The sequence below is a fragment of the Faecalibacterium sp. AF10-46 genome (assembly GCF_003604105.1).
In the GTDB taxonomy this organism is placed as follows: Bacteria; Bacillota; Clostridia; order Oscillospirales; family Ruminococcaceae; genus Faecalibacterium; species Faecalibacterium taiwanense.
In genome coordinates this window covers 75,955-133,625 of the sequence record NZ_QVGY01000003.1, presented here as the reverse complement: position 1 = coordinate 133,625, position 57,671 = coordinate 75,955, and the positions used below count along the sequence as shown (strand labels likewise).

The following is a 57,671-nucleotide window of genomic DNA, read 5'->3' as shown; positions in this document are numbered from 1 at the left end:
ATGGCTTTCTGCGCCTGCGGAATGCAGCAAAATGGAGAAAAGACGTTCTTTTCCGTATTTCTTTTGTTCTGTCAGCGCTTTAAAAAACAAGGTTCTGTGCAGTTTTTTTCTTTTATTTTTCGTTTTGTGAAGCGGTCTCAACTTTTCATCTGTTTTTTTGAAGCATTTTCTACTTTCTCTCTATTGTCAAACCCACAGAAATGCTTTATAATAATAAAGCGGTCTGTAGCCATAAGCAGGCCGGTGTGTAAGAATGGAAATCCGGGATCGTCCCATAGCGTTTTAGCAGCGTGTCCGCTGTGCGGTGTGCCGGGCGGTTTCGTCTTTTTCAAATTTTATAGAGTAATTGGGAAAAGGAGTATTCTACTATGCTGACGAATGAATACCTGAAGCGCGTTTACGAAGGTCTGGAAAAGCGCAATGCCAACGAGCCTGAGTTCCTGCAGGCTGTGCGCGAGGTTCTGGAGAGCATCCAGCCCGTTGTTGAGAAGCACCCCGAGTACGAGAAGGCCGGCCTGATCGAGCGCATGGTCGAGCCGGAGCGCATCATCACCTTCCGTGTGCCTTGGGTAGACGATCAGGGCAAGGTTCAGGTGAACCGCGGCTACCGCGTACAGTTCAACAGCGCCATCGGCCCCTACAAGGGCGGCCTGCGCTTCCATCCCTCTGTCAATCAGGGCATCCTGAAGTTCCTCGGCTTTGAGCAGATCTTCAAGAACAGCCTGACCACCCTGCCCATGGGCGGCGGCAAGGGCGGCTCCGACTTTGATCCCCACGGCAAGAGCGACATGGAAGTGATGCGCTTCTGCCAGAGCTTCATGACCGAGCTGTACCGCCACATCGGCCAGTTTGTGGACTGCCCCGCCGGTGATATCGGTGTCGGCGGCCGTGAGGTCGGCTATATGTTCGGCCAGTACAAGCGCCTGACCAACAGCTTCCAGGGCGGCATGCTCACCGGCAAGGGCCTGACCTTCGGCGGTTCTCTGGCCCGTACCGAGGCTACCGGCTACGGCCTGTGCTACTTCACCGCTGAAGCTCTGAAGTGCATGCGCAACGACAGCTTTGAGGGCAAGACCGTGGTCATCTCCGGTTCCGGCAATGTTGCGATCTACGCCTGCGAGAAGGCTACCCAGCTGGGTGCCAAGGTCGTGACCATGTCCGACTCCAACGGCTATGTCTACGATCCCAACGGCATCGATCTGGCCTACGTCAAGGATCTGAAGGAAGTGCGCCGCGGCCGTATCAAGGAGTACGCCGAGACCCACGAGGGTGTAACCTATGTTGCAGATTGCAGCAAGGTCTGGACTGTCCCCTGCGACATTGCCCTGCCCTGCGCAACCCAGAACGAGATCAACAAGGAGTCCGCTGAGGCTCTGGTGAAGGGCGGCTGCACCGTCGTGTGCGAGGGCGCCAACATGCCCAGCACCCCGGAGGCCATTGAGGTCTACCTGTCCAACGGCATCCTGTACGGACCTGCAAAGGCTTCCAACGCAGGCGGCGTAGCCACCTCCGGTCTGGAGATGAGCCAGAACTCCGAGCGTCTGAGCTGGAGCTTTGAGGAAGTGGATGCCAAGCTGAAGGGCATCATGGAGGGCATCTTCCATGCTTCCTACGATGCATCTGTGGCTGCCGGTTCCGAGGGCAACCTGATGGTCGGTGCAAACTGCGCCGGCTTCCTGAAGGTTGCTACCGCCATGATGGCACAGGGCATCACCTACTAAGTCATACCGCATCGTCTAAGAGCCGCGCCCGCAGGGGTGCGGCTCTTTTTTTGGTATAACCCCGCCCCGCTCTGCCCACACTGGCAGTATCTTATGGCAGAAAGGGAGTTTTGTATGGACGAGCAGATGTTTTGTTTTCAGTGTGAGCAGGCGGCGGGCTGCACCGCCTGCACCGGCGCAGCGGGGGTGTGCGGCAAGTCGGCCGAGACAGCCGCCGCACAGGACCGGCTCACCGGGGCGCTCATCGCGTTTGCCGGGCAGCTCATCGCGGCGGGGCGCGGCCCGACCCCGGAACAGGCCCGGCTGCTGATGCAGGGGCTGTTCACCACCATTACCAACGTGAACTTTGACACCGCCGCCGTGGACGCACTGACCCGCCGGGTGCACGACGCCAGCCCCGGCACCGGCCCGGACTACGACATGCAGGCCCTCTGGCGGGAACCGGACGCCGACCGGCGCAGCCTGAAATGCTTTGTGCTGTTCAGCCTGCGGGGCATGGCTGCCTACAACTACCACGCCCGGGTGCTGGGCCGCATCGACCCGGAGCTGGACCGGTTCTTCTGTACCGCCCTGCAGGCCGTGGGCGACCCCGGCCAGACCACCGACGCCCTGTGGCAGCTGGTGCAGGCCACAGGAGAAGCCAGCTACCGCTGCATGGAGCTGCTGGACGCGGCCAACACCGGCGCGTTTGGCGATCCGGAACCGGTGCAGGTGCCCCTGACCATTGAAAAGGGGCCGTTCATCGTGATTTCCGGCCACGACCTCTACGACGCACAGCAGCTGCTGGAACAGACCGCAGGCCGGGGCGTCAACGTCTACACCCACTCGGAGATGCTGCCCGCCCACGGCTACCCGGAGCTGAAGCGCCGCTACCCCCACCTCAAGGGCAACTTTGGCACCGCATGGCAGAACCAGCAGCGGGAGTTCGAGGACATCCCCGCGCCCATCCTGTTCACTACCAACTGCATCATGCCCCTGCGCGCCAGCTACGCCGACCGGGTGTTCACCACCTCGGTGGTGGCTTACCCCGGCGTGCCCCACATCGACGAAGGGCGCGACTTTTCCCCGGTGATCGAAAAGGCGCTGGAGCTGGGCGGCTACGCGCAGGACACCCTGCTGCCCGGCCTGAACGGCGGCTCCACGGTGACCACCGGTTTTGCCCGCACCGCCGTGCTGCAGCACGCGGACGAGATCGTGCAGGCGGTGCGGGACGGTAAGCTGCGGCACTTCTTTCTGGTGGGCGGCTGCGACGGCACCCGGCCCAGCCGCCGCTACTACACCGAGTTTGCCCGCCTTACCCCGCCCGACACCATCCTGCTGACCCTGGCCTGCGGCAAGTTCCGCCTGAACGACCTGCCCCTTGGCACCGTGCCGGGCACCAGTCTGCCCCGCATCCTGGACGTGGGCCAGTGCAACGACGCCTACAGCGCCATCCGCATCGCATTGGCGCTGGCCGATGCCTTTGGCTGCGGCGTCAACGACCTGCCCCTCTCGCTGGTGCTGTGCTGGTTTGAGCAGAAGGCCGTGTGCATCCTCATCGCGCTGCTGGCGCTGGGCATCCGGAACATCCGGCTGGGGCCTACCCTGCCCCCGTTCCTCTCGCCGGGCGTTGTGGCTGCCCTGCAGCAAAAGTACGATTTAAAAGCCGTAACAACGCCGGAAAATGACCTACAGGCCATTCTGGGCAGACATTGAGCCTGCACTGTTCTCACTATAGCTACAACTGACCGCCATACGCGGCGTTTCGCACAAGAAGTGGTGTAAAGCAGTTGTCATATTTGGTGCAGCTGACACTTGAAGATTTTTCAGCGTTCAGTATAATAATAGTTACCGGAACAAAGGCGTTCCGCAAGGGTAAAGTATGCCCTTGCGGGGCGCTTTTTCTTTTTTGTCAAAATGCGGAGGGTGCCGCACCGGTGAGGATTTTAGATAAGGATGGGAAAGTCTATGGAAAACTTTACAGAGCAGAAAAACACCCTTGGTCTGTACGATCCACAGTTTGAGCACGATGCCTGCGGCATTGGCGCTGTGGTGGATATCAAGGGCCGCAAAAGCCACCAGACCGTGGACGATGCACTGGCCATTGTGGAACGGCTGGAGCACCGTGCCGGCAAGGATGCCGAGGGCAAGACCGGCGACGGTGTGGGCATTTTGCTGCAGATCAGCCACAAGTTCTTCTCCAAGGTTGCTGAAGAGCTGAACATCAACCTTGGCAACGAGCGCGAGTACGGTGTGGGCATGTTCTTCTTCCCCCAGAGCGAACACCTGCGTGCGCAAGCCATGAAGCTGTTCGAGGTGGTCACCCGCAAGGAAGGTCTCGAATTTCTGGCATGGCGCAAGGTTCCCGTGAACCCGGATGCCGTGGGCCAGAAAGCCCGCGACTGTATGCCTGCTATCTGGCAGTGCTTCATCAAAAAGCCCGCCAAGGTGAGCAAGGGCATCGATTTTGACCGCAAGCTGTACATTGTGCGCCGCGTGTTCGAGCAGGCCAGCAACGGCACTTATGTGCCCAGCCTGTCCAGCCGCACCATCGTGTACAAGGGCATGTTCCTTGTGCACGACCTGCGCCTGTTCTATACCGACCTGCAGGACGAGGATTATGAATCCGCTATCGGCATGGTGCACAGCCGCTTCTCCACCAACACCAACCCCAGCTGGATGCGCGCACACCCCAACCGCTTCATCCTGCATAACGGCGAGATCAACACCATCAAGGGCAACACGGATGCCATGCTGGCCCGTGAAGAGAGCATCTCCAGCTCCATCATGCAGGACGACATGAACAAGATCCTGCCCATCATCAACACTTCCGGCTCCGACTCCGCCATGCTGGATAACGCGCTGGAATTCATGGTGATGAACGGCATGGATCTGCCTCTGGCCGTGATGATCACCATTCCCGAGCCGTGGGAGAACAACAAAAACATCAGCCAGAAAAAGCGCGATTTCTACCAGTATTATGCCACCATGCTGGAGCCTTGGGATGGCCCCGCTGCCATCCTCTTCTCGGACGGCGACGTGATGGGCGCTGTGCTGGACCGCAACGGTCTGCGCCCCAGCCGCTATTACATCACCAAGGACGGCCGCATGATCCTGTCCTCCGAGGTAGGTGTGCTGGAATGCGAGCCGGATAATATTCTGGTCAAGGATCGTCTGCGCCCCGGCAAAATGCTGCTGGTGGACACCGTGAAGGGCGAAGTGGTGGACGACGAAAAGCTCAAGGAGTTCTACGCCAGCCGTGAGCCTTACGGCGAGTGGATCGACCGCAACCTTGTGGAGCTGGCCAGACTGAAAATTCCCAACGTGAAGGTGGAAAGCTACACCGGCGATCAGCTCACCCGCCTGCAAAAGGTGTTCGGCTACAAGTATGAGGATGTGAACACCATGATCCTCTCCATGGCACGGGCAGGCGCAGAGCCTTCCGGCGCTATGGGCACCGACACCCCGCTTGCTGTGCTGAGCAACCAGCATCCGCCGCTGTTCAATTACTTCAAGCAGCGTTTTGCGCAGGTCACCAACCCGCCCATCGATGCCATCCGCGAAAAGGTGGTCACTTCCACCAGCGTGTATATTGGCGCACACGGCAACCTTCTGGAGGACAAGCCCGAGAACTGCAAGGTGCTCAAGGTGCACAACCCCATCCTGACCAGCACCGACCTGCTCAAGATCAAATATATGAACGTGCCCGGCTTCAAGGTAGCCACGGTGTCCATCAACTACTATAAGAATACCAGTCTGGAAAAGGCCATCGACCGTGTATTTCTGGAGGTCGACCGCGCCTACAAGGATGGTGCAAACATCATCATCCTTTCTGACCGCGATGTGGATGAATACCACGTGACCATTCCCAGCCTGCTGGCTGTTTCCGCGGTTTCGCAGTACCTGATCCGCACCAAGAAGAGCACCGCACTGGCCCTGATCCTGGAAAGTGCAGAGCCGCGCGAGGTGCACCACTTTGCCACCCTGCTGGGCTACGGTGCCTGCGCCATCAACCCCTATCTGGCACATGAGACCATCGGCCAGCTCATCGACGAAGGCCTGCTGGACAAAGATTACTATGCAGCCGTGGAGGACTACGACAACGCCATCCTCAGCGGCATTGTGAAGATCGCCTCCAAGATGGGCATTTCCACCATCCAGAGCTACCAGAGCAGCCAGATCTTTGAGGCTGTGGGCATCTCCAAGGATGTCATCGACAAATACTTCACCGGCACGGTGAGCCGTGTGGGCGGCATTACCCTTTCGGACATTCAGGCCGATGTGGAAGCCCAGCACAACGCAGCCTTCGACCCGCTGGGTCTGGACATCAACATGGAGCTGGCCGACAGCGGCGCACACAAGTTCCGCAGCGGCAAGGAAGAACACCTGTTCAACCCCCAGACCATCCACCTGTTCCAGAAAGCCTGCTGGACGAACGACTACTCGGCTTTCAAGCAGTTCACCAGCACCGTGGACAATATGGGTGCTGACGGCGTGCATCTGCGCAGCCTGCTGGACTTCAACTATGCTCCTGACGGCGGCATCCCGCTGGAAGAGGTGGAGCCGGTAAGCTCCATCGTCAAGCGGTTCAAGGGCGCAGCCATGAGCTACGGTGCCCTGAGCAGCGAAGCCCATGAGACCATTGCCATCGCCCTGAACCGTCTGGGCGGCCGCAGCAACACCGGCGAGGGCGGCGAACCCGAAGAGCGCTACCACAGCGAGAGCAATTCCAAGATCAAGCAGGTGGCTTCCGCACGCTTTGGTGTAACGAGCAAATACCTCGTTTCTGCGGAAGAGATCCAGATCAAGCTGGCACAGGGCGCAAAGCCCGGTGAGGGCGGCAACCTGCCCGGTGCCAAGGTATATCCGTGGATCGCAAAGACCCGCCACAGCACCACCGGTGTGGGCCTGATCTCTCCCCCGCCGCACCACGATATCTACTCCATCGAGGACCTTGCAGAGCTGATCTACGACCTGAAGAACGCCAACCGCAGCGCCAACATCAATGTCAAGCTGGTCAGTGAGGCCGGCGTTGGCACCATTGCGGCCGGTGTTGCCAAGGGCGGCGCACAGGTCATTCTGGTGTCCGGCTACGACGGCGGCACCGGTGCAGCACCGCGTACTTCCATCAAGCACGCTGGCCTGCCGTGGGAGCTGGGCATCGCCGAGACCCATCAGACCCTGATCCTGAACGGCCTGCGCACCCGCGTGCGCATCGAGAGCGACTCCAAGCTGCTCTCCGGCCGCGATGTTGCCATCAGCTGTATGCTGGGCGCAGAGGAGTTCGGCTTCGGAACTACCCTGCTGATGGCCGAGGGCTGCGTGATGATGCGTGTGTGCAATCTGGATACCTGCCCCATGGGCATCTGCACCCAGAACCCGGAGCTGCGCAAGAACTTCAAGGGCAAGCCGGAATACATCATCAACTACCTCACCTTTGTGGCCGAGGAGCTGCGCGAGTACATGGCAAAGCTGGGCGTGCGCACCATCGATGAACTGGTGGGCCGCACCGACCTGCTCAAGGTCAAGCCTGCCGCACCCGGCAGCCGCGCTTCCAAGATGGATCTCGACTGCATCCTGCACAACCCTGCCATCGAGAACAGCAATGTTCACTTCGTGAAGGAGGACACCTACGACTTCCATCTGGAAAATACCCTCGATATGAAGGTGCTGATGAAGAAGTTCAAGCTCAGCAGCAAGAATGCCCAGAGCGTGACGCTGGATGTCTCCAACACCGACCGCGCCTTTGGTGCCATCTTTGGCAGCGAGATCACCCGCAAATACGGCAACAGCCTGCCGGATGATGTTTACACCGCCCACTGTGTGGGTGCAGGCGGCCAGAGCTTTGGTGCCTTCATCCCGGGCGGCCTGACGCTGGACCTTGTGGGCGACTGCAACGACTACATGGGCAAAGGCCTTTCCGGCGGCAAGATCGTCGTGCGCCCGCCCAAGGGCATCACGTTCAAGCCCGAGGAGAACATTATCACCGGCAACGTGGCCCTGTACGGTGCTACCAGCGGCAAGGCGTTCATTTCCGGCGTGGCCGGTGAGCGCTTCGCCGTGCGCAACAGCGGTGCCACCGCCGTTGTGGAGGGCGTTGGCGACCACGGCTGCGAGTACATGACCGGCGGCACGGTGGTGGTTCTGGGCCAGACCGGCAAGAACTTTGCAGCCGGTATGACCGGCGGTATCGCCTACGTGCTGGACGAGAACTGGGACTTCTACCAGCGCGTGAACAAGGAGACCGTCAGTCTGGAGCCTGTGGAGCACAAGTACGATGTTGCCACCCTGAAAGAGCTGATCCGCGAACATGTGGAGGCCACCGGCTCTCCCCGCGGCAAAGAGATCCTTGACAACTTCAGCGAATTCCTGCCCAAGTTCAAGAAAGTTCTGCCCTACGATTATGACCGTATGCTGCGTGTGATCGCATCCGTTGAGGAGCGCGGTCTGGACGGCGAGCAGGCGCAGATCGAAGCATTCTACACGGTGCAGAAGAAGAAGTAAGGAGGGCAGCGTCATGGGTAAGACAACTGGATTTATCGACTATACGCGCAAAACCAGCACGGATGTTCCGCCGCTGGAACGCATTGAAAACTTTAACGAATTTCATGTCTGGCTCTCCCGCGAGGAGCAGCAGACGCAGGCAGCACGCTGCATGGACTGCGGTGTTCCCTTCTGTCAGGCCGGCATGATGATCGGCGGCATGGCCTCCGGCTGCCCGCTGAATAACCTCATCCCGGAGTGGAACGACCTTGTTTATCATGGCAAGTGGGAGCTGGCCATGCATCGGCTGATGGCCACCAACCGTTTTCCGGAGTTCACCAGCCGGGTGTGCCCTGCCCTGTGTGAAGCGGCCTGCACCTGCGGCGATGTGACCGGCAGCAGCGTGACCGTGCGCGAGAACGAGCACGCCATTATCGAAACGGCTTACGCCAAGGGCTGGCTGCACGCCGCACCGCCGCCCTCCCGCACCGGCAAGAGCGTAGCTGTGGTGGGCAGCGGCCCCTCCGGCCTTTCGGTGGCTGAATACCTGAACAAGCGCGGCCACGCCGTGACTGTGTTCGAGCGTGCCGACCGCGTGGGCGGCCTGCTGATGTACGGCATTCCCAACATGAAGCTGGACAAATCCGTCATCGAGCGCCGCATCAAGATCATGCAGGCCGAGGGCGTGGAGTTCCGCACCAACATGGATGTGGGCGGGGCGGTTGCCGCCGAAGAGCTGCTGAACGGCTACGATGCCGTGGTGCTGTGCTGCGGTGCCAAGAAGGCCCGCGACCTGAATGTGCCCGGCCGCGATGCAAACGGCGTGCACTTTGCCGTGGACTACCTGACCAGCGTGACCAGAAGTCTGCTGGACAGCCAGTTCGCGGACGGCAAGGCCATCGATACCAAGGGCAAGAATGTTCTGGTGATCGGCGGCGGTGATACCGGCAACGACTGTCAGGGCACGGCCCTGCGGCAGGGCTGCACCGATCTGGTGGCACTGGAAATGATGCCGCAGCCGCCCAAGGAGCGTGCAGCCTCCAACCCGTGGCCGGAGTGGCCCCGTGTGCTGAAGGTGGACTACGGCCAGACCGAGTGCCTTGCAAAGTTTGGAAAGGACCCGCGCGTGTACCAGACCACCGTGAAGGAATTTTTGAAGGATGATGCAGGCAATCTGACCGGTGCTATCATCTCCTACCTGAAGCCGGAACGGAACCCCGAGACCGGCCGTACCAGCATGGTGCCCACCGGTGAAGAATTTACCTACAACTGCCAGCTGGCGTTCATCGCCGCAGGCTTTACCGGCTGCGAAAGCTACGTGGCCGATGCATTTGGTGTGGAGCTGACCGCCCGCGGCAACGTGGCAGACCACAGCTTCAAGACCAACGTGGAAAAGGTGTTCGTTTGCGGCGATATGCGCCGCGGTCAGAGCCTTGTGGTGTGGGGCCTGCGCGAAGGCCGCGACTGCGCCGCCGAGGTAGACCGCTACCTGATGGGCTACACCAACCTTTAACTAAGCCATTCTCTTTCCTATCCTAAACAAGCAGAAGCGGGGGCCTTTGCAAGGCTCCCGCTTCTGCTTTTGTTTTTTAGTCTGTATTGTGTTCCGGTTCCGTGGGGGTAGGATCTGTTGTTTCCGGAGGGGCCGGCTCTGTCGTGGTGGGTTCGGTAGCGGCGGGTTCCTCCGGTGTTACCGTGATCTGCACACTGGGGTCTGCCGCAATATACACGGTGATCACCGTGCCCACTTCCACCTTGGTGCCCGGCTCCTCGCTGGTACGCACCACGCAGCCGGATGCATAGGAGCCATCGTTCACCACCATAAAGCAGCTGGCCACAAGGCCCCGGGCTTCCAGTTCCTTTACCGCGCCATCCTGCGTAAAGCCGATGATATTGGGCATCTCGGCCATCTGCGGGCCTTTGCTCACCACCAGCCGTATGGTCTCCCCTGCCTTGAGCACAGTGTCCGCGCTCGGCTCCTGCTGGATGATCTGGCCCGCCGGGGCGGTATCGCTGTATTCCTCGGTGACGTAGAACAGATACATGCTGGTATATTCCCGGTTGTTCTGCACCTGCGTGTAGTCCATGCCAATAAAGTTCGGCACAAGGTTCTGCGGCACCATCACCTCGCTGCTGGCCGGTTCCGACTCCGCAGCCGACGCGGCAGGCTGGTGGATGTGCTGGCTCAGCACGCTCCACAGCGTGAGCAGAATGAGGATGGACAGCAGGATCACGATGCCCGCCAGCAGCGCTTTTAAGCTGAGCAGATGCTCCTTGCGTTCCGGCTCCGGCTGGGCTGTGCGCACCGGAGTCTCCGGCTTCATGGTGCGGGTCAGCTCGGCGGTGTATTCCTTGGAAGAAAGGGCCTGATACAGCTGCGGCACGGTCTGGATGCGCTCCATGGGCCGCAGGCGCAGGCCCAGCTGCAGCACCTGCGAGACGTACAGCGGCAGGCTGCCGTTCACCGATTTTGCGCGTGGGTTGGAGTCTGCCACCATGCGCTGCGCTGCAGGCACCGGGGCCTGCCCGCACACCATGCGGTAGAACACGGCCGCAAGGCTGTATTCATCGGTATAGCGGCCCTCGAACTCTGCGGTGGAATACTGCTCCGGGGCGGAATAGCCTTCGTACAGCTGTTCGCGCAGGCCGCTGCCCGCCGTGCGCAGGCCCACCGTGGCATAGCCTGCCAGACGGCAGCGGTCGTTTTCCATCACGCGGATGTTCTCCGGGCAGATACCGCGGTGCACCAGACCGATCTTGTGCATGGCGGCTACGCCTTCAAACACCGGCTGCAGCATGGTGCAGGCATCGTCCGGGCGGATGGTGCCGGGGTGGTTTTCCAGCCACTGATCCAGCGGGGTACCGCCCAGATTTTCCAGAATGGCGTAAACGCTGTTATTGGCTTCCACCACATCCAGCACGGCTTCCAGACCATTGGCCGGAGTGATGCGCTGGATGGAGCGGTACAGGTCCGCAAAATCCATGCGGGTGGTCTTGAACAGCACCTCACTGCCGGTCTTGGGCCGCAGGGTGCTTTCTGCCGTGCGCTCCGCCGTGAGGGTAATGGGCAGATATTCCTTGATGGTCACCCGGAAACGGCCCAGATTCTCTGCGCCGCGGTAGAGGATGCCCTCGCCGTCGATGCTCAGCATTTCCCCTACGGTGTAGCGCCCGGCCAGCACGGTGCCCACCGGCAGGGTGCCGCCGGGGTTGCGCCCGGCAAAGCTTTTGCCGCAGTGCGGGCAGCTTTGTGCTGCTCCGGGCAGCGGCTGCAGGCAGTATGGACACAGGCGTGTTGCTTCCATTGTGGTCTCCTTATACCGTTTTGCGCCGCAGCAGGCTCATGGGCGGCAGCTCCGGCGTGGGAATGGTGTATTTTTCCATGGCATGCGGGGTGCTCTCCACCCGCTTACCGGCTTCGTTCTCGATCCACTCAGGATTCAGCGGAATGCTGCGGCCATCCGGGCAGAGGGCTTCCAGAGTGTCGCCCAGGCTCCACTTGCCGCGCTGCTGGCAGGAGGCAACGCCGTTCTCCCAGCCGTCTACCGTGCCCACAAACTCCCACTCGCGGATGTAAGTAGCGCTGTCGGTGGCCTGTCTGGCCTGCTCGCGGCCAAAGTAGAAGCCCGGCGAGTAATGGCGGTGGCTGGTACGGGTAAGCTCCTCGTACACTTCAGCAGGCAGCTCAAAGTTGTCGTTGAGCGGGTCGGCCAGATAAGCGTCCAGCGCCCTGCGGTAGGCGGCGGTAACGCTTGCCACATAGTAGAAGGTCTTGGCACGGCCCTCGATTTTCAGGCTGTCCACACCTGCCTTGCAGATCAGGTCAAGGAACGGCGCGGTGCACATATCATTGGCGTTGAGGATGTAGCTGCCGTTCTCGTTCTCGCCGATCTCGTACAGTTGTCCCGGACGGGTCTCCTCGCTGAGATAGTATTTCCAGCGGCAGGGCTGGGCACACTGGCCGCGGTTCGCGTCGCGGCCCGCCATGTAGTTGGAAAGCAGGCATCGGCCCGAAACGCTCATGCACATAGCACCGTGCACAAAGGCTTCGATCTCCAGCTCCGGTGGTGTTTTATCGCGCAGGATCGCAATATCCTGCAGGGTCATCTCACGGGCCAGCACCACGCGCTTTGCGCCCATATTGTAGGCGGCACGGGCCGCAGCCCAGTTGGTGATGCCTGTCTGGGTGGACATGTGCACATCGATGTCCGGTGCAAAGGTCTTGCAGGCATCCAGCACACCAAGGTCTGCCACGATAAAGGCATCCACACCGGCCTTGGCTGCTTCCTTGATGGCCTCGGGCAGGCGGTCGGCTTCCTCGTTGGTGGGCAGGGTGTTCATGGTCAGGTAGACCTTGCGGCCGCGGGCGTGAGCGTAGATGACACCCTCGGCCAGCTGTTCCGGCGTAAAGTTGGCCGGAGCAGACCGCATTCCAAATTCAGGCAGGCCGCAGTAAACGGCATCGGCACCGTAGTTGATGGCATAGCGCAGGCGTTCCAGATCGCCTGCCGGGGCCAGCAGTTCCGGGATTTGCAGCATAGTTCAAATTCCTCTCATTTTTCCGTATTCACAGTTTTGTTCACTTGTGCTGCCTTCTGGCAGTTTGCGTTGTGTTCGCTCAGGGTGCGGGCATAATAATAGCTGCCCTTGAGGTCGGTCACAAAAAAATAGGCATCCTTGGCTTCCTCATTGGGCTGGGGGGCCAGCGCTGCCTTGATGGCCGCAATGCCGGGGTTCGAGATCGGCCCAGCAGGCAGACCCTTGCAGCTGTAGGTATCATACGCAGCCACGATATTTCCCGGGATATTATCCCAGCCGCCATAGTAGGGTGCCACCCAGTTCCAGAGGTAATTGTTGTCACTGTCGCTCTGGATATAGCTGGAGGTGTTGCTCTGCAGGCGCGGGTAGGGTGAATCCGCAGCCAGACGGTTGCGGAACACCTGTGCCACGTTTGAGTCCTGACTGTTGCCTGCTTCCTCCTGCACAAAGGATGCCAGTGTGATCAGCTGGGGCAGGGTCATATCCTGCTTTTTAAGTTCTGCATACATCGCATCGGTGATCTGTGCATCGAACTGGGCATAGAAGGTGGCTACATAGTTGTGCACGGTGTCATCCTTTAAAAATTCGTAGGTCTCCGGGAAGAGATAGCCCTCGCACTTCATAAAGCGGTCCGGCGCGTCGGCATCGTCCGGCACGTACTGCCAGAAGGTGTATTCGCTGAAATCGCCCTCGTTGGCTTCCTTCAGGAAATCCTCGGCGCTGCACAGCCCGGCGGCTTCCATCTTCTGGGCAATGGCAATGGCCGTGGTTCCCTCTGGGATGGTCACGCGCACCGTTTCGGCCTTAGCGTAAGTGGACAGGACCGCAATAATGGCATCGTAAGAGCAGGCGCTCTTCTGCAGGGTAAACTCGCCATACTGCAGCTTTGATGCCGCGCCCTTTTGCCCCACATACCAGCGGAACAGATAGGCCGAGCGGATCACACCCGCATCCTTGAGCTTTTGCGCAATGACGGAAACGCCGCTGCCCTGCGGGATGCTCACCGTTATCTCCGTGCCGGGTCTGCCATTGCCGCTGATCTCGTTGTGCGCAAACAGCAGCGCCCCGCCAACGGCCAGCGCCAGCAGTACCACCAGCACCAGCAGGATCTTCCCTACACCGCCTTTTTTGCGGGTGTTTTTTTCGTGTGCCATAAGCACCTTCCTTTTATCTTAGTTTTCCAGCATCAGGCGCATGTAGCTTTCGGCTACATCAAAGGGTTCGGCATCAAAGCGGATCATGCCGTAGTCCTGCCGGGTGCCCTCGCCGAGGAACAGCGGCTGGGATGCGCCCACGGTAATGACCGCCTTTTCCACGATGACTTCCTTTTCGCGGGCGGCTTCCATCAGTACTTCGGCGGCGCGGTCATTGTCGGCCTGCAGCTCCACAAAGTAAAGCGTATCCTCCTTGCGGAAATAAATACCATAGCCGTGGGCGCTGGAAACGATGGTGGCACCGGAGGAGTACAGATCTCCCAGCACCACGGCCATGCGCTCCGGGGTCAGCTGCACGGTATCGGGCCAGAAGCGCTCCCGCAGCTCACACAGCTTTTTGGCGGTGACGGAATCAAACTCCGCCTGACTCCACAGGTTGCGCTCCACCTCGCGCGGCAGGCAGCGCAGGGCGAAGGCCCATGCAAAGCCCTTATCCTGCAGCAGTGCGGCCTGCTCCGGGCTGGTGGGCACCGCCACCGTAAAGCCTGCGCCGCGCAGCTTCTGCTGGGCACACAGATAGTCCACAAGGCCCGCCAGGATCAGGCTGCCCTCGCCGCACAGACCGTACAGGTAGGTGCCGCTGCGGCCCTGCAGCGTGACCGGCACAGCCAGCGCCACCGCAGCGATCTCGTCATTTTCCTCGGCCACATAGACGTTCTGCTCGCCTGCAAACTGCTCAATGGCCTTTTTGGCAAATTCTTCTGATTCATTGCGCTGGCTCTGCCATAAAGCCAGCACTGCCGGTTTATCTTCCGGCTGCATCAAACGATACATCTGTCAGGATGCCCCCTCTTATCGAAAATTATGTCAGCTGCTTCAACACGATCTCCTGCACTTCGGCCTGAATGTCTTCGATGCTGCGCATGTTGTCCCCGCTGGTGCAATGCACGACGGCCCAGCCAAGGTGCACGGCACAATACTCGGCGGCGCAGCGGCTGCGGGCAAGATACTCGGTATCCTTCTCGTGCACATCCTTCCTGCTCTCGTCGCCGTGGTAACGCTGGGTCATAAGTTTCTGGCTCACGGCGGGGTCTACCTGTAAGTAGATCACCTCATCCGGCGCAGGCAGGCCCAGCAGATGGAATTCAAAATCAAACAGCCAGCCGAGAAAACTCTCCCACTGCTCCGGCGGAAGCTTGGAGCACTGGTGCACCGCGTTGGAGGTGGTGTAGCGGTCGGCAATGATGATGCCGCCATTCTCGTAAAAACTGCCCCAGTCCTTTTTGTAGCTGGCGTAGCGGTCCACCGCATAAAAGCTGGAGGCTGCATAGGCGTTTACATCGTCCGGGTGCTGGCCGAACTGCCCGGCCAGATACATTTTTACAAGGGCGCTGGAGTCGCTCTCATAATTCGGGAAGGTGATCTCCCGCACAGAAAAGCCCTGCCCCTTTAAATGTGCTGCCAGCAGCTTTGCCTGCGTGGCCTTGCCGCTGCCGTCCAGCCCTTCCAGTACGATCAGTTTTCCCTTGCTCATACGCCTGCAGCCTCCTTGATGGATGCATATTTTGCACGCACCTCGGCGGTTTTGCCGCAGCACATCCTGCCTTCCGGGCAGGGGCCGGATACACAGGCCGGGCCGGACTTTGCAAAGATATGCGGTGCCACCGGGTACACCAGCTCAAACATTTTTTCGGCCAGCTCCCGGATCTCCCACTGGGCGCGGCTGCAGCAGCGCAGGTGGAAAAAGTTCTGCAGGCTGCGGGCATTCATGGTGACCACCATCTTGGTCTCGCAGGCGTTGGGCAGTACAAAGCGGGCATCCTCGTTGGCCTGCTTGCTGGCCTTGGCGCGGGCCTGCTTTTCCGGCATTCCTTCAGCCATCAGGCGGGCGGTGTGGCCTTCTTCCAGCTTGTGGGCAAGGTCGAGGTAGCGCTTTGCGTCCTCTTCCATGCTGGCAAGGAAAGCTTCCTTTGCTTCCGGGATGGCTTCGATCTCGGGCGGTACCACATAGCGGAAATCGTCCAGCCGCACATAGCGCTGGCTCTGCACACTGAAGGATGCAATACGGTGGCGGGTGATCTGCGCCAGCAAAGTGCGGCTGACCCCCTCGATGCCAAAGGTGAAGCTGGCATGTTCAATGGGGCTGGCATGGCCCAGATCGCTGAGCATGGTCAGGAACTTCGCGGTCTTTTCCTCGGTCAGGCCGTCCAGCAGGTCGGTGATGTGCGCATCGGAATAGCAGAGCTTTGCCGCTGCAGCCACCACCTTTTCCGGTTCCGGGGTATGTGCGATCAAACGAACAGTCATCATAAGTGTGTTATTCCTCCGCAGTGATTTTGGTCAGGGGCGCAAAATTGGCCATGGTCTTTTTGATGCCCACCTTTTCAAAGTTGATCTCCACGATCTGATCTCCGGCGGCAGGCTTCACAGCCACTACCTGACCGCGTCCGAACACCTTGTGCTCCACAAGATCGCCCGGCTCATAGTGTTTTGCGCCTTTTGCAGCGGTTTTTGCTGCCGGTGTACCTGTAAAGGAGATTTGCTTTGCAGATTTTTTCTGCGTTGTTCCGTCAGAATATGCAGAACTGTAACCAGAACCATATCCCGCACCTGCGCCGCTGCGGCCATAGCCGGAACCATATCCGCTCTGGCTCTGGCCCCGGTTTGCATAGGCCGAGCCAAAGCCGCGGCCCTCGCCCGCGTTGTATTCGCGGTTCAGGTAGCCGCTGCGATTGCTATAGCCGCTTCCGTAACCGCCCGAACCGTACCCACTGGCGCTGCGGCCCCATCCAGATGGCCCGGAGTAACCGGATGCACCACCGGGCACCGTATCACGATAGCTGTCGCCCCAGCCGCCAAAGCGGGAGCGCTGTTCCAGTACCGGGCTGCGGGTCTCCTCGATATACTCCGGCTCGATCTCCCGCAAAAAGCGGCTCGGCTCGTTGCGCTGGGTGCGGCCATACAGCATCCGGGAAACGCTGTTGGAGATGTACAGCTCCTTCTTGGCGCGGGTGATGCCCACGTAGGCAAGGCGGCGCTCCTCTTCCAGATCGGCCTCGGAATACTTGCTCATCTCGCTGGGGAATACGCCCTCCTCCATGCCAATCAGGAACACATACGGAAATTCCAGACCCTTGGCGGAGTGGATGGTCATGAGTACCACCTGATCGGCGCTCTCGTTATAGCTGTCGATATCGCTGATGAGGGCGATATCTTCCAGATAGCCTTCCAGCGTGGCTTCCTCACCGTGCTGGTCGCAGTAGTTCTTGACGTTGTTGACCAGCTGACCAAGGTTCTGCAGGCGGTCAGCCGCATCCTCGTGGCCCTTGGCTGCATCGGCTTCCAGCATGGCCTTATAGCCGGTCAGCTCGATCACATCGGCTGCAAATTCGTCCAGCGTGCGGGTCTCCAAAGAATCCTGCAGGCGCTGATAGATCTGCCAGAACTTGAGCAGCGGCATTACGGCGCGGCTGAGCTTTGCATATTGGTCGGCATGGCCGATGATGTCCAGCATGCTCACGCCCTCCTGCGCGGCCAGATCGGCAATCACCTCCACGGTGGTGGCACCGATCTTGCGGGCAGGCTCGTTGATGATGCGGCGCAGGCGCACATCATCGCGGGGGTTCGCCACGATGGACATGTAGGAATGAATATCCTTGACCTCTTTGCGGTCGTTGAAGCGCTGGCCGCCCACGATCTTGTGGGGGATGCCTGCACGGGTAAAGTAGCTTTCGATGGGGGCCGATTGGGCGTTCATACGGTAGAGGATAGCGTGGTCGGCCAGATGTCCGCCCTCTTTCAGGTGCTGGCCGATCACATCCGCGATGTGGCTGGCCTCGTCCTGCTCGTTCTCGGCGGTGTACACCTGCACCTTATCGCCCTCGCCATTGCTGGTCCACAGGGTCTTGCCCTTGCGCTCGGTGTTGTGCTGAATGACACAGTTCGCAGCGTTCAGGATATTGGACGTAGAGCGGTAGTTTTGTTCCAGACGGATGGTTTTGGTGCCCGGGTAAATGCGCTCGAAATTAAGGATGTTCTCAATGGTAGCGCCGCGGAAGCGGTAGATGCTCTGGTCATCGTCGCCCACCACGCAGATGTTCTTTTCCGGGCCGGTGAGGAGGCTCACCAGACGGAACTGCGCCACACTGGTGTCCTGATACTCGTCCACCAGCAGATAGCGGTATTTGTTCTGGTAGAAATCCCGCACATCCTTGTGCTCGGCCAGCAGCTGCACAGTCTGGTAAATCAGGTCGTCAAAGTCGAATGCTCCGGCTTCCTTCAGGCGCTTTTCGTAGGCCGCGTAGATGCGGGCCGTCAGCGCGCCTTTGGTATCTTTTGCGGGGCTGGCAAGGGCCTGTTCCGGGCTGACAAGCTGATCCTTCCATCGGCTCATCTGGTTGATCGCAGCCTTGATGGGCAGGAACTTATCGTCCACATTCAGGTCTTTGTAGACAGCCTTCATCACGCGCTGGGAATCATCGGTATCGTAGATGGTAAAGCTGCGCGGGTAGCCGATCTCCTCCGCCCAGCGGCGCAGGATGCGTACACAGGCCGAGTGGAAGGTGGAAGCGAACACTTCGTCGCCCTCCTCGCCGCCCAGCATCCGGCGCAGACGTTCCTTCAGCTCCCCTGCTGCCTTGTTGGTAAAGGTGATGGCCATCACGTTCCAGCTGCGCACAGCGTTCTGGCGCAGCATCCCGTCCAGCCAGCTGGGGGCGGCAGTGCCGGTCATGATGGCGTTGCGCAGAGCCTTGATATCGTCCTCCGTGGCTGGGCGCGGTGTCTGTTTGGAGCCGTGGGCCGAGCCGAACCGGATGAGGTTTGCAATGCGGTTTACCAGCACGGTGGTCTTGCCGCTGCCTGCACCAGCAAGGATGAGCAGCGGACCATCGGTGGTGAACACTGCCTGCCGCTGCATATCGTTCAGGCGGCCAAACTGTTTTTCAATATAGGTATCGCGCAGAGCGCAGAATTCCTGTGTGAGATCTGTTGCCATGGTTTCCCCTGTTCCTTTTATGTTTATACTATCAAAATACAGTATACCACATTTCAAAACGATTGAGAATAGCCGCCGCGTTCGCTCTGGCTATTTTCAGCGGAAAAAATATTTTTATAATTTCCTTATTTTATGCCCAAAGCAAACGCGGCGGGCATTTCAAATCGTAAAACAAAAACCGCCCGGCAGCTCTTGCGAACCGACGGGCGGAAAAATGCTTTTCAGAAAGCGCTTAGCTGAAAATGTTGATCAGGATACCAGCAGCAACGGCAGAGCCGATAACACCGGCCACGTTGGGGCCCATTGCGTGCATCAGCAGGAAGTTGGAGGGATTCTCACTCTGGCCAACCTTCTGGGAAACGCGAGCGGCCATAGGCACAGCGGAAACGCCTGCGGAACCGATTAGCGGGTTCACCTGACCACCGGTCAGCTTGTACATCACCTTGCCGCACAGCACACCGGCAGCGGTGCCGAAGGAGAATGCGATCAGGCCCAGCACGATGATGAACAGGGTGCGGGTGTTCAGGAAGGTGTTTGCAGAGGTGGTGCAGCCGACAGACAGTGCCAGGAAGATGGTGATAATGTTCATCAGCTCATTGCCGGCGGTCTTCTGGATACGATCCACAACGCCGCACTCCTTCATCAGGTTGCCCAGCATCAGCATACCGACCAGAACAGCGGCATCGGGCACGATCAGGGAAACGATGATGGTGACCATGATCGGGAAGATGATCTTCTCAGTCTTGGAGACGGTGCGCAGCTGCTTCATCACGACGGTACGTTCCTTCTTGGTGGTCAGTGCCTTCATGATGGGCGGCTGGATCACGGGCACCAGAGCCATGTAGCTGTATGCTGCAACGGCGATGGAGCCCAGCAGCTCAGGAGCCAGACGGGAGGTAACGAAGATAGCGGTAGGACCGTCTGCACCGCCGATGATGGCGATAGCAGCGGACTGCTTCTGGGTGAAGTCCACCAGACCGGTAGCGGTCAGCAGACGAGCGCCCATGTAAGTACCGAAGATGCCGAACTGAGCAGCAGCGCCCAGCAGCAGGCTCTTGGGGTTGGAGATCAGGGGTGCAAAGTCGGTCATGGTGCCGATGCCCAGGAAGATCAGCGGCGGGTAGATGCCCAGCTTAACGCCCATGTAGAGCATATCGGCCAGACCACCGTTGTTCAGGATCTCCACCCACATGGGGTGTTCCAGACCGTCACCGACGAAATATTGCATGTGGATAATGCCGCTTCCGGGCAGGTTTGCCAGGATCATGCCGAATGCCATGGGCAGCAGGATCAGCGGCTCAAACTCTTTGACGATGGCCAGGTACAGCAAAAAGCAGCCCACGCAGATCATGATCGCGTACAGGTAGCCGCCCGGCTCACCAAACTGCGCAAAGCCGGAGCTTTGGAAAATACCGACCAGAGTATCAATAAACTGTGTCATGCTCTTCCTCCTCTGTTAAAACGGTGCGGTGGTGTCGTTTACACCCGCATTGCCCCAGCCGTTCTTGCTGCGGCGCACAGCCTTGAGGGTGTACTTGCCGTTGCCCATTGCATGGATTGCTGCCATAATGGCGGCGATCACATCACCGGGAATGCCCTCTTCCACCTGAGGAGCGGGAGCAGCTGCGGCCTGCTGCACGGGTGCAGCGGGCTGTGCAGCGGGAGCCTTGGTGGCTTCCTTGGCAGCCTTCTTCTTTGCGTTCATCGAATCGAAGATCTTGCCTTCCAGCGTGATAATCGCCATCAGCAGGATAAGGATCAAGAACACCAGTACGATGCCGGTAATGGTAACGACCACGTCAAAACCTAAATCCATGGTTTTCCTCCTGTTTCTTGTATACTGCGTCCGATACAAGATCGTCAGCAGAAAATCAATTTGGGTACATTATACCTTATTTTCCAATTTATTTCAACAAAAATAGATATTTTTTCTTTTTGGCGCTTTTGTTCAGATTCATGGATAAATGGTGCAGCTTTGATTATCTGCGGCCAATGCGGGGCGTTGCATCCAAAAAGCCGGTTTCCAGCTTGTCGTTCAGGCCAAGGCTCATGGCAGTGCCCAGTGCCACACAGTTGACGGGATCGGGCGAAACCGTCACCTCCACCTTCAGCTCTTCGCTCAGGTATTCGGTAAGGCCATGCAGCTGTGCACCGCCGCCGGTCAGCATGACACCATTGCGGAAGATATCGCCTGCCAGTTCCGGAGGGGTCTTTTCCAGCACCTGATGGGCTGCGGTGCCGATCTGCTCGCTGAGCATCATGACCGGTTCGTACAGGTCGTCAGTGGAAACATTCACACGCACCGGCAGGCCGGTGAGCAGGCTGCGGCCCTTGATCTCCATGGTCTCGTGGAAATCAGTCTTCTGGGGGCAGCAGGCCACGTTCTTTTTCAGCTCTTCGGCGGTGCGCTGGCCAATGGCAACGCTGTACTTGTTGCGCACGAACTTGAGGATCTCCTCGTCGTAGTGGTTGCCGGCCACGCGTACGCTGGTGGCCTTGACCTTGCCGCCCAGAGAAAGCACTGCAATATCGGTGGTGCCGCCGCCGATATCAATGATCATGCGGCCCTCCGGCTGGGTGATGTCGATGCCGGAGCCAAGGGCAGCGGCAATGGGTTCGTCGATCAGGTACACCTGACGGGCACCAGCGGCTACCACAGCCTCCACCACGGCATCGCTTTCAATGCCGGTAATGGCGGCGGGCACACAGACGGCCACGCGGGGCTTGACCATGTGGGAGCTGTACACCTGCTTGACAAAACGGCAGATCAGCTCACGGGTCATGGTATGGTCACTGATCACACCGTCCTTCAGCGGGAAGATGGCAGAAATATAGTTCGGGGTGCGGCCCACCATAGCAAGGGCCTTATCGCCTGCTTCCAGCACGGTCTTCTTGCGGGTATCCATTGCCACAACGCTGGGCTGGTTGAGCACAACGCCCTTGCCCTCCTGCGCAATGATAATGGTAGTGGTACCAAGATCGATACCGATATCGTTCTGTGCCATAAGTTCTTTTTTCCTTTCTCTGGTTCCTCTATCGAAACAACGGCCTGTTGATGCAGGCCGGAAATCATACCAGTCTACAGTATAGCATAGTTGCCGTAAAAAGTATACCGGTTTTGAACTCCTTCCGTCTGCTCACTTTGTTCGCATCCACCTGTTCCCCTTTTTGTCACTTACGTGACATCTGTTCCTCTCTTTGTCACCTGTGGTGACATTTCTCCCCGGTGCGGGGAGAATCTGTCCCGGCCGGGGGAAGTCTGTCTCCCGGAGGGAGGCTTTGGCAGTGCAGAAAGCTTTTCCTCTTCGCCAGAGGCTCTCTCTCCGAGGGAGCCGTCACCGAAGGTGACGGAAGGAGTTATTCTGCTTCCGTCTGTTCCGGCGGCAGCTCTGCCTGCAAAAGATAGGCAAGGCCGCTGTAGCGCAGGTTCTGGCGGATGTTGCCCATCATGCGGTTCACAACGTCCCTGCGGCCCGCCACGATGCACAGCTTCCGTGCACGGGTAACGCCGGTGTAGAACAGGTTGCGGTAGCACAGCCGCGGCGGCACCTGCGCCACCGGCAGGATCACCGCCGGGAACTCGCTGCCCTGACTTTTGTGTACCGTGATGGCATAGGCGATCTCCAGCTCGTTGAGGTTTTCTGCCGGGTAGACCAGCCGCTTGTCATCCATGCGCACCACCATGGAGCGATCCCGCGTGTTGATGCTCTCCACAATGCCGATGTCGCCATTGTAGGCACCCACGCCCTGCTCCCCGCCAATGCGGTTCCAGATGATCTCGTAATTATTGCGCACCTGCATCACCTTATCGCCCACGCGGAACACCCGGGCGGCGCTTTGCAGCTGGGGCTTGCCCGTCTGTTCCGGGTTCAGCAGGTTCTGCAGTTCCACATTCAGTGCCTGTGTGCCGGTAGGGCCAAGCTTGGTGGGGCACAGCACCTGAATGTCCCGGATCGGATCGAAGCCGTAGCTGCGCGGCAGGCGGGTGGTGACCAGATCACACACCAACCGCTGGGCCGCATCGCCATCCGATTCCAAAAAGAAGAAGTCGTCGGTCTTACCGCCCTTCTGCAGCGGTTCACCTGAGATGATGTGGTGGGCGTTCTCCACGATCAGGCTGCGCTTTGCCTGCCGGAAGATCTCGTTCAGGCACACGGTGGGCACCAGCCCGGAGCGGATGATCTCGCCCAGAATATTGCCGGGGCCGACGCTGGGCAGCTGGTCGGCATCCCCTACCATGATAATGCGGCAGCTGTAGCGCAGCGCTGCGATCAGGGCCTGAAACAGCTTCACATCCACCATGCTCATTTCGTCCAGAATGACCACATCGCACTTGAGCAGGTTCTTGTCGTTGTGGATAAAGCTGACCACGCCGCCGGTGTAGTCCACCTCCAAAAGACGGTGGATGGTGCTGGCCTTGCGGCCGGTCAGCTCACTCAGCCGTTTAGCCGCGCGGCCGGTGGGCGCACACAGGGCCACCCGTTCCGCCTGATCTTCCAGCAGCTGCAGAATGGCGTTGACGGTGGTGGTCTTGCCGGTGCCGGGGCCGCCGGTGAGCACAAGGCAGTTCTCGGTCATGGCTTTGCGGATGGCTTCCTTCTGCAGGGGCGCATAGGCAAAGCCCTGCGTCAGTTCCAGAATTTGAATGTTTTTATCCAGCCCGTGGGCGGTATTCTTGCCCCGTTTTGTCAGCATGGCAAGCCGGGCGGCAATGTCCTCCTCGGCTTCCAGCAGGTCGGGCAGATAAATATACGGTGTTCCGTCAAACAGCTTCACCCGCAGTTCTTCGGTGCGGATGCACTCGTCCAGCGCAGCAGCCAGCTTTTCCGGCGGCTGATGGATAAAATTGGATGCCGTTTCCAGCAGCTGGGTGCGCGGCAGGCAGGTGTGGCCGTTGCCCGCGTTGTGGCGCAGGGTGCGCAGCAGGGCCGCTTCCAGCCGCTGGGCGCAGTCGCCTTCCATGTGGTAATACTGGGCAATGCTGTCCGCGTGGCGGAAATCCAGCTGCAGCGGTTCGCCGCAGAGCAGATAGGGATTTGCCGCAATGGCCTGCATGGCCCCGGGGCCGAAGGTGCGAAACACCTCCATCGCGCGGCGCGGGCTGATCTCGAACTGCGCCAGATAGGCGATCAGCTCCCGCATCCCAAACATCCGCTTGAACTCCTGCTGGATGCGGTCGGCCTTGTCCGCCGAGATGCCGGGCACCTGCGTGAGCCGGGCCGGGTCGTTGGCGATCACCTCAAGCGCCTCGGCACCGAACAGGTCGATGATCTTATCCGCCGTCTTGGCCCCGATGTACGGCAGCGACCGGCTGGCAAGGAAGGCGTACACCGCTTCCAGATCCTTGGGCATGTCGGTCTCGCACTCCTGTGCGTGGAACTGGCGGCCATAGGTGGCGTGGTTCTCGTAGCGGCCGCGGCAGACCACGCTTTCGCCCGCGTGCAGTTCACCCACAATGCCGCACACCACTGTGACCACACCGCCGCCGGACACCTCGAACACCATATAGCCGTTGTCGGTGTTCTCGTAGATGATGTCCTCCACGGTGCCCTCGATCTGTTCCAGCTGCTGCTCTGCCATGCGCTCACCTCCTGCCAAATTACACAATTATAAGTAGTATAACGCTTTTGGCGGGATTTGTAAATCATCCGGGCAGACTGCAGTGCAGCCCTACCGTGGAGAAACACATGATACAGTGAGAAATATATAACTTACTTATGTTTCTTTTTGCCAGTGTATCAGGTTGATACACTGGCCTGCCCTGATACACTGACTCACTGTATCAATCAAGGGGCACTGTATCAGCTTGATACACTGTATTTTTCATCGCATCAGCGTTAATAATCCGTCACTGTATCAGATAACACTCCCACAGTAGCACCTGATAAAGTTCTCTGAAACCGTAGGCTGCCCTACAGCCCGAACATCAAAAAAGCTCCCCTTTGCAGGAGAGCTTGCGAACATTCTTTAAGCGTTTGCGGTGCGGGCATCGTGTTCCTTCTCGACGTCCTTTTCCTTCTGCAGGCGTTTGCGCACCACAAAGTAGGCCGGAATGAGGAAGAAGCAGGCAAAGAACCATGCCACCGGGCTTGCGATGCAGGCCGCAAAGTAGCCCCACAGCGGCACGAACCAAAAGCCCACCATGGCGCGGGCCACCATCTCGGCCACACCGGCAAACATGGCAAGGCCAGAGAAGCCCAGGCCCTGAATGGTGTAGCGGTAGATAATGAGCACCGCCAGCGGGATGTAGAATACGCTGTTCCAGAAGATAAAGCTCTGAGCATTGGCCATGATGGCAGTCTCGCTGGCATCCAGGAACAGGCCGATGAGCAGCTTATCCGTCACGCGCAGGATGAGGAAGGACGCAATGCTGTACACGCAGCCGATGCCCAGTGCGGTGTTCACGCCGCGGTCCACACGGCCAAGGTCTTTTGCGCCCATGTTCTGGCTGGCGTAGGTGGTCATGGCGGTGCCGATGCTTTCCAGCGGCACACTCAGGAACTGTGCGGCCTTGCTGCCTGCGGTCTGTGCAGCCACGATGTCGCTGCCAAGGCCGTTCACGGCACCCTGCAGCACCACGCTGCCAATGGCCGTAATGCTGCACTGCAGGCCCATGGGAATGCCCATGCTGCACAGCTTTGCGCAGTGGGCCAGGCTGAAGCGGCCCTCTTCCCTGCTCCAGCGCAGCTCCGGGTAGTGGCGCAGGATGTACAAAAGACTGCCCAGACCCGCCACAGCCTGACTGAACACGGTAGCAAAGGCTGCACCGAACGCGCCCATATGGAACACGATGATGCACACCAGATCCAGTCCGATGTTCAAAAAGCTTGCCACCAGCAGGAAATACAGCGGGCGCTTGCTGTCGCCCAGCGCACGCATCAGCGCGCTGGTCACATTATAAAGCAGGGTGAACGGGATGCCCCAGAAGATGGTGCGGATGTAGATATCCGCAAGGTCGATGATGTTTTCCGGGGTGTTCGTCCACACCAGCACCGAGCGGGTCAGCGCCACAGTAACAATGGTCAGCACCACGGCAAAGAAGATGGAAAGCCACACGGTGTTGGCAGTGTAGCGGCGCATCTCCTTGTAGTCCTTTGCGCCGAAAGTCCACGAGATGGGGATGGAAAAACCGCAGGCGATGCCGTTCACAAAGCCCAGCACCAGATAGTTCAGGCCGCCCACGCTGCCTACCGCCGCCAGCGCTTCCACGCCCACAAAGCGGCCCACGATGATGGTATCGGCCAGATTGTAGAACTGCTGGAACAGGCTGCCCAGCATCAGCGGCACCGCAAACGCAAGGATCAGCTTGAGCGGACTGCCTTGGGTCATATCCTTTGTCATCGTATAAAAACCTCCTGCCACACTGGGAACCGGCTTGATGTCGTGATTTTTGCCGTGAAAAACGCCCTGCCGGAAAGGGCAGGACGTTGGTTTCATTCATGAATGGTATTATAGCGGACAGCTGCAGGTTTTACAAGATTTGCATTGCATCAACATTTCCAAATTTTTGCCGCAAGAATTGGTGATTTTGCTTATTCTCCGTAATGCGAAAGGAACTGTTTGGTGCGCTCCTCCTGCGGGTGCTCAATGAGCTGCTTGGCAGGGCCTTCCTCCACCACCACGCCGCCATCCATGAACATGATGCGGTCGGCCACGTCACGGGCAAAGTGCATCTCGTGGGTGACGATGATCATGGTGGTCTTGCGGTCGGCAAGGTCGCGCAGGACGCGCAGCACCTCGCCGGTCAGCTCCGGGTCGAGGGCCGAGGTCGGCTCGTCGAAGCAGAGAATGTCCGGGTGCAGAGCCAGTGCGCGGGCAATGGCCACGCGCTGCTGCTGACCGCCGGAAAGCTGGTGCGGGTAGTGGCCTGCCCGGGCAGAAAGGCCCATCTGGGCCAGAAGTTCCTGTGCCTGCTGTTCCAGCTCGGCATGGATGGCCTTTTTGTCAGCCTTGTAGTCCGGGCGCTCCTTCGCCAGCAGTTCACCCGCCAGCATTACGTTCTGCAGGGCGGTGTACTGCGGGAAGAGGTTGAAGTTCTGGAATACCAGACCAAAGTGCAGCCGCTTTTTGCGGATCTCGCTCTCGCGCTGGGTGGCGGGGTCGGCAGCGTCCCACATGGTCTCGCCGTTCACCTTGATGATGCCGGTGTCCGGCCGTTCCAGAAAGTTCAGGCAGCGCAGCAGGGTGGTTTTACCGGAGCCGGACGAGCCGATGATCGCCAGCGCTTCGCCCTGTTCCAGCGTGAGTGAGATATCCTTGAGTACTTTGGTATCGCCAAAGTTTTTGCCGATGCCGGAGGCTTCAAGCAGTGCCATGATCCAATTTCCTCCCTTTCATCAGCGGAAATAATCCAGTTTCTTTTCGGCCCAGCCAAACAGCAGGGTAAGTGCGCCCACGAACACCAGGAAGAAGATGGCAGTAGAGAACAGCGGCCAGATCAAGCCCTTTGCGCTGTACTCCTTGGCCATCATGATGATCTCCTTGTTGGCAATGGTGTTGGCCAGCGAGGTATCCTTGACGAGGGTGATCACCTCATTGCCCATGGGGGCCAGAATGCGCTTGACCACCTGCAGCAGCGTCACCTTGAAGAAGATCTGGGTCTTGGTCATGCCCAGCACCTGACCGGCCTCGGTCTGGCCCTTGGGAACGGCTTCGATGCCGCCGCGGTAGATCTCGGAGAAGTAGCAGGCGTAATTGATGGCAAAAGCCACCACCGCCGCCACCATGCGTCCGCCGGAGCCGGAGGGCCACGGGTTATTCATGCCCAGCAGGCCGGGGCCAAGGTAGATCACGATGATCTGCAGCATCAGCGGCGTGCCACGGATGACCCACACAAAGGTCTTTACCGCGCCGGAAAGCGGCTTGCACCGGCTCATGGAGCCGAAAGCCACCACCAGACCCAGCGGCAGCGCAAACAGCAGGGTCAGAGCGAACAGCTCACAGTTGAGCAGAAACGCGCCGGAAAGGCGACTCAGAATCACAGACACAAGAACACACCCATCAATCCGTTTTTTGAACGCCTTCCGTCACCTTCGGTGACAGCCTCCTCAATGAGGGAGCCTCACGCATATCGGCAACAAAAAGCCTCCCTCACCGAGGGAGGTGGCATCGCGCAGCGATGACGGAAGGAGTAATTACATTCTTATAGAACTCAGTCGGCCAGAGCCAGATCGTACTTGTCGGCCAGAGCTTGCATGGTGCCGTCGGCCTTCAGCTCGTCAAAGGCGGCATCCACAGCAGCGGCGGCATCGCTGCCCTTGCGGAAGGCCACGCCGTACTCTTCAGCGTTCAGCTCGTCCACGATCTTCAGGCTTGCATAGTCGGTGCCCTCACCGATCATGGCGTTGGCCAGAGTCAGATCCAGCACAGCGGCATCAGCAGTGCCTGCGGCAACTTCCATCAGGCAGTCGGTCTGCACGCTCTTGGAGACGTAATCGGCCTGTGCAAGGTTCTCGTCGCCCTCAATGGCGGCTTCACCAGCAGAGCCAGCCTCGGCAACCACGGTCTTGCCCACCAGATCCGCAGTGGAGCTGTAGTCGGTGCCGTCCCTCACGACCACGACCTGTGCGTTCTTGGCGTAGGCCTTGGTGGTGGCGGTGTTGGCCATGATGTCATCGGTCAGGGTCATACCGTTCCAGATGCAGTCGATGCTCTTGGCATCCAGCTCCACCACCTTGGTATCCCAGTTGATCTCCACGAACTCCGGCTCGACTCCCAACTTTTCGCACACGGCAGTTGCCAGCTCGGTATCAAAACCGGTAAAGTTGCCGTCGGCATCGGTGTAGTTCATCGGCTCATAGACGGTGTAGCCAATGACCATCTTGCCCTTTTCCTTGATGTAGTCCAGATCGCTGGCTGCGGTCTCGGAGGCGGCTGCGCTCCCGGATGCAGAGGCAGAAGATGCCACGGTGGAAGTGGATGCGGCACCGCCGCAGGCGGCAAGGCTCAGTGCCATGGCACCAGCCAGAAAAGCAGAGACAAGACGTTTCATAAAAGGTTCCTCCCTTTTTTTGCTTCCCAAATGTGTTCCCTCTCGGTTTAGCATTTTATCATGCTAAAGTGTTAAACTGTGACTATAGAATAGCGCGTTTGCAGCCATTTGGCAAGAGGAAATGCAAAAGTTAGTGCAGTTCGTCTTTTTCAAGGCTTTTCCACGTCAATTCTTTGGTCTGATTGCACAAAGAAAAGAGGAAAAGCTTTGCGCCTTTCCTCTTTTCTCCGCTTTACTCTTCCGCAAACGCCGCCAGCGCAGCCTTCTGCAGCTCCGTCACCGAGATGGTGCACAGTGCCGCAAGGTCGGCATCCGAACCATCGTCCGGGATGCCTGCGATCTCAGTACGGGTCTTGCCCTTCAGGTAATCGCACCAGCCCTCGCTGTGCTCGTACCATTCCTTGTCCAGACTGGATGCCCCGCGCATCCCGTAGCTGTCGCCCAGTTCCACCTTGGTTTTGACCATCTCCGGTGCCGACACCGTACCATCCGCGCCCACGGTAAGGGCAGGCTCTGCCACATCCGCCACTGCACCGGTCACACGGCTGTCAGCATCCAGCGTCAGGGCTGCCACTGTGATGTCCACCTGCGCGGTCACATCGTGGTCATCGTCGGCGGTCAGTTCCTTGGTGTCATTGCGCACTGACACGCCCAGCACAGCGCGGTCGCCGCGGGCCGAGCCGACTGCCTTTGCATTCTCGCAGGCGCGCACCACAGCATCCCGATAGCCGTCCACCGCAATGGTGCAGGTGGAGAGCAGGTCAGCATCCTTCGGCTTGCCGTCATCGTCGGTGGCAAGCTTCTTCACCTCATCCGGGGTTTTGCCGGTAAGATAATTGCCAAAGGCATCCGCCTGCTCTGCCCAGCCCTTTTTCAGCGAGGACACCGCCGCCAGCGGGTAATCGTCGCCCTTCTGGCGCTTGGTGCGATCGTCGGTGGACATCGTCACCTTGCCGGTGCTGTCCCCCGTGACCGAGACCTCCACCTCGTCCAGCATCACATCTGCCACCCTGCCCTCGGCATCCAGCAGAACGGCAGCTGCGATGGTATCGATCTTGCCCGTGCGTTCCTGATCAGACGCTTCGGTCAGGATGCCAAGGCCGGTGCGGTATGCAGCGTTCTGGCCCGCCTGCCCCGTCTGCGATGAACTGCCGCCCATGTTCGTGCTCATGCTGCCGGAGGAACCGGGATCGCTTCGGCTGCAGGCGGTCAGGGCCAGAGCTGCCGCCAGCGTGCAGCCCAGAATCATGCGAGGTATCTTTTTCATTATAATAAAACGCTCCCTTTCCTGCCCCCCATCGTAAAGGGGCTTTTGGGCTAGTTTACCCGGAAAGGGAGTTTTTATCACATCAAGGGGCTCAGCAGCCGCAGCACACTGTCCAGCACCGTGCCGGGCAGGCTGGTGCGGCATTCCGTCACCTGTATCTCGCGGCACTGCGGCAGCGTGGCCCGTACATCGTCCCGCAGAACTGCCACCTGACTGTTCTTTTGCAGCAGTACACCGCACTCAAAGTGCAGGAACAGGCTGCGGTAGTCCATGTTGATGCTGCCCACTACGGCAGTTACATCGTCGCTTACCCAGCACTTGGCATGCAGAAAGCCAGGCGTATATTCGTAAATGCGTACACCTGCCCTCAAAAGCGGCAGATAGTACGACCGGCTCAGCCGGAACACCAGCTTTTTGTCCGGGATGCCCGGCAGCACCAGCCGGATGTCCACCCCGCGCTTGGCCGCGTTTTTCAGTGCGTCCAGCATTTCCTCGCCCACGGCAAGGTAGGGCGTGTAGATATAAACATACCGCTGTGCCTGCGCAAGGATGTTCAGGTACACCGTCTCGGCCATCGGTTCCTCGTCCAGTGGGCTGTCCGCGTAGGGCTGCACGATGCCGTCCGATACCGGCGGCACCAGCGGCATGGGACGAAATGCATCATAATCCGTCTCGCTGGAGCGGAAGGCGTTCCAGAAGTTGAGGAACATCACCGTAAAATTCCACGCGGCATCGCCTTCCACACGCAGGGCTGCATCCTTCCAGTAGCCAAAGCGCTGCTCCGCATTGATATACTCATCTGCCAGATTCACGCCGCCGGTGTAGGCCACCGTACCGTCAATGACTACGATCTTGCGGTGGTCGCGGTGGTTCATCACCAGCGAGAGCAACGGCACCACCGGGTTGAACGGGATGCAGCGGATGTGCGCCCGCTCCATGCGCACGATGAAATCGGCGGGCAGACCCAGCAGACTGCCAAAATCATCGTAGATCAGGCGCACATCCACGCCCTGCGCAGCCTTGCGGCGCAGGATCTTTTCAATGCCGTTCCACATGCAGCCGTGGCTCACGATGAAAAATTCCAGAAAGATGCTCTTTTCAGCCTTTTCCAGATCGGCCAGCAGCTGCGGATACATGGCTTCGCCGCAGGCAAAATACTGCGTGCGAGTGTTCTGCCACGCCGGATAGGGGCCGTACTTTGCCACATATCGGCTCTGCCCCTGCTCGCGGGCATCCAGACCTTCCAGCACACCCGGCTCCTGTACAAGGTCTTTTTTGTGGACATCCTCCACCGCCTGCATTTTCAGGCGCAGGCGCTTGGCCGGGCGTTTGTTGCCAAAGGCCAGATACAGCGCACCGCCCAGCAGCGGAAGAATGCCGATCAGCGCGATCCAGCCCACCTTGTAGGCGCTGTTCTCATCCTTGCGCACAAGGTACAGGACGATGAGCAGGCTCAGTGCGTTGAGCAGGCCGTTCACCCACACGCGGCCCGTGCCGGTGGTGATGGCAAACGCCACCCAGCACAGCCACAGCAGCTGCAATGCCACCAACACAACCGTGATGGTGACGCGGTTCAGAATGCGGCTGAAAAAGCGCACGATCGGTGAACGAAAAAGCATGGGCCTGCCCTCCTTTCACATTTATAATTATGTGTAAGTATAGCGCGGTTTTACAACTTTTTCAAGTTTTGCGTTGTTCAAAAAAGCAAGCCAGACCCGCAGGCCCGGCTTGCTTGCAATATCAAAAACTCTTTTACTCTGTTTTTCCGTCCTCATAGCCCACCATCAGGCCGCCCAGCTCAGCGTAGTAGCTGCACAGGCCGCCGCACTCGGTCACATCCACCTGCGCCCCTGCAAACACCGCGTGGATCATCAGCTTCAGGCGCTTGGCCGCTTCCGGGTTATCACAGTGGGCAATGTGCACTTTGCCATCGGTAAAGCCGTGATCCTTCAATTCCAGCACGATGCGCTCCAGTGCGCCGTGCTCGCCGCGGGTCTTGCACAGCACCTCCAGCTCGCCGCTCTCACTGGCCTGACCAATGACCCGGATGCCCAGCATCCGTGCCACAGCGGCAACAGCAGGCTTCACACGGCCATTGCGGGCCAGATTGGCCAGCGATTCCAACGAAAACAGCAGATGCGTGTGCTTGTGGTAAGCCACGATCGCCTCGCAGATCTCGTCAAACTCCATCCCGATCCGGACGAGATCCCGCAGACGCTCTGCCAGCAGACGCAGCTCCGGCCCGGCGGACAGGCTGTCCAGAACAAAAATACGGGCCTCCGGGTGCGTTTCCTTGTATTCTTCCGCTGCCAGCAGTGCAGCATTGTAGCTGCCGGACAGTGTGCCCGTGATGGTGGCAACAAAGATCTGCTCCGCACCCTCATAAGCAGCCAGCCAGTCTGCCACATTGGGGCAGGAGGTGCTGGTCTTGCCCTTGTAAGTACGCAGAGACCGGGCCATGCCCACGGCATCCAGAGTGCCGTCATCCAGATATTCCTGTTCATCCGTGACGATCTTCAGCGGCACACAGGCAAAGTCTACGCCCGGCAGGGCATACAGGCTGGACGAAGAATCCACAACGATCTTGGTTTTCATAAAATGCACGCTCCAAATCTATTTTGTGATAGCAGGTCATTTTTTATTTTCCGTGCCTTACACGCACTTCCGCCTGCATGGTTTTCGGTTCACTGCAGACATCATAGCAGTTTTTCAAAAACCTGTCAAGGGATTTTATGCATTCTTTAAAAAGTTTTAAAAATCCGTTGACCAGAGAACCGATTTGCGCTATAATACCGCCAGAAAACCATTTTCTGTATCCCGCGCAGCCCAGCTGCGCCAACCTTAGAAAACTGCTTACGATATGAAAACTGAAACCAAATGCCGCGTTGCGGCCTGCGCCGCCGGGTTTGCCCTGCCCCGGTACGCCGATCTCCCGCAGATGGGGCTTTATCTCGACCAGACCGTGCAGTACGTCAACAGCTATTTCCGCACCTTCTGCGGCGTGGAGCTCACCTCTTCCATGGTAAGCAACTACGTTAAAAAGGGCATTTTGTCCCACCCGGTGCGCAAGAAGTACGCCCGCGATCAGATCGCATCCCTGATGTACATTGCAGTCTCCAAAACGGTGCTCTCAATGGAAAACATCGATGCCCTGTTTAAAATGCAGCGGGCGCACTGTTCCGCCGGGGCAGCTTACGACTACTTCTGCGACGAGATGGAGAACTGCCTGCCATTTGTATTCGGCTGCACCAGGGAGATCCGCGACCTTGCCGTGGATGCCGCAGATGAAAAGCTGCTTCTCCGCAGCACGATCCTTGCAGCGGCAAACAAAATGTACTTGGACTGCTGCTTCAACGCCCTGCGGCAGGAGGAAAATCTCTGGGATACCATTCTGCCCGATCTGGCGTAAGAACACAAAAAAGGCCGTGCCTCCATAAAAGGAAGCACGGCCTTTGCATTTTATACGTTCAAGATCAGGTATCCTGCAGCTCCCCGCGGCTTGCAGCCTTGAGGTATGCGAAGATGAAACCGTCCAGATCGCCGTCCATCACGGCATCCACATTGCCGGTCTCGTAGTTGGTGCGGTGATCCTTGACCATGGTGTAGGGCATGAACACATAGCTGCGGATCTGGTGACCCCATGCGATCTCGTTCTGCACGCCCTTGATGTCGTCGATCTTATCCATATGCTGCTGCTTTGCGATCTGATACAGCTTTGCCTTCAGCATTTCCATGGCGTAGTCACGGTTCTGGAACTGGCTGCGCTGGGTCTGGCAGCTGACCACGACGCCGGTGGGCTTGTGGATCAGACGCACAGCGGAAGAGGTCTTGTTGATGTGCTGGCCGCCTGCACCGGAGGAACGGTACACCTGCATCTCAATGTCCTCGGGGCGGATATCCACCTGAATGGTGTTATCCAGCTCGGGCATCACTTCCAGCGAAGCAAAGCTGGTCTGACGGCGGGCGTTGGCATCAAAGGGCGACACGCGCACCAGACGGTGCACACCGTTCTCGCTCTTGAGCAGGCCGTAGGCGTTGGCGCCCTTCACCATCATGGAGGCGCTCTTCATGCCGGCTTCATCACCGTCCTGATAATCCAGAACCTCCACGGTCATGCCGTGGTTGGAAGCCCACTTGTTGTACATGCGGTACAGCATTTCGGCCCAGTCCTGTGCCTCAGTGCCGCCGGTACCGGCATGGAAGGTCAGGATGGCGTTGCTGTGGTCGTACTCACCGTTCAGCATGGTCATCAGCTGCAGCTCGTCCACAGCCTTGCCCACAGCGTTCACAGACTCCTCTGCTTCGGGGATCATGGCGGGGTCGTATTCTTCATCCAGCATTTCCAACATGGTCTCGGCATCATCGTACAGGCCCTGCAGCTTTTCAAAGCGGCTCAGCTTGCCCTTCAGGTCGCCCACTTCGTCAAAGACCTTCTTGCTCAGGTCTGCATCATCATAAAAGCCGGGGCGGCTCATGGTGTGCTCCAGCTCCTGCACGCGCTTGCGGGAGGCATCAATGGCAAGAGCTTCTTCCAGGTCCTTGACCGCCTTGCCGTAATCGGCAAGCTGCACCTTCAGTTCGTCAATCGTGATCATTCTCTAAATCCCTCTCGAAATGATAAATAAGGTAAAGTCCTTTGTACTTGCCAAAAGACACAGTTTATACACAGATACTTCATTAGTATACCGAGAATCTATGCTAAAGTAAAGGGGTAAATGGATTATCCTGCTGGAATTTTGAAGATTTTCACCTTTTCTTTTCTCTTTCAGGGGAGTATAATACCAGTATGAACCATACAACAGGAGGAAATCATGCCGAAATATTATGGCTGTCCCTGCGAAGGCTGCGGCAGACCGCTGGCGCTGACCGATGATATCGTGGTCTGCCCGGACTGCGGCGCACCCTATCACCGCGAGTGCTACGAAAAGCTTGGCCGCTGCATCCACACCCCCGCCCATGGCGCGGGCTATGAATGGACGTTCCCGTACAAAGACGATGCTCTGCGCACCTGCCCCAGCTGCGGCGAGCGCACCCTGCGCACCGAAGAGCGCTGCCGCTGCTGCGGTGCCGTTCTTCCGCCGGAGAGCCAGTGCCCGGAGCCGCCCACCCAGAGCCAGCCCGGCACCGACGCAGACGGACGCTTTGACTACAACGACCTTTACCGCCAGTATCAGCAGACGGTGGAGGAACCCACCCGCCGCAACGTGCAGGCGGCCTTTGGCAAGGAAGAGCTGATCGACGGCATCCCTTACAGCGACTGGAACGATTATATTGGCAAGGCCGCGCCCGTCTACCTGAACGATTACAGCCGGATGCAGCTGCAGCACACCAAAATTTCCATGTGCTTCTCGGCGCTGGTGTTCGGCCCGTTCTATTTCTTCTACCGCAAGGCGTGGAAGCCGGCCTTTGGTTTTCTGGCCGCAGAGCTGGTGGTGGCCCTGCCCACCCTGCTGAGCATGATGCAGGCCACCGGCAGTCCGCTCACCGCGGGCATCAGCAGCACTGCCATCGTCGTGCTTTCCCGCATTATGACGGTGTTCAGCTTTGCACTGGTGATGCTGCGCACCCTGTACGCCAAGTGGCTGTACCGCAAAAGCGCAGCCGAGCGCATCCGCCGCATCCGCGCCGAGTTCCCGGACGCTGCCCAGCGCCGTGCGGTCCTGTCTGCGCAGGGCGGCGTGAGCATCGCCGGTGTGATCGGTGCCTTTGTACTGCTGATGGTGCTGGGTGCCTGTGCTACCGTGCTGATGGGTCCCAACCTGGATGCACTGGCCGGCATGATCTGAAAACGCATTGGGGTCCTGCGGCGGTCGGCCTGCACGGCCGGTGTCGCAGGCATTGAAATAGTAAGGAGAAACGAATCATGATGAAGAAAGTCACCAAAGCCGTCATCCCTGCTGCTGGTCTTGGCACCCGCGTGCTGCCCGCCACCAAAGCTATGCCCAAGGGCATGCTGCCCATCGTGGACAAGCCCGCCATCCAGTATCTGGTGGAAGAGGCCGTCCGCTCTGGCATCACCGATATCCTCATCATTCTGGGCCGCAACCAGAGCATCATTGAGGATCACTTTGATCGCAGCCCTGAGCTGGAAGAAAAGCTGGCAAAGCCCGGCAAGGAAAAGGCTCTGGAAGAGTGCCTTGGCATCGCCAACATGGCAAACATCCTCTTTGTGCGCCAGAAGCAAACGCTGGGTCTGGGCCATGCTGTGAACACCGCCAAGGCCTTCACCGGTGATGATCCCTTCGTGGTGATCTATGGCGATGACGTGATCTGGGGCGAGGACCCGGTCTGTGCCCAGCTGATCCGCGCCTATGAGGAGTTCGGCCGCCCGGCGGCAGGCGTTTCCGCAGTGCCATGGGAAGATGTGAGCCGGTACTGCAGCCTGAAGACCACCCCCATCCACGACAACTATTTCTTTGTGGACGACATGATCGAGAAGCCCAAGAAGGGACAGGAGTTCAGCAACTACTCCATTCTGGGACGCGTGCTGCTGACCCCGGAGATCTACGAGATCCTTGCCCACACCAAGCCCGGCGCAGGCGGCGAGATCCAGCTGACCGATGCCATGGCCGAGTATGCCCGCACCCGCGGCGGCATGACGGCCGTAGAGTTCACCGGCAAGCACTACGACATGGGCAACAAGCTCAAGGTGGTAGAGGCACAGGTGGAGCTGGCACTGCAGCATCCGGAGATCGGCGAAGAATTCCGCGCTTACCTGAAGGAGTTCTGCAAGACACTGTAACTTATCCTGAAAATAAAAGATCCTCCGGCAGACCTGTCGGAGGATCTTTTTTTATTGTTTACCCATTTACCTGACTGGGGTGCTTCTGCGGCGGCATCTTGGTAAAGAGCGCCTTCAGCACCAGCGGAGTTGCCACGCTGGACACCACGATCAGCAGGATCACAGCGGTAAAGTAGACCGAGTCCACCACGCCGACATCCAGGCCCTTCTGGGCCACGATCAGTGCCACCTCGCCGCGGGTCATCATGCCAACGCCGACCTTGAGGGAGTCGCCCCAGTTGAAGCGGCAGATCTTGGCTGCAAGGCCGCAGCCGATGATCTTGGTGATAAGTGCTACAATGACGAAGCAGACACAGAACAGGAAGATTTCCGGTGTCAGGCCGCTGATGTCGGTCTTCAAGCCGATGGATGCAAAGAAGATGGGCGCAAAAATGATATAATTGCTGATATCCACGCGGCGCTCCACGTAGGAGGCATCGTCCATGGTGCACAGCACGATGCCTGCAATGTATGCGCCCGTGATATCGGCAATGCCAAAGTATTCCTCGGCGATGTAGGCCATGGCAAAGCAGAACGCCATGCTCACGATGGTGATGCGCTGGGTGTGGGGATTGCGCTTGTCCAGCCATGTCATAGCAAAGTGAGCCACAACACCCACGCCCACAGCAGTGGCAAAGAACAGTGCCGTATTGATGAGCACCTTGCCCAGACCCGTGCCGGTGCCGGAGCTTGCGCCCAGCACGCAGGTCAGCACCACAATGCCGATGACATCATCGATGACGGCGGCACTGACGATGGTGGTGCCGAGAAAGCTCTTCAGGTGGCCCATCTCCTGCAGGGTTGCCACCGTAATGGACACGCTGGTGGCGGTCATGATGGTGCCGATGAACAGGGCACGGTAGAACTCAGGGCTGCCCACGGCAGAGAAGCCGTAGAACACACTGTACAGCAGGGTGCCGCCCACCAGCGGAACGGCTACGCCCACGCAGGCAATCAGGGTGGCGATGGGGCCGGCTTTGATCAGTTCCTTCAGATTGGTGCCAAGGCCCGTGGTGAACATCAGCATGACCACGCCGATCTCCGCAAAGGTGGAGATGGCGTCACTGGTCTGCACGAGGTTCAGGATGCACGGACCGATGATCAAACCGGCAAGGATCTCACCCACCACCTGCGGGGCCTTGCACTTGCGGGCCACCAGGCCAAAGAACTTTGCGCTGAGGATGATGATTGCCAGGTTACGGAAAACCGAATACACAAAGAATCCTTCCTTTTCTATAAAATTCCCAGAACCATATATACATTCCTTTCGAAGACGGATAACAGAGAGCAGAGAGACGGCCGATCCCCGACTGCTTTGCCGTTCATCCTCTGAAAGCTACTATATTATATTCCTCTTTCACAAAAAAATCAAAATATTTTTTATTATATCTTTTTTCGGAAAAAGCTTGACAGAATCCACACAGCTTGCTATAATAAATTGCTGTCTGAACAGACACGCCGCACACAAGGCGCGATGCCGCGTTTTGTGTGTACCCTTGGTCCTGTGATTGCAGGATCCTTAAGTCCAAAAGGAGGTGCTACAAAATGGCAAAGTACGAAACCATGCTGATTACCAGCGCCGCTCTCGACGAGGAGGCTACCGCCGCTCTGGTTGGTAAGTTCAAGTCCCTGATCGAGGCTAACGGTACGATCGATTCCATCGACGAGTGGGGCAAGCGCCGTCTGGCCTACCCCATCAACGACGAGGAGGAAGGCGTTTACACCGTGATCGACTTCACCAGCGAGCCCAGCTTCCCCGCTGAGCTGGACCGTGTGTACAAGATCACTGAAGGCGTTATGCGCAGCCTGATCATTGCTCACGAGGAGTAATCCTTCTGTGACAGAAAGGGAGACCGTAAAATGTTGAATGTTGTTGCCATCATGGGCCGTCTTGTGGCGGATCCCGAACTGCGCACCACCCCGCAGGGTACCAATGTGTGCAGCTTCCGCATTGCCTGTGACCGCAATTTTGCGCGTCAGGGCGAGCAGCGTCAGGCCGATTTTATCGATATCGTTGCATGGCGTCAGCAGGCCGAGTTTGTTTGCAAGTATTTCCAGAAGGGCAGTCTGATTGCCATTGAAGGCAGTCTTCAGACCCGCCAGTATCAGGATAAGAACGGCAACAACCGCACCGCTGTGGAAGTGGTAGCCAACAATATCAACTTTGCAGGCTCCAAAAACAGCAATGCAGGCGGCGGAGCAAATTATCAGAATAATTCTGCTCCCGCCTACCAGAACGCAGCGCCTGCCCGCCCGGCCGCTGTGGAGGCAGCTCCCAGCTACTCTGCCGGCAGTGCAGACGACTTCGCCGTCATCGACGACAGCGACGATCTGCCGTTCTGACACGAAACGGTCAATCCGTTAAAAATCCAATAGGAGGTAATAAGCAATGGCTTTTGAAAGAACCGAAGGCTCTCGCCCCGCACGCCCCATGCGTCGCGGCCGCAAGAAGGTTTGCAGCTTCTGTGTCGATCGTATCGACACCATCGATTACAAGGACGTGCCCCGTCTGCGTAAGTACGTCTCTGAGCGTGCAAAGATCATTCCCCGCCGTGTGACCGGCACCTGCGCTTATCATCAGCGCGCACTGACCATCGCCATCAAGCGTGCTCGTCACGTTGCTCTGATGCCCTACGTCAGCGACTAATCCTTAAAGAATCAACTCAATCAAAATAATCAGCAATCAGCAAAGCGCTCTCACCGATGACAAGGTGGAAGCGCTTTTTTTGTCTTTTCCTTCCGGCCCGGATGTGCTATACTGAGTTCAGGAGGCGTTTTATTATTTTTTGAGGAGGTTTTCTGTCATGAAAAAACGGTATCTTAGACTTGCGGCGCTGACGGCCGGTGTGCTGCTGGCCGCACAGACCGGTCTTTCCGCTGCTGCACTCTCCACCTTTGATGCAGCATACTACGCTGCACAGTATCCGGATGTTGCAGCCGTATGCGGCAATGACGAAGATGCGCTGCTGCGTCATTATCTGGACCACGGCATTGACGAAGGCCGCAAACCTTCTGCGGACGGCATTGCCGGTGATGACGAGCTGTCTTTGACCGAAGCGCAGTTTTTTTCTCTCTGGTCGCCGGTGGCCATCAACAAGCTGGCTCACTACAAGTCTCTCAAGCGCAAATGCACCGACGAGGAGTTTGCGCAGGCATATCAGGAAGCGTTGAAGGTGGTCACACCGCTGGCGCTCATGAGCCGGGAAGACCAGCTTTACGGCATTGCCTCTGCCCTGCGTGCGGTGGTGGATGATGGCTCCATGGCTTACTCTATGGAAGCCAACCATTACAACGACCCCTACGGTTATTTTGTACTGCGCACAGCATCCTGTGCCGGGTGTGCCCGGGCCACCGCTCTGTGTCTGGACATTCTGGGCATCCCCTATGAGCATGTGAACGAGAACCAGTACAGCCACCAGTGGTGCCGCGTGCCCATGGAGGACGGCAGCTACTGGATCTGCGATGCGTTTGGCCTGTACTGCGGCCCGGAACCCGCACCCTATCAGCACCCGTATTTTTGAAAAAGCGGATAAACCATTTCAAAACCATGCAATGCCCGGCAGGCTGTGTTATCTGCCGGGCATTGCTTTTTTCTTTCTCCTTTTATAAAACCACTGCTCTATGTTGAAAAGTTACAAATTGGTACGGTTTTACCGGTTGTTTCTGATTTGTACCGGGAATTTGCGGAACTGTCGGCATATTTTGATTTGTACGCAATTCAATCTGCACAAAAACAGCTCAAGATGCTGTGCAATTTTCACGAAAACACTTTTAGGTTATTGATTTTTTATACAAATTATGCCATACTATAGCCACTGAAAACGTTCCCGACAACGTTCCCGAATCTATTACCGAAAGTGAGGTACTCCGACAAAATGCCGAATCTGACCATTAAGGACATTGCCCGGATCAGCGGCTGCTCGGTGAGCACCATTTCTCGTGTCATCAACGACCGGCCCGATGTCCGGCCCGAGACCAAGGAACATGTACTTAAGGTAATGCGGGAGGCCGGGTTCGTGCCCAACACCAATGCACGGCAGCTGAAGATCCAGCAGTCCCGCAGTCTGGTGTTTGTGGTCAAAGGCACCCGCAATCTCTTCTTCTCGGACTTCTTAGTCCAGCTGCAGCGGGCCGCTACCCTGTATGGCTACAATGGCATCGTTTCCTATCTGGATGAAAACGCCAACGAGATCGATGCCGCTGAAAAGATCCTGCGGGAGATCAAGCCCAAAGGTATAATTTTTCTGGGCGGCAGCGTAGCCAACTTCAAAAAGGGCTTTGCCAATATCACAGTCCCCTCGGTGCTGACCACACTGGTCTCCGACGAGCTGGACTTTCCTAATCTTTCCATGGTGGGCGTGGATGACCGCGCCGCAGCCTACGCTGCTGTGGACTACCTTATCCAGCAGGGGCACCGCAAGATCGCAGTGCTGGGCGGTCCTGTCACCAGCTATCCCAGCGTGATGCGCCGCGAGGGTGCACAGCAGGCGATGCGGGACGCAGGCATCCTGTTCAGCGACAAGCTGTACGGCCTTTCCAACTACGATTTTGAGTCTGCCTATCACGCTGTGAACAGCCTGCTGGCCCGCCGGGCCGACTTCACCGCCCTGTTCGCCATGAGCGATGTGATCGCCTTAGGTGCCATCCGCGCGTTGGTGAGCGCCGGGCTGCGGGTGCCGGAGGATGTTTCGGTGATCGGCTTTGACGGCATCACGATGTCCCGTTACTGTGTGCCTGTTCTGACTACCGTTGTGCAGCCCAGCGAGCAGATCTCACTGCAGAGCATTGAGCTGCTGGTGCGGCAGATCGAGCACGGTGCCCCGGCCCAGACCATCACCTTGCAGCCGGAGCTGCAGCAGGGTGAGAGCGTGAGGAGCATCTAAACTTTGTATTCCCTCCGTCAGGGGACGGAGATTTTAAAATTGTTTATTTTTAATAAGAAGGAGAACTTATTATGAAGAAAATGATCACTCGTCGTAACTTCCTGAAGGCCGCTGGCGTTTCCGCCGCTGCTCTGGGTCTGGCTGCCTGCGGCGGCTCTTCCAACAGCACCGCTTCCTCTGCTGCCGGTTCTGCTGCTGCTTCCAGCACTGCTGCAAAGGCTGACGGCAAGGTCTACTACCTGAACTTCAAGCCCGAGCAGGATCAGGCTTGGCAGGATCTGGCCGCCGAGTACACCAAGGAGACCGGCGTGCCTGTGACTGTCGTTACCGCTGCTTCCGGCCAGTACGAGACCACCCTGATGAGCGAGATGGAAAAGAGCGAAGCTCCCACCCTGTTCCAGGTGAACGGCCCTGTGGGTCTGGCAAACTGGAAGGATTACTGCTACGATCTGTCCGGCAGTCAGGTCTATGGTGAGCTGACCAGCGACTCCTTCGCACTGAAGGATGGCGACGCTGTTACCAGCATTGCATATGTCATCGAGACCTACGGCATCATCTATAACAAGGAACTGCTGAGCGCCGCCGGCTACACGCAGGACGATATCAAGGGCTTTGCTGATCTGAAGAAGGTCGCTGACGATATTCAGGCACGCAAGGCTGAGCTGGGCGTGGACGGTGCTTTCACTTCTGCCGGCATGGACGGTTCTTCTGACTGGCGTTTCAAGACCCATCTGGCAAACCTGCCCATCTACTACGAGTACAAGGCAGACGGTATCAGCTCCACCGATGCCATCAAGGGCACCTATCTGGACAACTACAAGCAGATCTGGGATCTGTACATCACCGATTCCACCTGCGACCCCACCCTGCTGGCTTCCAAGACCGGCAACGACGCTGTGGCTGAGTTCGTGGGCAAGAAAGCTGTGTTCTACCAGAACGGTACCTGGGCTTACAGCGATGTGAAGGATCTGGGTGACGACAATCTGGGTATGCTGCCCATCTACATCGGCGTGGATGGCGAGGAGAATCAGGGCCTGTGCACCGGTTCCGAGAACTTCTGGTGCGTGAACAACACCTCTTCTGATGCCGACATTCAGGCTACTCTGGACTTCCTGTACTGGTGTGTCACCTCCGAGGCCGGCACCAGCGCAATGGCCGACGACATGGGCTTCGTGATCCCCTTCAAGGCTGCCAAGGACTCCACCAATCCTCTGATCGCCATTGCAAACGACTACGTTGCTGCGGGCAAGACCAGTGTTGACTGGTGCTTCTCCACTATGCCTTCTGAAGAGTGGAAGAACGGCGTTGGTTCCGCTCTGACCGCTTACGCAGCAGGCACCGGCGACTGGGACGGCGTTGTGACCGCCTTCGTCGATGGCTGGGCCAAGGAATACAAGCTGGCAAACGGCTAAGCTCCTGATCGCTCCATAAAAAAAGAACTGAACAGGGAGGCGGGCGAAGAAGTTCGCCCCGCCTCCCCTTTTTTGTTAACCACTCCGCATATAGGAGGTACATCATGCAAAAAGCCATCAGCAAATATTGGCCAGTGTTCGTGCTGCCCACGCTGCTCGCGTTCATCATCGGCTTTATCTGGCCCTTTATCTGGGGCATTTACCTTTCGTTCCAGCGGTTCACTACTGTTAGCAAGACCACCTTTGTGGGCATCCAGAACTACATCAGCGTATTTCAGGATTCCACCTTCCTGCACGCCTTCGGCTTTACCGCAGCCTTCACTGTAGTATCCACCGTGCTCATCAACGTCTGCGCCTTTGCCATTGCGCTGGTGCTCACCCGCGGCATCCGCGGCACCAACATCTTCCGTACCGTCTACTTCATGCCCAACCTGATCGGCGGCATCCTGCTGGGCTACATCTGGCAGATTCTGCTCAACGGTGTGCTGGCCAACCTGCAGAAACCCCTGCTGGCGCTGGATGCCAAGGCCGGTTTCGTCGGTCTGGTCATCCTGATGTGCTGGCAGCAGATCGGCTACATGATGATCATTTACGTTGCCGGCCTGCAGAGCGTGCCCGGCGACCTGATCGAAGCCGCTAAGATCGACGGTGCCAACGACCGCGAGATCCTGTTCAAGATCAAGATTCCCATGGTCATGCCCAGCGTGACCATCTGCACCTTCCTGACCCTGACCAACAGCTTCAAACTGTTCGACCAGAACGTTGCCCTGACCGCAGGCGAACCCGCCAATGCCAGTGAAATGCTGGCCCTGAACATCTACAACACCTTCTATGGCCGTTCCGGTGCCCAGTGGAAGGGCATTGGTCAGGCGAAGGCTGTGGTGTTCTTCCTGATCGTCGTGGTCATTTCTCTGATCCAGCTCCACTTTACCCGTTCCAAGGAGGTGCAGCAGTAATGCCTAAACAGAAAAAAATGTGGGATAACATCCTCACCGTCATCATGACGCTGCTGAGTCTGCTGTGGATCTACCCCATCGTGCTGATCCTGCTGAACAGCTTGAAGATCGAGGGCACCTTTACCACCTCCACTGTGTTCAAGCTGCCCACCGCCGAGACCTTTGCGGGCCTGAGCAACTACGTTTACGGTGTCACCAAGATGGGCTTCCTTTCCAGCCTTGGCTACAGCCTTGTCATCACCGTTACCAGTGTGGCGCTGATCCTGCTGTGCTGCTCCATGACCGGTTGGTACCTCACCCGCGTGAACAATAAGCTGAGCAAGTTCATGAACCTGCTGATCGTGTTCTCCATGGTCGTGCCCTTCCAGATGGTCATGTTCACCCTGTCCAAGACCGCTGACCAGCTCAATCTGAACACCCCGTGGAACATCTGCATCATCTATCTGGGCTTCGGTGCCGGTCTGGCCGTGTTCATGTTCACCGGCTTCATGAAGAGCGTGCCCATGGAAATTGAGGAAGCGGCCATGATCGACGGCTGCAACCCCATTCAGATCTTCTTCAAGGTCGTATTCCCCATCCTCAAGCCCACCATGATCTCCACCGCCATCCTTGAGACCATGTGGGTGTGGAACGACTACCTGCTGCCCACTCTGGTGCTGGACATCAAGAAATACCGCACCATTCCCATGGCCATCCAGTACTTCCGCGGCGGCTACGGCCGTGTGGAGCTGGCTCCCATGATGGCCTGCATCATCATTGCCATCATCCCCATCATCATCCTGTACATCACCTGCCAGAAGTACATCATCGAGGGCGTGGTTGCAGGTGCTGTGAAGGGCTAAGGAGGTGCGCACACTATGCGTGCAAGCGGCATTCTGATGCCCGTTTTCAGTCTGCCGGGGCCTTTTGGCATCGGTACGCTGGGAAAAGAGGCCTTTGCATTCGTGGATTTTCTGGCCGATGCAAAGCAGACCTACTGGCAGATCCTGCCCATCGGCCCCACCGGCTACGGCGACAGCCCTTACCAGAGCTTCTCCGCCTTTGCCGGAAATCCCTATTTTATCGATTACCGCCTGCTGGCTGCGGACGATTTGCTGACCGCCGACGAGATCCCCGCTGAAAAGCCGGTCGGTTCTGTCGACTACGGTGCCCTTTACAACGAGCGGCCTGTTGTCCTGAAAAAGGCTGCTGACCGTCTGCTGGCAGCTCCCTCCCCCGCCTACAAAGCCTTCTGCAAAGAGCAGGCTTTCTGGCTGGAGGATTACGCCCTGTTCATGGCTGTGAAAACTGCACAGGGTCAGGCCGGCCTTGCTGACTGGCCGGATGCACTGCGCTGCCGCCAGCCGGAAGCCATTGCCGAAGCCAAAGCAGCGCTTGCCGGAAGCATTGGCTACTACAAGGCGGTGCAGTTCTTCTTCTACACCCAGTGGAACGCCCTGAAGGCTTACGCCAACAGCAAGGGCATCAAACTGGTGGGCGATATTCCCATCTATGTCAGCCCGGATTCCAGTGATCTGTGGACCCACCCGGAACTGTTCCAGACCGATGGCCAGATGCACCTGACGCAGGTTGCCGGATGCCCGCCGGATGCCTTTGCAGCGGATGGTCAGCTATGGGGCAATCCGCTGTACGACTGGCCTGTTCACAAGGCCACCGGCTTTGCGTGGTGGAAGCAGCGCATGAAGCACGCCACCTCCATTTACGATGTGGTGCGCATCGACCACTTCCGCGGCTTCGAGAGCTATTACTCCATTCCCGCCGGGAACAAAACGGCGGCGGGCGGCCACTGGGAAAAAGGCCCTGACCGCGATTTTATCAACGCCATGCACGAAAACCTTGGCGAGGGCGGCATCATTGCCGAGGATCTTGGCTACCTGACCCCGGAGGTCAAGGCCATGCTTTCTGCCAGCGGCTATCCGGGCATGAAGATCATGCAGTTTGCCTTTGACAGCCGGGAATCCGGCAATTACCTGCCCCACACCTACCACCGCAACAGCGTGGTGTACACCGGCACCCACGACAATGTGACCACCGAAGGCTGGCGTACCAACGCCGGTGCCGAGGATGTGGCCTATGCCTGCCGCTACCTGCGCTGCCAGCCGGAAGAGCTGACCGAGGCCATGATCTGTGCCTGCCTTGCCAGTGTATCGGATACCGCTGTGATCCCTCTGGCGGACTGGCTGCATCTGGGCAGTGAGGCCCGCATCAACACTCCCAGCACCCAAGGCTCCAACTGGCAGTGGCGGCTCACCTGTCCCCTGCCGGAAGCACTGGCCGGGCACATTGCGCAGCTGACCGTGCTCTACGAACGGGCACAGTAATTCCCCGATCATTTTCTCCCCATAAAAGCGCCTGCACCCGGAATCTGCAGGCGCTTTTGCTTTTTCTACAGAACATTTTTTCAGGACCAGATTATGGACATATTGCGCATTTTTGGGCTGATATCCGTGATTTTACCGTCTTTCCGCAACAGTTTATTCACAAATGTATCATGATTTTGCACATCTCTGCTCTTGTTATTTGGACACAGTTATGTTACAATTCAGATAGTATTATTGTCTGCCTTTGTGCAGATTCCACTACGGAAAGGAGTTCTTCCATCATGGATTATCCCAATCAGAATACCATGCTTTTACCGGCTTCCTATGCCGTTATCTCCGAAGAGGAAATGACCTATCTGGATGGCGGTCAGTCCATCTACCTTGGCTCAGCCTTTAATCACGATATTTATTTCAACACCGATCAGTTTGCTACATTCTGCCAGAATGCAGCGATCAACCTGTTCGTGCTGATGACCAACTATTCCTTCCGGTACATCGCAGGCCGTGTGCAGTCCGGTCTGTCGAATGGTCTGAGCCTGTCCGGCACCTTCTATCACACCTGGGATAAGATGAACACCTGGAGCCGTATCGCTTCTGTGGGCGTTGCCGGTCTGGCCGGTGTCTATGTCTATTCGCAGGTCATGAACGTCATTCGTACCGTTACAAGCATCTACGATCAGATCGTGAACCCCATGCCGAGCTTTGATGCCGCTCAGGCCGAGGGAACCGCTGCCGCCTGAGTTTGATCCCATTCCTGGAACGATCTTGTCAGAAAGGAGCTTTCTCCATGAAAAACCTTCAGATGCCGCATTCATACATTTCTGTTTCCGAAGAAGAGCTGCGCAGTATTTCCGGCGGCGGGCCGCTGGGCGATGCACTGGATCTTTTCTTCAGCAATCTGCGTCTGGACGATCTTTTCTTTAGCGGCGGATTGATCTCACTTTCTTTCACCTTTGTGCCCATGCTGCTGTTCAATGTGGTAAAGACAGGATTCAACTTCGTGGTGAGCGCCTACGATACCATCGCAGACCTGTTCCATTTTTCCCACGAGGAGCGGGACATGGTGCAGTATATCTCGGATCAGCAGCAGCGCCGGGAAGAAGAAAAAGAGCAGGCTCAGTCCGCTCCCGGCCCGAAACCGGTTTTCTGAACTTTTCAAGCAGTATAAAGCATAGCAAAAAACGCATCTGCAAAATCTTGCAGATGCGTTTTTGTTTTCAGATCACTTTCACTGCCCCCTGCTCCCGCAGACGCAGAATGTAGCAGCTGCCCTTGCCGAATACCCGCTCGATCTCGCTGTGATAGCGTTCCAGCAGGCTCTGGGGAACATACGCCTGAATGGTGCCTGCAAAGCCGCCGCCCTGCATCCGCCAGGCTCCCGTGCTGCCCTGCAGGATACTCTGGCTCAGCGCCAGTGCCACCGAAAGCCCCTGATGCCGCACATCGGTGCTGCAGTAGACATTCTGGCATAGCGCAAAGGATGCGCGTCCGCTTTCCAGCACCAGCGCTGCAAAGGCAGCAAACTGCCCGGCTTGCAGCGCGTCCCTCTGGGCAAGGGTGCGAGCGTTCTCTTCAAAATAGTGGATGGCGCGCAGCACCGCGCGGTCGCCGCAGGCTTTGCGCAGTGCAGGCAGTGCTGCCCAGAATGCGCTCTCCGTCACCTGTCCCAGCACCTTTTTGCCAAGAAACGCTGCGATCTGCTCCATCTCCTGCCGGATGGCTGCAAACTCACCGGTCAATTCGCTGTGGCTGCCGCGCGTATCGGTAACGCACAGGCTCATGCCCGGCGGCAGCAGACCGTCGGCGTGGATCTTTTCCAGAACCGGCTGCTGGGGGTCTGCAAAATCCGCAAAGATAATGCCGCCCACTGCGCTGGTCAGCTGATCCAGCAGGCCGCTGGGCTTGCCAAAATAGGTATTCTCCGCATACTGACAGATCTTTGCCAGCTCCGCCGGGGCCAGACCGCAGCCATATTCTCCGTTCCAGATGGCAGCCATGCCCATTTCAAAGGCAGCAGAACTGGAAAGGCCGCTGCCGCGCAGCACATCACTGGCCGTGTATGCATCAAAGCCGCCCACCGCTTTGCCTGCCGCGCGGAAGCCCTCGGCAATGCCGCGGATCAGGCTGGCCGAGTGGGTGCTCTCCCCTTCCTGCGGCCCCTCCACGGTCAGGTCGATCACATCCAGCTTGTTGAACCCGCGGGATTTGACCCGCACGTAGCCGTCTGTATTGTGCGCAGCCACGGCCACAAGATCCAGCGTGACAGCCGCCGCAAGGCCATAACCGTGCTGGTGGTCGGTGTGGTTACCGCCCAGCTCTGCGCGGCCCGGTGCCGAATAAACCTGCACCTGCCTGCCCGGCCCAAAGTACAGCTCAAACTGTTCCAGCGCAGCACAGTAGCGTGCCCGCTGCCGACAGATCTCCTGCGCCGCATCGCCATACAGTGCCCGGAGCTTATCGTCCCATTTGCCCGCCGCGATCTCATTTCGGAGCTGCGCACTGTTTGCCATAACGATTCCTCCCTCAATATGCTGCTTTGGGATAGATGGGTATGTTACGTCTATTGTAATGCATCCAACCGCTTTTTTCAATTTCCAACGCTGAAAAAGCGCGAATTTTGGCACCCAGTTCAAAGAATAAGATGTACTTTTGTTGAATTTGCGGGCAGATGTGTGGTATACTATACCAAAGATCGGGCACAAAGCTGCCCGCAACGTGACAGAGCGGAGGAAACGCGGCTATGGCAGATGTATATAAGCAATCCTTCAAACAAAATTATACCAATAATATTGAGCTTTCCATCTTCAATTGCGGCATCGAACGCTGTGCTCCGGGCCAAACATGGGGGCCGGGTATCCGCGACCATTACCTAATCCATCTGGTACTTTCCGGCAAGGGCGTGTTCGAGGTGGGCGGACGCACCTGGGAAGTGAGCCAGGGTCAGCTGTTTTTTGCCCGGCCAAGCCAGCTGATCCGGTATACTGCCGATGAGCAGCAGCCTTGGGAGTACAGCTGGGTAGGCTTCAACGGTGCGTGTGCCCACAAACTGGCCGCGCAGCTCCCCTTCACCGACGACTCGCCGGTGCATCACACCCACGACCCCGATGGGATGCGTGCCGCTCTGGCCAACATTTATTCCTCCCGCGGGCTGCAGCCGCAGGATGAAGCCGCCATGGTGGGCTACCTTTATCTCTTCATCGCTTCTCTGATGAAGGAGACCAGCGCTGGCAAACCGCACACAGCTTCCTCTTCCAGCCAGTATGTGCTCAACGCCATCAAGTACATCCAGTTCAATTATTCACACGATATTTCCATTGATGATGTGGCAAAAAGCGTAGGTGTCTCCCGCAGCCACCTGTACCGCGTGTTCATGCTGAACGTAGGCAAAAGCCCCATCGATTACCTTACCGAATACCGCATCAACGAAGCCTGCAAGCTGCTGCGCGCAGGCAACCTTTCCATTGCCGAGGTCGCGGTGTCGGTAGGCTTCTTTGACCAGTTCTATTTCTCGCGGGTATTCAAGCGCGCCAAGGGCGTGCCACCCAGCAAGTATTTTGCGGCGCAGGCTGATGCTCCCGCCGACGGCCCCGACCACCAGTAAAGGAGACCCTTCATGCCCTTACAGAAAAATCAAGTTCTCACCCTGCGCGTAGAGCGTCTTTCCAGCGATGGCAGCGGCGTAGCACACAGCCCCGACGGTGAGACCGTGTTTATTCCCGGTGCCGCCCCCGGCGACGAAGCCCGGGTGCGTATCGTTAAGGACTGCAAGCGCTACGCCTTCGGTATTCTGGACGAGGTGCTCACTCCTTCGCCGGACCGTATCCCGGTGGATTGTGCCGTGGCAGGCCCCTGCGGCGGCTGCAGCCTGCGGCATCTGGACTATGCTGCCGAGCTGCGCGCCAAGCAGGAGAATGTTGCAGATGCCTTTGCCCGCATCGGAGGATTGGATGTGCCTGTGCTGCCCATTGTGGGTTCGCCGGAAGTGAACCGCTACCGCAATAAGGTGCAGTTCCCGGTGGGCGTGGACAAAAGCGGTAAGCCCTGTATCGGCTTCTACGCCGGGCGCACCCATCGTATCGTCCCCTGCCCGGACTGCCGCCTGCAGCCCGGTGTGCTGAATGAGATCGGCAACGCATTGTGCGCTTTTTTTGCAGAAAAGGGCATTCAGCCGTACGGCGAGGAGACCGGAAAGGGCCTTGTGCGTCATATCTTTCTGCGTCGCGGCGCTCACAGCGGCCAGATCATGGTCTGCCTTGTCTGCACCTGTGCCAAGCTGCCCTGCGCCGAGGAGCTTTGTACCCGGCTGAAAGCTCAATTTGCAGAGATCACCACGATCCTGCTGAACGTAAATGCAAAAAACACCAACGTGATCCTTGGCACCGAGACCCACACTCTGTACGGCCCGGGCTATATTGAGGACACCCTGTGCGGCGTTCCGGTGCAGCTTGGCCCGCTTTCCTTCTATCAGGTCAATACCCTTGCTGCCGAGCAGCTTTACGGCATTGCCGCCCAGTATGCTCAGCTTACCCCGGACGACCTGCTGTTGGACCTCTACTGCGGCATGGGCACTATTGGTCTTTCCATGGCAGCACACTGCCGTGAGCTGATCGGTGTGGAGATCGTACCGGAAGCCATTGAAAGTGCCAAGGCTAACGCTGCCCGCATGGGTGCAGATGTGGCCGCAAAGAGCCGATTTTTCTGCGCAGATGCCGGTCAGGCCGCCACCCGCCTTGCCGCTGAGGGCCTTCACCCGGACATCGTAATGCTGGATCCTCCCCGCAAGGGCTGCGACGAAGCCACCCTTTCCGCTGTCGTGCGCATGTCTCCCCGCCGGGTGGTCTACGTCAGCTGCAACCCCGCCACCGCCGCAAGAGATGCTGCATGGCTGGAACAAAATGGATATCACGCAGAGAAGGTGCAGCCGGTGGATCTGTTTCCAAGAACACGGCATTGCGAGGTTGTGAGTTGTTATACCAAAATGATGTAACAAACGCAACCCTCAAGCCATTGCGAATGTGTGCTGAGCCTTTCCAACTTTCCAAGGCGTGAGGTTTGAAAAAATGGCTATTCCAAAATATAATGAACTTTACTCGCTGTTCCTCTTTGCGATTCAGGACGGTGCCCCGCATTCTTCAAAAGATGTAAAGAAAATCATCTCCCAAAAACTCCAATTAACCGCCTTGCTCTTGAATTGGTAAACATACATAAAAAGCGCCCGTCCCGGTTTTTTCCGGGACAGGCGCTTTGCATTTTAGCCTTGTAATTTATCAGGACAGAATCATGCGGTCATTTGCAAACTCGCCGCCGCTGGCAATCTGGAACTTTGCCAGCAGGTCGGAGACGTGCAGGTTCTTCTTTTCCTCACCGGAAACATCATAGATGATATGGCCTTCGTACATCATGATCAGGCGGTTGCCATACTTAATGGCATCCTTCATGTTGTGGGTGATCATCATGGTGGTGAGGTGGTTTTCCTCCACGATTTTGGCCGAGAGGGTCAGCACCTTGAGCGCGGTCTTGGGGTCCAGCGCAGCGGTATGCTCGTCCAGCAGCAGGAGCTTTGGCTTGTTCATGGTAGCCATCAGCAGGGTCAGTGCCTGACGCTGGCCGCCGGAAAGCAGGCCCACACGGGCCGTCAGGCGGTCTTCCAGACCCAGATCCAGCGTTTTGAGCAGTTCACGGTACTGCTCGCGCTCTGCCTTGGTAATGCCAATGCGCAGGGTGCGGGGCTTGCCGCGGCGTGCAGCCAGGGCAAGGTTCTCTTCGATCTGCATGGTGGCAGCAGTGCCGGTCATGGGGTCCTGAAACACGCGGCCGATGTAAGCGGCACGCTGATGCTCGCTCAGGCGGGTCACATCCACACCGTCAATAATGATCTTGCCTTCGTCCACCGGCCACACACCGGCAACTGCGTTCAGCATGGTGGATTTGCCTGCACCGTTGCCGCCGATCACGGTAACGAAATCGCCCTCGTTCAGCTTCAGGTTCAGGCCGTTCAGGGCAGTTTTCTGGTTGACCGTGCCAGCGTTAAAGGTCTTGGAAACATTCTGGATCTCAAGCATTTTTTGCATCCTCCTTTGCCTTCTTCACCGGCTTCGAGAAGTACTTGCCCTTCCAGTACGGCACGGCAAGGAAAACAGCCACCACAGAAGCGCTCAGCAGCTTGAGCAGGTTGGCATCGAAACCCAGAGTCAGCACCAGCTGGATGACAATGTAGTAGATGATCGCCCCCAGAGAGACAGAAACCATCTTGAGTGCAAAGTTGTGGAAGATGCGGCTGAACAGAGCCTCGCCAATGATGACAGCAGCCAGACCAATGACGATCGCGCCACGGCCCATGCCGACATCTGCAAAGCCCTGATACTGGCTCAGCAGAGCGCCAGACAGCGCCACCAGACCGTTGGACACAGCCAGACCCAGCACGATATTGAAGTTGGTGTTGATGCCCTGCGCACGGGACATGGCAGGGTTAGAGCCGGTGGCACGAATGGCACAGCCCAGCTCGGTGCCGAAGAACCAGTACAGAATGCCGATCAGCACCGCTGTGACAATGATGATCATGACGATAGGGTTGTGGAGAGCGAACTCCTTGACCCAGCGCAGGGAGATCAGCAGGTTGTACTTGTCCACGTTGATGGCCTGATTGGCCTTGCCCATGATTTTGAGGTTAATGGAATACAGCGAAAGCTGGGTCAGGATGCCGGCAAGGATGGCCGGAATGCCCATAAATGTGTGCAGGACACCGGTGACGAGGCCGGACAGCAGGCCTGCCAGCAGCGCCATGAGCAGGGAGACCCAGACGTTCTGGCCGGACAGCAGGCACATGACGCACACTGCACCGCCGGTGCCAAAGGAGCCGTCCACGGTCAGATCGGCCACATCCAGAATACGGTAGGTCAGGTACACGCCAATGGCCATGATACCCCAGATAAGGCCCTGTGCACAGGCACCCGGCAAAGCGCCCGGCAGGTTTGCCAGTCTTGCAATGATTTCCAAAACAATTCCTCCTAAACGTTACACTTTTTTTACTTCCCGTTTGATACGGGAAAGCGGAGAAGAGCACTTTTTACCCTTCTCCGCTGATTTTCTGTTTGGTTTCCCGGAGTATTTTAGCCCTCGATCTCCTCGTAACCGTCGGGAACGGTCAGGCCCAGATCGTCGCAGATCGTCTTGTTGTACTTCTTGGTCACATCGGTGTACTCGATGGGCATGGTGGAGATATCAGCCTCGCCGTTCAGGATCTTCACTGCCATCTCACCAGTGGTGTAGCCCAGATCGTAGTAGCTGATGGAAAGGGTAGCCACACCGCAGCCGGCGCAGATGCCCTCTTCGCCAGCGAACACGGGCTTCTTGGCCGGGCGGCAGATGCCGTCCACAATGCCGGTGTTTGCAGCAACCGTGTTATCGGTGGGCACATACAGTGCGTCGTTCTCGTCGGCAGCCTTCTGGCAGACAGAGGACAGGTCATTGGAATCAGAGAAAGCGTACTGGGTAGCGGTGACACCCTTTTCCTCCAGATACTTCTGGACCTCATCCACCTGATACTGGCTGTTTGCCTCAGCAGAGCAGTACAGCAGGCCAACCTTCTTGGCCTCCGGCATCCACTCCACGATCATCTCAGCCTGCTGATCCAGCGGGGCCAAATCAGAGGTGCCGGAAATGTTGCCGCCCACGGTGCCGTCGAAATCGGTCAGGCCCAGAGCCACACCGTACTCGGTAACAGAGGTGCCCAGCACCGGAATGCTGTTGGTAGCAGACTGTGCAGCCTGCAGAGCGGGCGTAGCATTGGCCATGATCAGATCCACACCAGAGGAAACGAAGCCGTTGGTGATGGTAGCGCAGGTAGCGGAATCGCCCTGTGCATTCTGGAAATCGAAGGTGACGTTCTCGCCGAAGGAAGCAGTCAGAGCATCCTCAAAGCCCTGCGTAGCGGCATCCAGAGCGGCATGCTGCACCAACTGGCAGATGCCGATCGTGAACTTCTGGCCATCGGCTGCAGCAGAAGCAGCAGCGGAGGATGCAGGCGCAGCGGAAGAAGCAGCTGCAGAAGATGCAGAAGAACCGCCGCAGGCAGTCAGGGCAGCAGCTGCGCCGCAGGCAGCGGCAGCAGCCAGAAACGAACGACGAGTGATTTTACGCATAATGTTTCTCTCCTCTATCTCTTTGCGTGTGCGGCCTACAGATACCGCACCGGAAAGCTATGTTTTGTATGCAAGGCTCGTACAGTCTCGCTTTACACTCGTGAAGTATATCACACATTTCACGGTAAAACAACTCACTTTTGCCCTAAAACGGCCTTTATTATCGATTGCATCAAATATATCGATCGATTATTTTGATGCGTTATTCCGTTTTTGCTGATATTCCGTCAGTTTTGCAAATTCAGCATCCAGCCAGTGCAGGTTTTTCTCCAGCTGCGGCAAGAACGGTGCGGCATAGTCGTAGCCAAAATACAGCGCCTGCCAGAGCTTGTCCTGCATCCGATGCACCAGCACCGGGCTGAGCTGCGCACCCAGCTGTTCCACCGTGTCTTCCAGTGTCATGCAGGTCTGCGCCCAGCGCACATCGGTCTGTTCCCGGGCCGGGACATCGTAACGAGCAAGATAGTCCTCCACCCTTGCCTCGATCACCTGCCCGCCGCAGCCGGTGGGCTGCAGAAAATAGCTCACCTGTCCTTTCCTGCTGATCTCCTGCGCCAGCGGGTACAGAGCACACACCAGCGGTTCGGCATCGTGGATGGCGCAGTGATCTCCCGTAAGGAAGGGACAGTTGTTCCGGTTTTCCTTCACCGGGGCCAGACGCAGCACCGGCAAATGGCTCACCGTGCCAATGCTGGCCCGGCAATATCCCCGCGCCACGATCTGCGGCGGCAGGCGCAGCCGGGCTGCAATGCGCCACAGGTCAAAGCCTGAAAGTACAATGTCCTCTCTGCCACGGCAGCAGTCGCCGCAGCCATTGCACGCAAAGCTGAAATGTGCATCCCGCGCCAGCAGGGGCATTGCCTCGGTACGGGTAAAATCGATCTGGCCGCACAGGTCGATATGGTGGTCTCGCATCTGTTCTCTCCTCTTTCCTGCATAATAAATAACAGGTCTATTGTACCGCAGGGCCGGTTTTTGTGCAACAAAAAAGCTGCTGTACGCTTGACAGCAGCTCATAGTGGCGCAGCGCGCCCGCACTTGGGCGGTACATCTATGCCATCTCACCGATTTGGAACGGTTCCCGCTCAGCCATACAGCACCGCTTTCTGCTGCCGCTTGAGCCAGTGGTAAGTGATCACGCACACCAGAATGGAGAACAGCGAACCGCAGGCCGAAGCAAGACCCATAGGCAGCAGCGTCTGCGGGAAAAACTTGGATGCGAGGTAGGCACCCGGCACGCGCACCAGCAGAATGGACAGCGTGTTATGCAGGAAGGACAGCCCGGACTTGCCATAGGCGCAGAAATAGCCGCTGAAGCTGAACTGCACGCCTGCAAACAGGCAGTCAAAAATATAACCCCGGATGTAAGATGCACCGGCCAGCACCACAGCCTCGTCCGAGGTGAAGGGCCGCACCACTGACGGTGCAATGAACTGCACTGCTGCTGCCACGATCAGTCCAAAGGTCAGGCCAATGCCGATGGCGTAGCGCAGAATGGCATCCACACGGTCGTGCTTGCCGGCACCGATGTTCTGCGCGCCCAGCCCCTTCAGCACAGCGGCTTCATCCGTCCGGGCACTCAGAAACAGAATCGGTGCTTCGGTCAGGCCCCGGATGCAGCGGCACACCGCAAAGCCATCTTCTCCGGGCATCATCACATCCAGCAGGATGCAGTCCGCCCAGCGGCAGAGTGCTTCAGTCAGCTCCTGTCCGGAGCTGCGCGTCTCCACCCGGTGGCCGTCCCGCTCCAAGGCGGTGCGGATCAGCTTGCAGAGCTCCAGATTGTCATCCAGCGCCAGAATATTCGCCACAAAATCACCTCAACACGTTATAAACAAGGCAGGATGCCCCATACAGCAGATACACATGGGCGGGGTAGAACCAGTAGAACAGCTGCTTGTGCCCGCTGCCGCGCTGCCCGTTGTACAGCAGCATCAGCAGCACCGCCGCCACGCCGAACCACTCGTAGTAGTCGGTGAACATCTGCGTCCAGACAAAACCCGCCTGCCGGCAAGCCATCCCGAAGATCAGCGCAAAGTCACACAGGAAAACAGTCAGCGCCCATACCGTCAGCTGCACTTTGCGCCGTCCACGCAGGGCATACAGCAGCACGCCGCCCAGCAAAAAGCTCCAGCCGCCGTCCGTGATGGCTGTCCACATGGGCAGCGGGCTGGTGATGACAAATGCCACGACTGTCGAAGCGATGGGCATCTCCTGCACCTGCGGGAAGAGCAGCAGAAATACTATCACCACAAACGGCCAGAACAAAACGGCGGCAATGGCCGCAATACCCTTTGCCAGCTTCTTCTCCCGCAGCCAGTCGATGCCCTGCCAGACGACGCACAGCAGCATCAGATCTTGGAAGATGGCATTCTGGGGGTAGAAGCCGTCTCCACGCCGGAAGGCCTTGGCGTAGATCATAAAGAATTCCAGCGCCGCCATCGCCGCGCCAATAGCCCAGATGCGGATAAAATACCGCCTGCGGTCATGGGTATGGGCAAAGCCCTCCACGGTGCAGAACAGAAACAGCGGGGCACTCAGCCGCCCCAGCATACTGAGCACCGTCGGGATGCAGCCGGTGAATTCAAAGAAATAATGAATGTGATCCAGCACCATCAGTACCAGTGCAATGGTCTTGAGCTGGGTGCTATCCAGCCCTTTTTTCGTCAGTTTATCCATACAGAATCTCCTTTCTCTATACGTTCAGTGTAGCAGGAAATTCTGTAGAAAGTATAAGGTTTTTCTTTATCATACTATTTTCTGCCCCAAAACGCAACAAAAAATCCCTGAAAGGAAACCTCTCAGGGATACGATTAAGTCGGCGACTACCTATTTTCACGCGCCGTTTCCAGCGAACTATCTTCGGCACAAGTGAGCTTAACTTCTGTGTTCGGAATGGGAACAGGTGGAACCTCACCGTCATCGACACCGACCGATCTGACTGGTTCAGTATACCATAACTGGTCTACTTTGTCCAGTATTTCTTAGAAGGACGTGCCTTCAAAACTGAATAATCACTGCTCACATTTTTTCGTTGACTCTTAGAG

General features: G+C 57.9%; 48 protein-coding genes and 1 rRNA gene. 21 read left to right on the top strand and 28 right to left on the bottom strand.

Annotated features, from left to right (window positions below; all coding sequences use genetic code 11):
- The first annotated feature begins 368 nt into the window (after positions 1–368).
- The 4 genes from gdhA to DWV57_RS05345 all read left to right on the top strand — a co-directional run bounded on the left by gdhA (position 369) and on the right by DWV57_RS05345 (position 9,696).
- Entirely contained in the window at positions 369–1,721 is a 1,353-nt protein-coding gene (gene gdhA, locus DWV57_RS05360) for an NADP-specific glutamate dehydrogenase (protein ID WP_120020190.1), read from the top strand.
- Positions 1,722–1,835: 114 nt separating this feature from the next.
- Entirely contained in the window at positions 1,836–3,416 is a 1,581-nt protein-coding gene (hcp, locus tag DWV57_RS05355) for a hydroxylamine reductase (protein WP_120020189.1), read from the top strand.
- A gap of 252 nt (positions 3,417–3,668) precedes the next feature.
- A complete protein-coding gene (gene gltB, locus DWV57_RS05350; protein ID WP_120020188.1) occupies positions 3,669–8,204 on the top strand; it encodes a glutamate synthase large subunit in 4,536 nt (1,511 codons plus the stop codon).
- A 13-nt stretch (positions 8,205–8,217) separates the two neighbouring features.
- The gene (locus DWV57_RS05345; RefSeq protein WP_118528835.1) at positions 8,218–9,696 is read left to right on the top strand and encodes a glutamate synthase subunit beta; all 1,479 of its coding nucleotides are present in this window, start codon (positions 8,218–8,220) and stop codon (positions 9,694–9,696) included.
- Positions 9,697–9,772: 76 nt separating this feature from the next.
- Here DWV57_RS05345 and DWV57_RS05340 read toward each other — a convergent pair whose 3' ends face one another.
- The 18 genes from DWV57_RS05340 to DWV57_RS05255 all read right to left on the bottom strand — a co-directional run bounded on the left by DWV57_RS05340 (position 9,773) and on the right by DWV57_RS05255 (position 32,725).
- Positions 9,773–11,488, bottom strand: a complete 1,716-nt coding sequence (locus DWV57_RS05340; RefSeq protein ID WP_118528833.1) for a PASTA domain-containing protein — start codon at positions 11,486–11,488, stop codon at positions 9,773–9,775.
- A gap of 10 nt (positions 11,489–11,498) precedes the next feature.
- Positions 11,499–12,722, bottom strand: a complete 1,224-nt coding sequence (locus tag DWV57_RS05335; RefSeq protein ID WP_118528831.1) for a U32 family peptidase — start codon at positions 12,720–12,722, stop codon at positions 11,499–11,501.
- A gap of 14 nt (positions 12,723–12,736) precedes the next feature.
- On the bottom strand, positions 12,737–13,876 hold the full coding sequence (gene mltG, locus DWV57_RS05330) for an endolytic transglycosylase MltG (protein WP_120020187.1): 1,140 nt from the start codon (positions 13,874–13,876) through the stop codon (positions 12,737–12,739).
- Between the two features lie 18 nt (positions 13,877–13,894).
- Positions 13,895–14,710 carry a hypothetical protein gene (locus DWV57_RS05325; protein ID WP_097775434.1) on the bottom strand — a complete coding sequence of 272 codons (816 nt, stop codon included), beginning with the start codon at positions 14,708–14,710 and terminating at the stop codon, positions 13,895–13,897.
- A gap of 28 nt (positions 14,711–14,738) precedes the next feature.
- Entirely contained in the window at positions 14,739–15,410 is a 672-nt protein-coding gene (locus DWV57_RS05320) for a deoxynucleoside kinase (RefSeq protein WP_120020186.1), read from the bottom strand.
- Positions 15,407–16,186, bottom strand: a complete 780-nt coding sequence (thyX, locus tag DWV57_RS05315) for an FAD-dependent thymidylate synthase (RefSeq protein WP_097775432.1) — start codon at positions 16,184–16,186, stop codon at positions 15,407–15,409. The genes DWV57_RS05320 and thyX overlap by 4 nt, the downstream gene beginning before the upstream one ends.
- Before the next feature lie 7 nt (positions 16,187–16,193).
- Positions 16,194–18,872: a UvrD-helicase domain-containing protein gene (locus DWV57_RS05310; RefSeq protein ID WP_120020185.1), complete on the bottom strand. Its 2,679-nt coding sequence runs from the start codon at positions 18,870–18,872 to the stop codon at positions 16,194–16,196.
- Positions 18,873–19,104: 232 nt separating this feature from the next.
- Complete coding sequence (locus tag DWV57_RS05305) at positions 19,105–20,313, bottom strand: sodium ion-translocating decarboxylase subunit beta (RefSeq protein ID WP_120020184.1); 1,209 nt, start codon at positions 20,311–20,313, stop codon at positions 19,105–19,107.
- 15 nt (positions 20,314–20,328) lie between these two features.
- The gene (locus DWV57_RS05300; RefSeq protein ID WP_120020183.1) at positions 20,329–20,688 is read right to left on the bottom strand and encodes an OadG family transporter subunit; all 360 of its coding nucleotides are present in this window, start codon (positions 20,686–20,688) and stop codon (positions 20,329–20,331) included.
- A gap of 163 nt (positions 20,689–20,851) precedes the next feature.
- Positions 20,852–21,877 (bottom strand): rod shape-determining protein, encoded by a 1,026-nt coding sequence (locus DWV57_RS05295; RefSeq protein WP_097775429.1) that lies wholly within the window; start codon positions 21,875–21,877, stop codon positions 20,852–20,854.
- 352 nt (positions 21,878–22,229) lie between these two features.
- Positions 22,230–24,452: an ATP-dependent RecD-like DNA helicase gene (locus tag DWV57_RS05290; protein ID WP_005941454.1), complete on the bottom strand. Its 2,223-nt coding sequence runs from the start codon at positions 24,450–24,452 to the stop codon at positions 22,230–22,232.
- A 387-nt stretch (positions 24,453–24,839) separates the two neighbouring features.
- Positions 24,840–26,213, bottom strand: coding sequence for an MATE family efflux transporter (locus tag DWV57_RS05285; RefSeq protein WP_118528817.1), 1,374 nt, complete (start codon positions 26,211–26,213; stop codon positions 24,840–24,842).
- A 191-nt stretch (positions 26,214–26,404) separates the two neighbouring features.
- Entirely contained in the window at positions 26,405–27,187 is a 783-nt protein-coding gene (locus DWV57_RS05280) for an amino acid ABC transporter ATP-binding protein (protein ID WP_118528815.1), read from the bottom strand.
- Between the two features lie 21 nt (positions 27,188–27,208).
- The gene (locus DWV57_RS05275) at positions 27,209–27,853 is read right to left on the bottom strand and encodes an amino acid ABC transporter permease (RefSeq protein WP_005938622.1); all 645 of its coding nucleotides are present in this window, start codon (positions 27,851–27,853) and stop codon (positions 27,209–27,211) included.
- A gap of 170 nt (positions 27,854–28,023) precedes the next feature.
- The gene (locus tag DWV57_RS05270; protein ID WP_120020182.1) at positions 28,024–28,863 is read right to left on the bottom strand and encodes a transporter substrate-binding domain-containing protein; all 840 of its coding nucleotides are present in this window, start codon (positions 28,861–28,863) and stop codon (positions 28,024–28,026) included.
- Positions 28,864–29,095: 232 nt separating this feature from the next.
- On the bottom strand, positions 29,096–30,130 hold the full coding sequence (locus DWV57_RS05265; RefSeq protein WP_120020181.1) for a hypothetical protein: 1,035 nt from the start codon (positions 30,128–30,130) through the stop codon (positions 29,096–29,098).
- Positions 30,131–30,207: 77 nt separating this feature from the next.
- On the bottom strand, positions 30,208–31,749 hold the full coding sequence (gene cls / locus DWV57_RS05260; protein ID WP_120020180.1) for a cardiolipin synthase: 1,542 nt from the start codon (positions 31,747–31,749) through the stop codon (positions 30,208–30,210).
- A 133-nt stretch (positions 31,750–31,882) separates the two neighbouring features.
- A complete protein-coding gene (locus DWV57_RS05255; RefSeq protein WP_120020179.1) occupies positions 31,883–32,725 on the bottom strand; it encodes a DegV family protein in 843 nt (280 codons plus the stop codon).
- 265 nt (positions 32,726–32,990) lie between these two features.
- On the opposite strand from DWV57_RS05255, the gene DWV57_RS05250 reads away from it, so the two are divergent.
- Positions 32,991–33,539 carry a DUF1836 domain-containing protein gene (locus DWV57_RS05250; RefSeq protein ID WP_005938962.1) on the top strand — a complete coding sequence of 183 codons (549 nt, stop codon included), beginning with the start codon at positions 32,991–32,993 and terminating at the stop codon, positions 33,537–33,539.
- Positions 33,540–33,603: 64 nt separating this feature from the next.
- Here the strand turns inward: DWV57_RS05250 and prfB are convergent, their stop codons facing one another.
- Positions 33,604–34,725 (bottom strand): peptide chain release factor 2, encoded by a 1,122-nt coding sequence (prfB, locus tag DWV57_RS05245; RefSeq protein WP_097775423.1) that lies wholly within the window; start codon positions 34,723–34,725, stop codon positions 33,604–33,606.
- Positions 34,726–34,941: 216 nt separating this feature from the next.
- On the opposite strand from prfB, the gene DWV57_RS05240 reads away from it, so the two are divergent.
- A complete protein-coding gene (locus tag DWV57_RS05240) occupies positions 34,942–35,916 on the top strand; it encodes an RING finger protein (RefSeq protein ID WP_118528805.1) in 975 nt (324 codons plus the stop codon).
- Between the two features lie 80 nt (positions 35,917–35,996).
- A complete protein-coding gene (locus DWV57_RS05235) occupies positions 35,997–36,872 on the top strand; it encodes a UTP--glucose-1-phosphate uridylyltransferase (RefSeq protein ID WP_097775452.1) in 876 nt (291 codons plus the stop codon).
- 58 nt (positions 36,873–36,930) lie between these two features.
- Here the strand turns inward: DWV57_RS05235 and DWV57_RS05230 are convergent, their stop codons facing one another.
- Positions 36,931–38,127 (bottom strand): cation:proton antiporter, encoded by a 1,197-nt coding sequence (locus DWV57_RS05230; protein WP_120020178.1) that lies wholly within the window; start codon positions 38,125–38,127, stop codon positions 36,931–36,933.
- Positions 38,128–38,456: 329 nt separating this feature from the next.
- On the opposite strand from DWV57_RS05230, the gene rpsF reads away from it, so the two are divergent.
- From rpsF to DWV57_RS05175, 11 genes are all read left to right on the top strand, one after another.
- Positions 38,457–38,741 carry a 30S ribosomal protein S6 gene (rpsF, locus tag DWV57_RS05225; protein WP_005938979.1) on the top strand — a complete coding sequence of 95 codons (285 nt, stop codon included), beginning with the start codon at positions 38,457–38,459 and terminating at the stop codon, positions 38,739–38,741.
- A gap of 30 nt (positions 38,742–38,771) precedes the next feature.
- Positions 38,772–39,254, top strand: coding sequence for a single-stranded DNA-binding protein (gene ssb / locus DWV57_RS05220; RefSeq protein WP_118528801.1), 483 nt, complete (start codon positions 38,772–38,774; stop codon positions 39,252–39,254).
- A 46-nt stretch (positions 39,255–39,300) separates the two neighbouring features.
- Positions 39,301–39,558 carry a 30S ribosomal protein S18 gene (gene rpsR, locus DWV57_RS05215; RefSeq protein WP_015538096.1) on the top strand — a complete coding sequence of 86 codons (258 nt, stop codon included), beginning with the start codon at positions 39,301–39,303 and terminating at the stop codon, positions 39,556–39,558.
- Between the two features lie 157 nt (positions 39,559–39,715).
- Complete coding sequence (locus DWV57_RS05210) at positions 39,716–40,432, top strand: hypothetical protein (RefSeq protein ID WP_120020177.1); 717 nt, start codon at positions 39,716–39,718, stop codon at positions 40,430–40,432.
- Positions 40,433–40,786: 354 nt separating this feature from the next.
- Complete coding sequence (locus DWV57_RS05205; protein ID WP_120020176.1) at positions 40,787–41,794, top strand: LacI family DNA-binding transcriptional regulator; 1,008 nt, start codon at positions 40,787–40,789, stop codon at positions 41,792–41,794.
- A gap of 71 nt (positions 41,795–41,865) precedes the next feature.
- Positions 41,866–43,206: an ABC transporter substrate-binding protein gene (locus DWV57_RS05200; protein ID WP_118528795.1), complete on the top strand. Its 1,341-nt coding sequence runs from the start codon at positions 41,866–41,868 to the stop codon at positions 43,204–43,206.
- A 104-nt stretch (positions 43,207–43,310) separates the two neighbouring features.
- Positions 43,311–44,162, top strand: coding sequence for a sugar ABC transporter permease (locus DWV57_RS05195; protein WP_118528793.1), 852 nt, complete (start codon positions 43,311–43,313; stop codon positions 44,160–44,162).
- Positions 44,162–45,004, top strand: a complete 843-nt coding sequence (locus DWV57_RS05190) for a carbohydrate ABC transporter permease (protein WP_120020175.1) — start codon at positions 44,162–44,164, stop codon at positions 45,002–45,004. Before DWV57_RS05195 ends, DWV57_RS05190 begins: the two co-directional genes overlap by 1 nt.
- Before the next feature lie 15 nt (positions 45,005–45,019).
- A complete protein-coding gene (gene malQ, locus DWV57_RS05185) occupies positions 45,020–46,483 on the top strand; it encodes a 4-alpha-glucanotransferase (protein WP_120020174.1) in 1,464 nt (487 codons plus the stop codon).
- 281 nt (positions 46,484–46,764) lie between these two features.
- Positions 46,765–47,223 (top strand): hypothetical protein, encoded by a 459-nt coding sequence (locus tag DWV57_RS05180; RefSeq protein ID WP_120020173.1) that lies wholly within the window; start codon positions 46,765–46,767, stop codon positions 47,221–47,223.
- A gap of 47 nt (positions 47,224–47,270) precedes the next feature.
- Positions 47,271–47,633, top strand: a complete 363-nt coding sequence (locus tag DWV57_RS05175; protein ID WP_097777665.1) for a hypothetical protein — start codon at positions 47,271–47,273, stop codon at positions 47,631–47,633.
- A gap of 67 nt (positions 47,634–47,700) precedes the next feature.
- Here the strand turns inward: DWV57_RS05175 and DWV57_RS05170 are convergent, their stop codons facing one another.
- A complete protein-coding gene (locus tag DWV57_RS05170) occupies positions 47,701–48,993 on the bottom strand; it encodes a galactokinase family protein (protein WP_120020172.1) in 1,293 nt (430 codons plus the stop codon).
- A gap of 230 nt (positions 48,994–49,223) precedes the next feature.
- Here DWV57_RS05170 and DWV57_RS05165 point away from each other — a divergent pair, with 230 nt between their 5' ends.
- From DWV57_RS05165 to DWV57_RS14455, 3 genes are all read left to right on the top strand, one after another.
- Positions 49,224–50,084 (top strand): AraC family transcriptional regulator, encoded by an 861-nt coding sequence (locus DWV57_RS05165; protein WP_005939008.1) that lies wholly within the window; start codon positions 49,224–49,226, stop codon positions 50,082–50,084.
- 12 nt (positions 50,085–50,096) lie between these two features.
- The gene (rlmD, locus tag DWV57_RS05160; protein WP_120020171.1) at positions 50,097–51,470 is read left to right on the top strand and encodes a 23S rRNA (uracil(1939)-C(5))-methyltransferase RlmD; all 1,374 of its coding nucleotides are present in this window, start codon (positions 50,097–50,099) and stop codon (positions 51,468–51,470) included.
- A gap of 73 nt (positions 51,471–51,543) precedes the next feature.
- Positions 51,544–51,681 carry a hypothetical protein gene (locus tag DWV57_RS14455; protein ID WP_154261047.1) on the top strand — a complete coding sequence of 46 codons (138 nt, stop codon included), beginning with the start codon at positions 51,544–51,546 and terminating at the stop codon, positions 51,679–51,681.
- Between the two features lie 69 nt (positions 51,682–51,750).
- Here DWV57_RS14455 and DWV57_RS05155 read toward each other — a convergent pair whose 3' ends face one another.
- The 7 genes from DWV57_RS05155 to rrf all read right to left on the bottom strand — a co-directional run bounded on the left by DWV57_RS05155 (position 51,751) and on the right by rrf (position 57,557).
- Complete coding sequence (locus DWV57_RS05155; protein WP_005939014.1) at positions 51,751–52,545, bottom strand: ATP-binding cassette domain-containing protein; 795 nt, start codon at positions 52,543–52,545, stop codon at positions 51,751–51,753.
- A complete protein-coding gene (locus DWV57_RS05150) occupies positions 52,538–53,479 on the bottom strand; it encodes an ABC transporter permease (protein WP_005939016.1) in 942 nt (313 codons plus the stop codon). Before DWV57_RS05150 ends, DWV57_RS05155 begins: the two co-directional genes overlap by 8 nt.
- Positions 53,480–53,592: 113 nt before the next feature.
- Positions 53,593–54,624, bottom strand: coding sequence for an ABC transporter substrate-binding protein (locus DWV57_RS05145; RefSeq protein WP_097778402.1), 1,032 nt, complete (start codon positions 54,622–54,624; stop codon positions 53,593–53,595).
- Between the two features lie 189 nt (positions 54,625–54,813).
- A complete protein-coding gene (locus DWV57_RS05140) occupies positions 54,814–55,539 on the bottom strand; it encodes a YkgJ family cysteine cluster protein (protein WP_120020170.1) in 726 nt (241 codons plus the stop codon).
- Between the two features lie 170 nt (positions 55,540–55,709).
- Positions 55,710–56,435 carry a response regulator gene (locus DWV57_RS05135; protein ID WP_118528775.1) on the bottom strand — a complete coding sequence of 242 codons (726 nt, stop codon included), beginning with the start codon at positions 56,433–56,435 and terminating at the stop codon, positions 55,710–55,712.
- A gap of 4 nt (positions 56,436–56,439) precedes the next feature.
- On the bottom strand, positions 56,440–57,303 hold the full coding sequence (locus tag DWV57_RS05130) for a TraX family protein (protein WP_118528773.1): 864 nt from the start codon (positions 57,301–57,303) through the stop codon (positions 56,440–56,442).
- 137 nt (positions 57,304–57,440) lie between these two features.
- Positions 57,441–57,557, bottom strand: a 5S ribosomal RNA gene (gene rrf / locus DWV57_RS05125).
- Positions 57,558–57,671: the final 114 nt, after the last annotated feature.

Excerpts from the sequence above, each read along its gene's own strand:
- DWV57_RS05195 (WP_118528793.1), top strand. The coding sequence starts at position 43,311 with ATGCAAAAAGCCATCAGCAAATATTGGCCAGTGTTCGTGCTGCCCACG.
- DWV57_RS05295 (WP_097775429.1), bottom strand. The coding sequence starts at position 21,877 with ATGGCACAGAACGATATCGGTATCGATCTTGGTACCACTACCATTATC.
- DWV57_RS05310 (WP_120020185.1), bottom strand. The coding sequence starts at position 18,872 with ATGGCAACAGATCTCACACAGGAATTCTGCGCTCTGCGCGATACCTAT.
- DWV57_RS05325 (WP_097775434.1), bottom strand. The coding sequence starts at position 14,710 with ATGTATCGTTTGATGCAGCCGGAAGATAAACCGGCAGTGCTGGCTTTA.
- DWV57_RS05140 (WP_120020170.1), bottom strand. The coding sequence starts at position 55,539 with ATGCGAGACCACCATATCGACCTGTGCGGCCAGATCGATTTTACCCGT.
- DWV57_RS05210 (WP_120020177.1), top strand. The coding sequence starts at position 39,716 with ATGAAAAAACGGTATCTTAGACTTGCGGCGCTGACGGCCGGTGTGCTG.
- malQ (WP_120020174.1), top strand. The coding sequence starts at position 45,020 with ATGCGTGCAAGCGGCATTCTGATGCCCGTTTTCAGTCTGCCGGGGCCT.
- DWV57_RS05170 (WP_120020172.1), bottom strand. The coding sequence starts at position 48,993 with ATGGCAAACAGTGCGCAGCTCCGAAATGAGATCGCGGCGGGCAAATGG.
- DWV57_RS05180 (WP_120020173.1), top strand. The coding sequence starts at position 46,765 with ATGGATTATCCCAATCAGAATACCATGCTTTTACCGGCTTCCTATGCC.
- DWV57_RS05305 (WP_120020184.1), bottom strand. The coding sequence starts at position 20,313 with ATGACACAGTTTATTGATACTCTGGTCGGTATTTTCCAAAGCTCCGGC.
- DWV57_RS05240 (WP_118528805.1), top strand. The coding sequence starts at position 34,942 with ATGCCGAAATATTATGGCTGTCCCTGCGAAGGCTGCGGCAGACCGCTG.
- DWV57_RS05205 (WP_120020176.1), top strand. The coding sequence starts at position 40,787 with ATGCCGAATCTGACCATTAAGGACATTGCCCGGATCAGCGGCTGCTCG.
- rpsR (WP_015538096.1), top strand. The coding sequence starts at position 39,301 with ATGGCTTTTGAAAGAACCGAAGGCTCTCGCCCCGCACGCCCCATGCGT.
- DWV57_RS05165 (WP_005939008.1), top strand. The coding sequence starts at position 49,224 with ATGGCAGATGTATATAAGCAATCCTTCAAACAAAATTATACCAATAAT.
- gltB (WP_120020188.1), top strand. The coding sequence starts at position 3,669 with ATGGAAAACTTTACAGAGCAGAAAAACACCCTTGGTCTGTACGATCCA.
- DWV57_RS05265 (WP_120020181.1), bottom strand. The coding sequence starts at position 30,130 with ATGAAAAAGATACCTCGCATGATTCTGGGCTGCACGCTGGCGGCAGCT.
- DWV57_RS05290 (WP_005941454.1), bottom strand. The coding sequence starts at position 24,452 with ATGGCAGAGCAGCAGCTGGAACAGATCGAGGGCACCGTGGAGGACATC.
- DWV57_RS05280 (WP_118528815.1), bottom strand. The coding sequence starts at position 27,187 with ATGGCACTGCTTGAAGCCTCCGGCATCGGCAAAAACTTTGGCGATACC.
- DWV57_RS05235 (WP_097775452.1), top strand. The coding sequence starts at position 35,997 with ATGAAGAAAGTCACCAAAGCCGTCATCCCTGCTGCTGGTCTTGGCACC.
- DWV57_RS05335 (WP_118528831.1), bottom strand. The coding sequence starts at position 12,722 with ATGCTGCAAATCCCGGAACTGCTGGCCCCGGCAGGCGATCTGGAACGC.
- gdhA (WP_120020190.1), top strand. The coding sequence starts at position 369 with ATGCTGACGAATGAATACCTGAAGCGCGTTTACGAAGGTCTGGAAAAG.
- DWV57_RS05175 (WP_097777665.1), top strand. The coding sequence starts at position 47,271 with ATGAAAAACCTTCAGATGCCGCATTCATACATTTCTGTTTCCGAAGAA.
- DWV57_RS05200 (WP_118528795.1), top strand. The coding sequence starts at position 41,866 with ATGAAGAAAATGATCACTCGTCGTAACTTCCTGAAGGCCGCTGGCGTT.
- DWV57_RS05255 (WP_120020179.1), bottom strand. The coding sequence starts at position 32,725 with ATGAAAACCAAGATCGTTGTGGATTCTTCGTCCAGCCTGTATGCCCTG.
- DWV57_RS05130 (WP_118528773.1), bottom strand. The coding sequence starts at position 57,303 with ATGGATAAACTGACGAAAAAAGGGCTGGATAGCACCCAGCTCAAGACC.
- DWV57_RS05285 (WP_118528817.1), bottom strand. The coding sequence starts at position 26,213 with ATGACAAAGGATATGACCCAAGGCAGTCCGCTCAAGCTGATCCTTGCG.
- DWV57_RS05190 (WP_120020175.1), top strand. The coding sequence starts at position 44,162 with ATGCCTAAACAGAAAAAAATGTGGGATAACATCCTCACCGTCATCATG.
- hcp (WP_120020189.1), top strand. The coding sequence starts at position 1,836 with ATGGACGAGCAGATGTTTTGTTTTCAGTGTGAGCAGGCGGCGGGCTGC.
- DWV57_RS14455 (WP_154261047.1), top strand. The coding sequence starts at position 51,544 with ATGGCTATTCCAAAATATAATGAACTTTACTCGCTGTTCCTCTTTGCG.
- DWV57_RS05300 (WP_120020183.1), bottom strand. The coding sequence starts at position 20,688 with ATGGATTTAGGTTTTGACGTGGTCGTTACCATTACCGGCATCGTACTG.
- DWV57_RS05250 (WP_005938962.1), top strand. The coding sequence starts at position 32,991 with ATGAAAACTGAAACCAAATGCCGCGTTGCGGCCTGCGCCGCCGGGTTT.
- ssb (WP_118528801.1), top strand. The coding sequence starts at position 38,772 with ATGTTGAATGTTGTTGCCATCATGGGCCGTCTTGTGGCGGATCCCGAA.
- DWV57_RS05345 (WP_118528835.1), top strand. The coding sequence starts at position 8,218 with ATGGGTAAGACAACTGGATTTATCGACTATACGCGCAAAACCAGCACG.
- cls (WP_120020180.1), bottom strand. The coding sequence starts at position 31,749 with ATGCTTTTTCGTTCACCGATCGTGCGCTTTTTCAGCCGCATTCTGAAC.
- DWV57_RS05270 (WP_120020182.1), bottom strand. The coding sequence starts at position 28,863 with ATGAAACGTCTTGTCTCTGCTTTTCTGGCTGGTGCCATGGCACTGAGC.
- DWV57_RS05320 (WP_120020186.1), bottom strand. The coding sequence starts at position 15,410 with ATGAGCAAGGGAAAACTGATCGTACTGGAAGGGCTGGACGGCAGCGGC.
- DWV57_RS05145 (WP_097778402.1), bottom strand. The coding sequence starts at position 54,624 with ATGCGTAAAATCACTCGTCGTTCGTTTCTGGCTGCTGCCGCTGCCTGC.
- rlmD (WP_120020171.1), top strand. The coding sequence starts at position 50,097 with ATGCCCTTACAGAAAAATCAAGTTCTCACCCTGCGCGTAGAGCGTCTT.
- mltG (WP_120020187.1), bottom strand. The coding sequence starts at position 13,876 with ATGGCACACGAAAAAAACACCCGCAAAAAAGGCGGTGTAGGGAAGATC.
- DWV57_RS05155 (WP_005939014.1), bottom strand. The coding sequence starts at position 52,545 with ATGCTTGAGATCCAGAATGTTTCCAAGACCTTTAACGCTGGCACGGTC.
- rpsF (WP_005938979.1), top strand. The coding sequence starts at position 38,457 with ATGGCAAAGTACGAAACCATGCTGATTACCAGCGCCGCTCTCGACGAG.
- DWV57_RS05340 (WP_118528833.1), bottom strand. The coding sequence starts at position 11,488 with ATGGAAGCAACACGCCTGTGTCCATACTGCCTGCAGCCGCTGCCCGGA.
- prfB (WP_097775423.1), bottom strand. The coding sequence starts at position 34,725 with ATGATCACGATTGACGAACTGAAGGTGCAGCTTGCCGATTACGGCAAG.
- thyX (WP_097775432.1), bottom strand. The coding sequence starts at position 16,186 with ATGATGACTGTTCGTTTGATCGCACATACCCCGGAACCGGAAAAGGTG.